The following is a 54992-nucleotide window of genomic DNA, read 5'->3' as shown; positions in this document are numbered from 1 at the left end:
CGGACACGATCGCCGCCAGCACCACCGCCCAGATCAGGAAATACAGGCTGCGGCCGCTGTCGAGCGCGATGCCGAACAGGCTCAGCGCCGGAATGCCGCTGATCCCGTCGTACTTGCCGAGCAGCTCGAGGTTGCCGAACAGGTAAAACAGCGCGAGGCCCCACGCGATCGTGCCGAGCGGCAGGAAGTGGCCCGACAGCCGCATCGTCACCACGCCGAGGACGAGCGCGACGAGCGCCGTCAGCACGACGCCGACGATCAGCGCGAGCCACGGCGACACGCCGTAGCGCGTCGTCAGGTAGGCCGTCGCATACGCGCCCACGCCGACGAATGCCGCCTGCCCGAAGCTCGTCATCCCGCCGACGCCCGTCAGCAGCACGAGCCCGATCGCGACGATCGCGTACAGGCCGATGTAGTTCAGCAGCGTGATCCAGTATTCGGGCACCTGCAGCACGCCGGGCAACACCGGCAGCGCAAACAGCACCACGAGAAACAGCCAGAACGCCTTGTTGCGCACCATCGTCTTCATCGCGTCACTCCTCGTCCTCTTCCGCATGCGGCGTCGCGAAGCTGCGCCACAGCAGCACCGGAATGATCATCGTGAATACGATCACCTCCTTGTATGCACTCGCCCAGAACGACGAATACGATTCGAGCACGCCGACCAGCAGCGACCCGGCCGCCGCGAGCGGATAGCTGACGAGCCCGCCGATGATCGCGCCGACGAAGCCCTTCAGGCCGATCAGGAAGCCCGAGTCGTAGTAGATCGTGGTCAGCGGGCCGACCAGGATGCCCGACAGCACGCCGAGCCCCGCCGCGAGCGTGAACGCGAGACGCCCCGCTTCCGTCGTGCCGATGCCGACGAGCCGCGCGCCGAGCCGGTTCACCGACGTCGCGCGCAGCGCCTTGCCCGCGATCGTGCGGCCGAAGTACACGTAGAGCGCGGCGATCAGCACGAGCGCGGTGACGACCACCAGCACGCTCTGCAGCGAGACCGTCAGGCTGCCGAGCGCCAGCGACGCATCCGAGAACGCATTGGTGCGCGAGCCTTCCGCGCCGAACATCACGAGCCCGAGGCCCACCATCGCGAAATGGACGGCCACCGACACGATCAGCAGCAGCAGCGTGGTCGCCTCGGCGATCGGCTGGTACGCGAGCCGGTATACGAACGGCCCCATCGGCACGACGATCGCGAGCGTCAGCGCAATCTGCGCGAGCATCGGCAGCGGCTGCGCGGCGAAGCTGCGCGTCACCGCGAACACCGCGAGCGGCAGCAGCACGTAGCGGCTGCCGAGCGTCGTCAGCGTGCGGCCGAGCGCGTGGCGCCGCTCGCGGTGCCGGATCAGATCGCCGACTTCGAGCAGGAAGCACGCGATGCCCATCACGAACAGCAGCCAGCAGGTGGCGGGGAATTTCTGCGCCTGCAACGCGGCAAGCGTCAGCGCACCGTAGGCGACGAACTCGCCCTGGGGAATGAAGATCACGCGCGTGACGGAAAACACCAGCACGAGCGCCAGCGACAGCAACGCATAGATGGCGCCGGTCGTGATGCCGTCTTGCGCGAGGATCGCCGCAATAGAGAGATCCATACGATTCGTGTGTCGAGAATGCTGCGGGGAAACGGCGAGCGCCGGCCGTCGCGCGGCGCGCGCAGGATCAATGACTCGCCGTCCGGGAAAAGCGCGACGACGGCACGCGCGGCACCCTTCCCCGCGCGCACCGCCGCCCTTCACGTGGAACTCACTCGGCCTGCAGCTTCCACTTGCCGTCGACGATCTGCACCATCACGCGCGCGCGCGCATCGAAGCCGTTGTGATCGGCCGCCGTCATGTTGATCACGCCGTGCGACACCGGCAGGTCCTTCACGTTCTCGAGCGCCGTGCGCAGCGCATCGCGGAATGCCTCGGTGCCCGGCTGGCCCTTCTTCAACGCGTCGGGAATCGCACGCTGCAGCAGTTGCCCGGCGTCCCACGCATGGCCGCCGAACGTCGACACCGAACCGGCGCCGTACGCCTTCTCGTAGGCCGTCCGGTACGCCTGCGACGGCTTCTTCACGGGGTTCGAATCGGGCAGCTGGTCGGTCACGAGCACGGGGCCCGCCGGCAGGATCTCGCCTTCGCAATCCTTGCCGCACACGCGCAGGAAGTCGTTGTTCGCGACGCCGTGCGTCTGGTACACCTTGCCCTTGTAGCCGCGCTCCTTCAGCGTCTTCGCGGGCAGCGCCGCCGGCGTGCCCGAGCCGCCGATCAGCACCGCGTCCGGGTTCGCGCTCGCGAGCTTCAGCACCTGCCCCATCACCGACGCGTCGGTGCGGTTGAAGCGCTCGTTCGACACCACCTTGATGCCGTTCGCGGCGGCCGCCGCACTGAACGTGTTGTACCAGCTGTCGCCGTACGCATCGGCGAAGCCGATGAAGCCGACCGTCTTCACGCCGTGCTTCGCCATGTAGCCGGCGATCGCGTCGGCCATCAGGCGATCGTTCTGCGGCACCTTGAACATCCACGCGCGCTTCGCGTCCATCGGCGCGATGATCTGCGCGCTCGCGGCGAGCGAGATCGTCGGCGTCTTGCCCTGCGATACCGGGTCGAGCATCGCGAGCGAATTCGGCGTGACCGACGAACCGATGATCGCGTCGACGTGATCCTCGTCGATCAGCTTGCGCACGTTCTGCACCGCGCGGCTCGTGTCCGACGCGTCGTCGAGCACGATGTACTGCACGCTCTTGCCCGCGATTTCCTTCGGCAGCAGCGCGATCGTGTTCTTTTCCGGAATGCCGAGCGACGCGGCCGGCCCGGTGGCCGACAGCGTCACGCCGATCTTCACCTGCGCCGACGCCGTCGCCGCCGCGCACACCAGGCCCGCGGCGAGCGCGGCTTCCATCCATCGATTCTTTTTCATGCGTGTCTCCAAACGCTGCTCGAAAAATCCGCGGGCCGCTCGGGCGGCGCCCGTCCTCAACAAACAAGTTAATAATTTAACTATCTCGCATGGCCGCGCCAACGCTCGTTTTCCCGCGACGTACACGGCATGCGCGCTGCGGCGGCCATGTCGCCGGGATGAAGGGATTGAAATCGATGCCGGAATGCATGCCGGCGCACGGTGCGGAGCGCGCCCGATCGGAAAGGCGTTCCACGGGGCACGGAGCGCTCATGCGCGCGGCGCATCCGCCGGTTCGGCAGCAGTGGCGGCACGCGCCTTCGGCGGCCGCCCAGGAACGCGCCGGCGGGCCGCGCAGGCCCGCGCGCAAGGCAACGACCCGGCGGCCCCTGCCGCCCTCTCCACGCCGATCCTTCGCGCTGCGCTTCTCATCAAACCGCACTCCGTCTTCTGCATTCTGCTTGTAGGAGGACTGCCGACCGAATTCCCGACCGATCGGTCGGTGAAAGGCGAGTGTAACGGACGCCTATTGCGCGCGCTAACCGGGTAAGCCCGAAGAACGCAGGCGCGCGGTTCGCGCCGTGACGCGATCGTATTGCGGGAGAGATGGAGACGGGTGCGAGTGCGGCTGGCCGATGCACCATCGGCGTGAAACCGGCACAAAAACGCTGAACGAAGGCGCGGCACAAAAAACGCGCGCACAAATGAAAAAGCGCTGTTGGATTCCGTCCAACAGCGCTTTGGGTCCGGGCACTTTGTGCCTCGATTGTCTCCTCGTTCTCCACCTGCAAAATTCGTTTCGCGGTGCATCAGAACTGAGACGAAGATTAAAGGAGCTTTCATACTGCGGCAACTTAGCATTTACCCCTATGGTGCATCGCCGCACGAAAATGGGGCACCAATTTGCCGTGCGGCGCGGGCCCGAGGCGGTGCGCACGCGGGCCGGAACCGGTGCCCGATGGTGCTTCGCATCAACGTGTCACGACGCCTTCAGCGGCTTGTATCGCGCGATCATTTCGCCGACGATCCCCCGCCGGAACGCGAGCACGCATGCGATGAAGATCAGCCCGGTCACGATCGTCGCGGACTCGCCGAGCGAGCGGAACCAGCCGACGCCGGTCAGCGACGCGAGCCATTCGCCGATGTCGCCGAGCCTGTCCTCCAGCGCGACGATCAGCGCCGCGCCCAGCAGCGGGCCGAACAGCGTGCCCATCCCGCCGACCAGCGTCATCAGCACGACGAGGCCCGACATCGTCCAGTAGGCATCGCTGAGCGTCTCGAAGCCGAGCACGAGCACCTTCAGCGAGCCGGCCAGGCCCGCGAGCCCGGCCGACAGCACGAACGCGAGCAGCTTGAAGCGATCGGTGTCGTAGCCGAGCGAAATCGCGCGCGCTTCGTTCTCCTTGATCGCGACCAGCACCTGGCCGAACGGCGAATGGACGATCCGCACGATGAACGCGCAGGCGGCGACGATCACCGCGAGCACGACGTAGTAGAGCGTCAGGTCCGACGACAGGTCGAGCACGCCGAACAGCCGGCCGCGCGGCACGCCCTGCAGGCCGTCCTCGCCGTGCGTGAACGGCGCCTGCAGGTAGATGAAGTAGACCATCTGCGCGAACGCGAGCGTGATCATCGCGAAGTAGATGCCCTGCCGGCGGATCGCGAACAGGCCGACGACGAGCCCGAGCAGCGTCGCCACGGCGGTGCCCAGCAGCACGCCGAGCTCGGGCGTCGCGCCGAGCGTCTGCAGCGCGTAGCCGGTCAGGTAGCCGGCGGTCGCGAGGAACATCGCATGGCCGAACGACAGCAGCCCCGTGTAGCCGATCAGCAGGTTGAACGCGGCGGCGAACAGCGCGAACGCCAGCACCTTCATCACGAACACCGGATACGCGCCGATGAACGGTGCGACGAGCAGTGCGGCGAGCAGCACGCCATAAAGCACTTTTCTCTGCATCATTTTTCCTTGCCGAAGAGGCCCGCCGGGCGGATCAGCAGCACGATCGCCATGATCACGAACACGACCGTCGCCGACGCCTCCGGATAGAACACCCGCGTGAAGCCCTCGATCACGCCGAGCATCAGGCCGGTGAGGATCGAGCCGAGGATCGAGCCCATCCCGCCGATCACGACCACCGCGAACACGGTGATGATCATCGGCTGGCCCATCAGCGGCGACACCTGGATCACCGGCGCCGCCAGCACGCCCGCGAACGCGGCGAGCGCCACGCCGAAGCCGTAGGTGAGCGTGATCATCATCGGCACGTTCACGCCGAACGCCTCGACGAGCTTCGGGTTCTCGGTGCCCGCGCGCAGGTACGCGCCCAGGCGCGTCTTCTCGATCACGAACCAGGTCGCGAGGCACACCGCGAGCGATGCGACCACGACCCACGCACGGTAGTTCGGCAGGAACATGAAGCCGAGATTGGTCGCGCCCGCGAGCTGCGACGGCACGTCGTACGGCTGGCCGGACGCGCCGTAGATCGAGCGGAACACGCCCTCGACGACGAGCGTCAGGCCGAACGTCAGCAGCAGCCCGTACAGGTGGTCGAGCTTGTACAGCCAGCGCAGCATCGAGCGCTCGATCGCGATGCCGAACGCGCCGACGAGCACCGGCGCGAGCACGAGCATCGCCCAGTAAGGCAGCCCGAAATACGACAGCCCCATCCATGCGAGCATCGCGCCCAGCATGAACAGCGCGCCGTGCGCGAAGTTGATCACGTTGAGCAGCCCGAATATCACCGCGAGCCCGAGGCTCAGGATCGCGTAGAACGAGCCGTTGACGAGGCCGAGCAACAGCTGGCTCAGCATCGCCGGCAACGGAATGCCGAATATTTCCATCGCATCTGCCGTCAGAGTGAGGTTCGTTGCGTGCACAACCACCATGCGATGCGCACGCATGCGGCGCAGCGCCGGGCGCGCTGCCGCCGCCCTGCCCCATCCGCCGCTGCGGCGCGCATCCGCGCGCGCCGCCGCATCGCGCTTACTTCCACATCGCGCAGCGCGTTTCCTGCTTGGTCGTGAACGCCTGTTCGCCCGGAATCGTCGCGAGCACCTTGTAGTAGTCCCACGGCTCCTTCGATTCGGCCGGCTTCTTCACCTCCATCAGATACATGTCGTGGATCATGCTGCCGTCCGCGCGGATGTAGCCCTTCGCGTAGAAGTCGTTGATCTTCGCCTTCTTCAGCTCGGCCATCACCTTGTCGGAATCGGTGGTGCCGGCCGCCTGCACCGCCTTCAGGTAGGTCGTCACCGACGAATAGTCGGCCGCCTGCAGGCTCGACGGCATCTTCTTCATCTTGCCGAAGTAGCGCTGCGCCCACTGGCGCGACACCGGATCGCGGTTCCAGTACCAGCTGTCGGTCAGCACGAGGCCCTGCGTCGTCTCGAGGCCGAGGCTGTGCACGTCGTTGATGAACATCAGCAGCGCGGCGAGCTTCATCGTCTTCGTGATGCCGAATTCCTTCGACGCCTTGATCGCGTTGATCGTGTCGCCGCCCGCGTTCGCGAGGCCGAGGATCTGCGCCTTCGACGCCTGCGCCTGCAGCAGGAACGACGAGAAATCCGACGCGGACAGCGGATGCCGCACGTAGCCGAGCACCTGCCCGCCGTGCGCCTTCACGACGTCCGACGTGTTCTTCTCGAGCGCCTTGCCGAACGCGTAGTCGGCGGTCAGGAAGAACCACGACTTGCCGCCCTGCTTCACCACCGCCGAGCCGGTGCCCTTCGCGAGCGCCATCGTGTCGTACGCGTAGTGCACCGTGTACGGCGTGCACTGCTCGTTGGTGAGCGTGTCGGCGCCCGCCCCGATGTTGATGTAGACCTTCTTCTTCTCCGCCGCGACCTGGTTCATCGCCAGCGCCGTCCCCGAGTTCGTGCCGCCGACGAGCAGGTCGAGCCCGCCGCGATCCATCCACTCGCGCGCCTTCGACGCCGCGATGTCCGCCTTGTTCTGGTGATCCGCGTACACCACCTCGATCGGCTTGCCGAGCACCTTGCCGCCGAAGTCCGCCACCGCCATGCGGATGGCCTCGAGGCCGCCCTGGCCGTCGATGTCCGCGTAAAGCCCCGACATGTCGGTGACGAAACCGATCTTCACGGTATCCGCGGCCTGCGCGGCGCCGGCTGCGAACGCGGCGCCCGCGAGCGCGAGACAGGCGTGTGCGAGGGTCTTCATTTTCATTGACGTCTCCTGCGTTGTGGTTATTCGATGGCCGCCCACGGCTAGCGGCTCGGGAGCGGCGTCACACGCCGAGCAGGTCGTGCAGGACCGGCATCTTGCTTTCCAGTTCGGCCGCGCCGAAGTGCTCGACGATCCGGCCATGCTCCATCACGTAGAAGCGGTCGGCCAGCGGCGCGGCGAAGCGGAAGTTCTGTTCGACCATCACGATCGTGTAGCCGCGCGACTTCAGCGCGACGATCATCTTCGCGAGGGTCTGCACGATCACGGGCGCGAGGCCCTCGGAAATCTCGTCGAGCAGCAGCAGGTTCGCGCCGGTGCGCAGGATCCGCGCGACCGCGAGCATCTGCTGCTCGCCGCCCGACAGCCGCGTGCCCTGGCTCTGCCGGCGCGATGCGAGGTTCGGGAACATCGCGTAGATGTCGTCGAGCGACATCGCGTGATCGCGCGGCCCGATCATCGGCGGCAGCATCAGGTTCTCCTCGCACGACAGGCTCGAGAAGATGCCGCGCTCCTCCGGGCAATAGCCGACGCCGAAATGCGCGATGCGGTGCGTCGCGAGGCCGATCGTCTCGTTGCCCGCGACCTTGATCGAGCCGCTGCGGCGGCCGGTCATGCCCATGATCGCGCGCAGCGTCGTCGTGCGGCCGGCGCCGTTGCGGCCGAGCAGCGTCACGACCTCGCCGCGCTGCACGGTCAGGTCGACGCCGTGCAGGATGTGCGATTCCCCGTACCAGGCCTCGAGGCCCGAGATGTCCAGCGCAGGCGTACCGTTTTCGACGCCGCTCAATTCGCGTTCCTCCCGTTCGCTGCGCTTCATGCGTGCGCCCCCGCGAGCGCCGCGTCCGCACTGCCCATGTACGCCTCGACGACGAGCGGGTTCTTCGATACCTCCGCATACGAGCCTTCGGCGAGCACCTCGCCGCGCTGCAGGACGGTGATCGTGTCGGAGATGCCGGCGATCACGTTCATGTTGTGCTCGACCATCAGGATCGTGCGGCCGGCCGCGACCTTCTTGATCAGCGCGGTCACGCGATCGACGTCCTCGTGGCCCATCCCCTGCGTGGGCTCGTCGAGCAGCATCAGCTCGGGCTCCATCGCGAGCGTCGTCGCGATCTCGAGCGCGCGCTTGCGGCCATACGCGAGCTCGACGGTCGGCACGTGCGCGAAGTCGGTCAGGCCGACCTGCGTGAGCAGGTCCATCGCGCGATCGTCGAGCGTCTTCAGCGTGCGCTCGCTGCGCCAGAAATGGAATTCGGTGCCGAGCGCGCGCTGCAGGCCGATGCGCACGTTCTGCAACGCGCTCAGGTGCGGGAACACCGCGGAGATCTGGAACGAACGGATGATGCCGCGCCGCGCCACCTGCGCGGGCCGCTCGTCGGTGATGTCGATGCCGTTGAAGACGATCTGGCCGGCCGTCGGCGTCAGGAACTTCGTCAGGAGGTTGAAGCAAGTCGTCTTGCCCGCGCCGTTCGGTCCGATCAATGCGTGGATCGAGCCGCGGCGCACGCGCAGGTTCACGCCGTTCACGGCGGTGAAGCCCTTGAATTCCTTCGTCAGCCCGCGTGTTTCGAGAATCGTGTCGCCGAGAATCATGTTCCCTTCCGTACGAAATCGGCCGAAGCACCGGGAAGCGTCGCGCATGCGGCCGCGAACATGTCAGCGGATGAGTGGCTGCCCCCGAGCTCGGTGTCGCGCCTCGAGGGTGGTCTCCCGCGCCGACGCGTCTTCACACTGCGGGACATTGTCGCCCCGTTGGTGCAGTGCAATCATCGGGATTTGCACTTATAGGGCTGGCCGCCATATCGAACGGATCGAAACCGCGTTTTACGCATGTTTTTTTCGGCAGGCATGCCGATTGCGTCATGCATGCGTACGCGGCCGCATGCCAACGTGCGCCGCGTATCCGGCCATATTCGCATTCGATTTGCGCACGATTACGCAACAAGAATCCGGCGCGCCATTACACCCTGCACGGCGCCGAATATTTTTTAAACCGGAATAATCGGCGGGCGCGGACTTGATATGCATCGCGAATGAGCTGGCGCCCGCCTGTCGCCACGCTGACGCGGCCGTCATGCGGCAGGCACCACCGCATCGGTGCGCACCTGCGCGGCGTCGCGCGCCGCACGCCGGTCCGCGCGGATCATGTCGCTCGCGCGCTCCGCGATCATCAGCGTCGGCGAATTGGTGTTGCCGGACGTGATGGTCGGCATCACCGACGCGTCGACCACCCGCAGCCCCGCGATGCCGCGCACCCGCAGCCGGCTGTCGACCACCGCGCCGTCGTCGTCCGCGCGGCCCATCCGGCAGGTGCCGACCGGATGGAAGATCGTCGTGCCGACCGCGCCGGCCGCCTCGATCAGTTCCGCTTCGGTCTGGTAACGCGCGCCCGGCAGGATTTCCTCGGGGCGGTATCGCGCGAGCGCCTGCGCGGACGCGATCCGGCGCGTGAGCCGCAGCGCACGCGCGGCGACCCGGCGGTCGTAGTCGGTCGACAGGTAGTTCGGCGCGATCGCCGGCGCCGCGCCCGGATCGGCGCTCGCGACGTGGACGCTGCCGCGCGAGGTCGGCCGCAGATGGCAGACCGATGCGGTAAACGCATTGAAGCCGTGCAGCGGCTCGCCGAAGCGTTCGAGCGACAGCGGCTGCACGTGGTATTCGAGATCGGGGCGCGTGAGCGCCGGGTCGCCCGGATCGGATTTCGCGAACGCGCCGAGCTGCGACGGCGCCATCGACATCGGCCCGCGCTGCAGCAGCGCATATTCGGCGCCGATCATCAGCTTGCCCCACCAGTGCGCGGCGAGCGTGTTGAGCGTGCGCACGCCTTCGACGCGGAACGCCATCCGCAGCTGCAGGTGATCCTGCAGGTTTTCGCCGACGCCGCGCAGATCCTGCACGACGTCGATGCCGAGCGCCTGCAGCCGCCGGCCGTCGCCGATGCCGGACAGCTCCAGCAGTTGCGGCGAATTGACGGCGCCCGAGGTCAGCAGCACCTCGGCACGCGCGCGCGCGACGAATTCCGCGCCGCCGCCGCGATATTCGACGCCGGTCGCGCGCCGCCCGTCGAAAGTCACGCGCTGCGCCTGCGCGCCGGTGATCACGGTCAGGTTCGGCCGCGACATCGCGGGGCGCAGGAACGCCTTCGACGCGTTCCAGCGCACGCCGCGCTTCTGGTTCACCTCGAAATAGCCGACGCCGGTGTTGTCGCCGCGGTTGAAATCGTCGGTCGCCGGGATGCCCGTCTGCTGCGCGGCCTGCGCGAACGATTCGAGAATCTCCCAGCGCAGCCGCTGCTTCTCGACGCGCCAGCCGCCGCCCGCGCCGTGCGCGTCGCTCGCGCCCGCATGGTGATCCTCGCTGCGCTTGAAGATCGGCAGCACGCTGTCCCACGACCAGCCGGCGTCGCCCGTCTCGCGCGCCCAGCCGTCGTAATCCTCGCGCTGGCCGCGCATGTAGATCATCCCGTTGATCGACGAGCAGCCGCCGAGCACGCGGCCGCGCGGATACGCGAGCGCGCGCCCGTTCAGGCCCGCTTCCGGCTGCGTCTTGTAGAGCCAGTCGGTGCGCGGGTTGCCGATGCAGTACAGATAACCGACCGGGATATGGATCCAGTGATAGTCGTCCTTGCCGCCCGCCTCGAGCAGCAGCACGCTGATTTCCGGGTCTTCGGTCAGGCGGTTCGCGAGCACGCAGCCCGCGGTGCCCGCGCCGACGATCACGTAATCGAATTCGCCCTCGAGCGTCCGTTCAGTCGTCACGGCGTGTCCCCTCGTATGTCTTGCGCCGCGTGGCGCAATGCGCCGCGGCCTTGTTCCAGCATAGTGCGCCGGGCCGCGCCTGCATCGCCGCGCGCCCTGGTGCGCGTCGCCCATGCCGCCTGCCCGGCCCCGGCGGGATCCGTCGGACGAAGCGGCCGGACAAGCGTACTCCCGCCGCCGGCCGCCGATCCAATGAGTTATGCTCAATTGCGTCATAAGCCGCGCTTATATCAGGACCGAACACGACGATGGACCTCACCCTGCTCCGCGCCTTCGCGACCGTCGCCCGCGAAGGCAACCTGACGCGCGCCGCCGAGCAGCTGCACCTGACGCAGCCGGCCGTCAGCCTGCAGATCAAGCACCTGCAGGCGGCGCTCGGCGTCGTGCTGTTCACGCGCACGTCGCGCGGGCTCGCGCTCACGCGCGACGGCCAGGCGCTGCTGCCGCACGCGGAGCGCGCGCTCGCGGCGGCCGCCGACGTGCAGCGCGCGGCCGCCGCGCTGCGCCACGAAGTGCGCGGCCGGCTTCGGATCGGCACGATCCTCGACCCGCAATTCCTGCGCCTGGGCGGCTTCCTGCGCACGCTGGTCGAAACCCATCCTCAGATCGAGACCGCGCTGCGGCACGGCATGTCGGGCTGGGTGCTCGACCAGGTGCGCGCGCAGGCGCTCGATGTCGGCTACTACATCGGCCGGCCCGACGACGACGATCCGCGCGACGGTGCGCTGTTCCACACCGTCACGCTCACGCATTTCCAGTACCGCGTGCTCGCGCCGGCCGGCTGGAAGGAGCGCGTGCAGCGCGCGCAGGACTGGCGCGCGCTCGCCGCGCTGCCGTGGATCTGGACGCCGCCGCAGTCCGCGCATCACCGGCTGCTGTCGCGCCGCTTCGGCGAAGCCGGCGCGCAGCCGGCGAAGGTCGCCGAGGTCGACCAGGAGCAGTCGATGCTGGACCTGGTCAAATCGGGCATCGGGTTGACGCTCGCACGCGACGCGACGGCGCTGGCCGAAGCGCACGCGCATGCGCTGACGATCGTCGAGCGCGTGACGGTGCCGACCGCGCTGACCTTCGTCACGCTTGCCGCGCGGCGCGACGAGCCGGCGATCGCGGCGGCGCTGCGGCTGATCGATGCGCAGTGGGCGGAATGAGCGCGGGCCTCGGCCATGCCGCGCGCGTTATCCACCGCTGCCCGCGCGCGGATGCGGTGAGATGCCGAACCTGCGGCAGCTCACCTTACCGGCCATGAGCGCCGCCAATGATCCCGCGACGATCCGCGTCACGCCGCCGTCGCGCGCTTTTTGCTAGATTGTGCGTTTGCGCTTCCCAGACCCTCACCGATCGAAGGAGATCCGCATGGCCCGCAATATCGAGATCAAAGCCCGCGCCCGCGATTTCGACCAGCTGCGCGAACGCGCGGCATCGCTCGCGGCCGAAGCGCCGCTGTTCTATCGCCAGCAGGATTTCTTCTACGACGTGCCGCGCGGCCGGCTGAAGCTGCGCCGCTTCGAGGACGGCACGCCGGCCGAACTGATCTTCTACCAGCGTGACGACCGCGACGGCCCGAAGGCGTCGTACTACACGCGCAGCCCGGTGACGAACCCCGATGCGATGCACGCGCTGCTCGCAACCGCGCTGACGACGCGCGGCATCGTCACGAAGGAGCGGCACGTGTACCTGGCGGGCCGCACGCGCATTCACCTGGACCGCGTCGACGGCCTCGGCGATTTCATCGAGCTCGAAGTCGTGCTCGCGCCGGACGACGACGAAGCGGGCGGCGAAGCCGAGGCGCACGACGTGTTCGCGAAGCTCGGCGTATCGCACGACGACCTCGTCGCGGTTGCCTACGTCGACCTGCTGAACGCCGACGCGCCGGAAACGGCCGCCTGAGCCCGCCGGCGCGAGCCGGCGCTGATGTTCACGCCGTGCCCGGCTCCAGGTGCGCGAGCGGCAGCGGCCCGTTGCGCTTGAAGGTCGTCAGCACGATGTTCGAGCGCACGCTGTCGACGCCCGGCACCCGCATCAGCTTCTTCATCACGAACTGCGACAGCGCGTTCAGGTCGGGCGCGACGATCCGCAGCAGGTAGTCCGCATCGCCGACCACCGCATGGCATTCGAGCACCTCCGGCAGCACGTCGATCTGCTGCTGGAACTGCTCGATGATCGAATCGCCGTGGTGCTTGAGCTTCAGGCTCGTGAACGCGGTCACGCCGAGCCCGAGCTTCTCGGGCCGCAGCATCACCCGGTAGCCTTCAATCACGCCCGCGGCCTCGAGCCGCTGCAGGCGCCGGCCGATCTGCGACGGCGACAGCGGCACCTCCTCGCCGAGCTGCTGATGCGTCGCCCGCCCGAAGCGCTGCAGCACGTCCAGCAGCGCCAGATCGAAGTGATCGAGTTCCAACATGGGGATTCTCCGCGTGATTTCGTGATTTGATGCGCGATTATCGCATCAACACCGAAATCAGCGCCAACTTTGCGCCCATCCCGCGCGTATGCCGCTCTACACTTGCATGCATTCCAACCGCAACGTGCAGAGCTGAACATGTCCACCGTCGCCACCGCGAAACTGCAGGAGCAGTTCGATGCGGGCCTCGAAACCCGCGCCGATTTCACCATCGACCAGCCGCTCGAACGCTACGGCCGGGTCGACCACGCGGTGTGGAAGCAGCTCTATGCGCGCCAGTGCGCGCTGTTGCAGGGGCGCGCATGCGACGCGTTCGTCGCCGGCCTCGCGAAGATCGACCTGCCCGCCGACCGCGTGCCGTCGTTCGCCGACGTCAACCGCCAGCTGAAGCCGGCCACCGGCTGGGAGATCGTCGCGGTGCCGGGGCTCGTGCCCGACCGCGTGTTCTTCGAGCACCTGGCGAACCGGCGCTTTCCGGTCACCTGGTGGATGCGCCGCCCCGACCAGCTCGACTACCTGCAGGAACCGGACTGTTTCCACGACCTGTTCGGCCACGTGCCGCTGTTGATCGACCCGGTGTTCGCCGACTACATGCAGGCGTACGGCCGCGTCGCGCTCGCGGTGGCGGACGACGCGGACGCGCTCGCGCGGCTCGCCCGCCTCTACTGGTACACGGTCGAGTTCGGGCTGATCCGCGACCCGCGCGCCGCCGGCGGCCTGTCGATCTACGGCGCGGGGATCGTGTCGAGCAAGGGCGAGAGCCTGTACAGCCTCGAGAGCGCGGTGCCGAACCGGCTCGGCTTCGATCTCGAGCGCGTGATGCGCACGCAATACCGGATCGACACGTTCCAGCAGACCTACTTCGTGATCGACGATTTCGCGCAACTGTTCGCGCTCGCGCACGTCGACGCGCGTGCGCTCGCCGACCGGCTCGCCGGGCTGCCCGAGCATCCGGCCGACGCCGTGCTCGACACCGATCGCGTGCTGCATCGCGGCGCCGGTGAGGGCCGGCCCGATCGCGCGCGCACCTGACACACAACTATGGAAGAATGATCGGTGCCGGCGGCGCTGCCGGGCGACGCAGGTCGCGCGCGGCCCGCCGTTTCCGAACGAGGTGCACGATGATCCACAAACTCACATCAGAAGAACGCAAGACCCAACTCGAGCGCCTGCCGCACTGGACGGCCGTGCCGGGCCGCGACGCGATCCAGCGCAGCCTGCGCTTCGCCGATTTCAACGAGGCGTTCGGCTTCATGACGCGCGTCGCGATCAAGGCGCAGGAAATGGACCACCATCCCGAATGGTTCAACGTGTACAACCGCGTCGACGTCACGCTGTCGACCCATGACGCGAACGGCCTGACCGAACGCGACATCGCGCTGGCCCACTTCATCGACCAGGCCGGCGCGCACGCGAAACCCGCTGCCTGACGATTCCCCCGCCGCGCGCATTTCGGCGCGCGGCGCGTCAACTTTTCATTTCGCTGAACGTTTTCTACGATGGAATCTGCGAAAGCCTTCAGCTTTCCAAGCCTTCCTTAAGGCGCACGTAAGTGTCGTACGCTTTCCGTGCCTTGGGGTCCAAACCTTCCAGTTGCACGGTGCTTTGCCGCTGTACAATCAGCAGCGCATACGGCTTGGAGAGCGCGCTAGCCTCTTCGCAGAGTTTGAGTTCGTCGCCGCTCGACGGCGAGCGGGCGCGCCAGAAATTGATCGCGGCTTCAAGGTCGTGGATCGAAATATCGGACATGGTTGTTGGATTGATTCGTTCGCTGGCCGCCTGCTCGATGTCTGGCTCGCGGCGCCCCTGTGGAAACGGCGTCGTGCTGTCCGCGTGCCTGAACCGCCAACCCATTGTACTTGAGCGAATTTCATGCGACTCCTTCTGATCGAAGACGACCGCCCCATCGCACGCGGTATCCAGAGCAGCCTCGAACAGGCTGGCTTCACCGTCGACATGGTGCACGACGGCATCTTTGCCGAGCAGGCGCTCGCGCAGAACCGCCACGAGCTCGTGATCCTCGACCTCGGCCTGCCCGGCATCGACGGCATGACGCTCCTGACCCGCTTTCGCCAGACCAACCGGCATACGCCCGTGATCGTGCTGACCGCGCGCGACGAGCTGAACGACCGGATCCAGGGCCTGAATTCCGGCGCCGACGACTACATGCTGAAGCCGTTCGAGCCGGCCGAGCTCGAAGCGCGGATCCGCGCGGTGATGCGCCGCAGCGGCCCGCACAGCGACATGCCGCGTCCGGAAGTGTCGCTCGGCGGCGTCCGCCTGTCGGGCGTCGACCGCCGCATCTTCAACGACGACAAGCCGCTCGAGCTGTCGCCGCGCGAATTCGCGGTGCTCGAAATGCTGCTGCTGCGCCACGGCCGCGTGGTCAGCAAGGCGCAACTGCAGGATCACCTGACGCACTTCGGCGGCGACCTCGGCGACACCGCGATCGAAGTCTACGTGCACCGCGTGCGCAAGAAACTCGAGCAGTGCCGTGTCGAGATCGTCACGGTGCGCGGCTTCGGCTACCTGCTGCAGGAAATCCGCCAGACGGCCAGCGTCTGAGCGAAGCCAGGCGGCCGGCGCAGCCTCGCGCCCGGGGCCTCGCCCGCCCGCCGCTGCCCGACCGCGCCGCTCCCCGTGAGCGGCGCTCATCCATTTCCTTCTCGCAATGTCTCCTGATCCGGCTGTGACCAGCCTGCGCCGCTCGCTGCTTCGGCGCCTCGCCGCGCCGCTGTCGATGCTCGCGCTGATGAGCGGCCTGATCGCGTACTGGCTTGCGTGGCAATACACGCAGCACGTGATCGACCGCTCGCTCGCGGATCTCGCGACCGCGATCTCGAAACAGATCCAGATCGCCGGCCCCGACGCGCCGTTCACGGTGCCGCCGCTCGCGCAGGCGATGTTCTCCGATCCGGCCGAGGCGCTGATCTACCGGATCAGCGACGGCGAGCAGGAACTCGCCGGCGATCCGAAGCTGCCGCTACAGGGCACCAACGTGCGGCGCATGCATCACGCATACGTGTTCGAGGCCGAATACGACAACCGCGCGGTGCGGGTCGCGCAGGTGCGCGTGGAGGAAGTGGACGGCGGCAAGCCGATGGTCGTCGAGGTCGCGCAGCCGGTGCGGCACCGCTACCGGATCGCGGCCGAATTCCTGGTCGCGATCATGATGCCGCTGCTGCTGCTGCTGCTCGCCGGCTGGGGCATCGTATGGCGGGTCGTCAACCAGCAGCTCGACCCGCTCACGCATCTCGCCGATTCGCTCAACCGGCAGACCCACACGTCGCTGGAACCGGTCGACGAAACCGACGTGCCGCTCGAGATCCGGCCGCTGACGAGCGCGATGAACGCGCTGCTCGGGCGCCTGAAGACCGCGCTCGATGCGCAGCGCAAGTTCATCGCCGACGCCGCGCACCAGCTGCGCACGCCGCTCACGGCGGTGAAGCTGCACGCGGAACAGGCCGCGGTCGCGCGCGACCCGCACCAAACCCTCGCCGCGGTGCGCGAACTGCGCGCGGCCGCCGACCGCGCGGTGCGGCTGTCGAACCAGTTGCTGTCGCTCGCGCGCGCGGAGCCGGGCGAACAGGCCGCGCGCTTCGTCGACGTCGACCTGGCCGCGATGGCGTTCGAAACCGGCGCCGAATGGGTGCCGCGCGCGCTCGCCGCGCACGTCGATCTCGGCTTCCAGCGCAGCGACGATTCCGACGGCCAGTTGAACGACCAGCCGGACGACGCCGCGCCGCTGCTGGTGCGCGGCAATCCGGTGCTGTTGCGCGAGGTGATCGCGAACCTGCTCGACAATGCGCTGAAATACGTGCCGCTCGCGCGGCCGCACGGCGCGCGGATCACGGTGAACGTCGCGCGCTCGGTGCTCGCGTCGGGCGCGCCGGCCGCCGAGATCGTCGTCGAGGACAACGGCCCGGGCGTGCCCGCGAGCCAGCAGGCCGACCTGTTCAAACGGTTCTTCCGCGGCGATGCGCAAAGCGGCAATGGCGTCGAGACGGGCGCGGGCCTCGGTCTCGCGATCGTGCACGACATCATCGCGATGCACGGCGGCACGGTGTCGTATGCGGATGCGCCGGAAGGCGGCTCGCGGTTCGTGGTGAAGGTGCCGCTCGCCGCGAGTGCGGCGTCGCCGGCGAGCGACGCGCCGGCCGCGGCCGCGCAGACGCACTGAAGACGGGTGGCGCACGGCGTGCGCCGCCGCTCACTTCTTCTTTTTCTTGTCTTTCGACTTGTCCTTCGGCTTCGCGTCGGCCTTCTTCTTTTTCTTCTTCGCGTCCGCGTCGGCCGTCGCGAGCAGCGTGCCGCGACACGCCTGCGCGCCGCAGTGGCACGCGTATTCGCGCTTGAGCTTCTTGGTCAGCTTCGCATCGATCACGAGGCCGTAGTCGTAGAACAGTTCCTCTTCCGGCTCGATGTCGCGCAGCGCGTGGATGTACACGCGGCCTTCGAGCTCCTCCGCCTCGCAGTTCGGCGCGCACGAATGGTTGATCCAGCGCGCACTGTTGCCGTCGACCTTGCCGTCGATCACGCCGCCTTCCTCGAGCGCGAAGTAGAACGTATGGTTCGGCTCGTTCGGATCGTGCGGATGGCGGCGCAGCGCTTCCTTCCACGAAATTCGTTCGCCCTTGTATTCCACAACGCGCTCGCCGGCCTTGAGCGGCGCCACGGCGAACACGCCCCTGCCGTGTACTCCCGAGCGGCGCACCGCGATCCTGCGTGAACTCATCGAACGAATCCTTGTGAAGACGACTTGAAAGGGAACCGGCCGCCGCGGCGGCCATGCTTCGCGCACGCACCGCACGCCGGAAATGAAAACGCGGCGCCGATCGGCGCCGCGTCAGGGCATGCGGCGAATCACCCGCATCCTACACGGTCGTGCTTGCTTCGTTCAACATCGCGCACGCATTCAGCGCTGACCGAACGCGATATCGCCGAACAGCACCTTGTGCTCGCGCGGCTGCGAGCGCCAGTACTGCGGCGGCGCCGTCACCTGCGCGCCGAGTTGGGCCGCCGCGTGCCACGGCCAGCGCGGGTCGTACAGCATCGCGCGCGCCATCGCGACGAAGTCGGCGTCGCCCGCCTCGACCAGCCGGTTCGCGTGCTCGGGCTCGTTGATCAGGCCGACCGCGATCGTCGGCATGTCGACCGCGTGCTTCACCGCCTGCGCGAACGGCACCTGGTAACCCGGCGACAGCGGGATCTTCTGCAGCGGCGACACGCCGCCCGACGACACGTCGATCCAGTCGCAGCCGCGCTGCTTCAGTTCATGCGCGAACGCGATCGTATCGTCGAGCTCCCAGCCGCCCTCGACCCAGTCGGTGGCCGACACGCGCACGCCTACCGGCCGGTCCTCCGGAAACGCCGCGCGCACGATCTCGAAGATCTCGAGCGGAAAGCGCATCCGGTTCTCGCGCGAGCCGCCGTACGCGTCGGTGCGCCGGTTCGCGAGCGGCGACAGGAACTGGTGCAGCAGGTAGCCGTGCGCCGCGTGCACTTCGATCGCGTCGATGCCGAGCCGCGCCGCGCGCTTCGCGGCGGCCGCGAACGCGTCGCGGATCCGGTTCAGGCCCGCGGTGTCGAGCGCGAGCGGCGGCGTCTCGCCGTCCTTGTGCGGCACGTCGGACGGCGCATGCGGCAGCCACCCGCCGTCGGCGACCGGAACCAGCTGGCCCCCGTTCCACGGCACCTGGCTCGACGCCTTGCGCCCTGCGTGCGACAGCTGCATCGCGACGCGGATCGGCGCATGCTTGCGGATCGCCGCCAGCACCGGTTTCAGCGCGGCTTCGGTGACGTCGTCCCACAGGCCGAGGTCGGCATGCGTGATGCGCCCGTCCGGCTCGACCGCGGTCGCCTCGATGCAGAGCAGGCCTGCGCCCGACAGCGCGAGATGGCCGAGGTGGATCATGTGCCAGTCGGTCGCCTCGCCGCGCTCGGCGGAATACTGGCACATCGGCGATACGACGATACGGTTCGGAACAGTCACGCCGCGCAGCGTGAACGGAGAAAACAGCGCAGTCATGGATGCCGCTCGCTGGGAAAGGAAAGGAGCGGCTGAGCGTAGCACGCGGGTGCGAAGCGTGCAGGACGCGGGGTCGGCCGTAAACGGATGGTCAGGTGCGGTCGGCGAGGTGCGGTCGGCGAGGTACGGTCGGCGAGGTACGACCGGCGAGGTACGACCGGCGAGGTATGGCCAGCCAGGTGCAGCCGGCGAAGTGCGGCCAGCGAGGTGCGACCGGCGAAGTGCGACCAGCGACCGGAATCGCCGCCGGCGTCACGCCCGCGGCGTGCGCGTCAAACGCCGACGCCGTCGAGCCATTCCGCGAACATGCGGCGTGCTGCGGCTTCCAGCACCGGGCCGTGCTGCACGGTGTCGCAGCGCAATTGGTGCGCGTCGATGCCCGGCGTCGCGGCGATTTCGCCGGCATTGCCGATCAACCAGGGTTCGAAGCGATCGGCGCGGATCTCGGGATGACATTGCAGCGCCAGCACGTGCTGCCCCCAGGCGAACGCCTGGTGACGGCACGCGGGCGTCGACGCGAGGTGGATCGCGCCGCCCGGCAGGTCGAAGGTGTCGCCGTGCCAGTGCAGCATCGACGTCGACGCGCCGTCGAGATGCCGCAGCGCGGACGCGCGGCCCGCGTCGGTCAGCGCGAGCGGCGCCCAGCCGAGCTCTTTCTGCGCGGCCGGATAGACGCGCGCGCCGAGCGCATGAGCGATGAACTGCGCACCGAGACAGATGCCGAGGATCGGCAGCCCCGCGTCGATGCGCTGCCTGACGAGCGCCGCAAGCGGCGCGATAGTCGGATACTGCGCGTCGTCGTACACGCTGAGCGGCCCGCCGAGCACGACCAGCAGCGATGGCTGCAGGACGTCGAGCACCTCGAACCGTGACGCGCCGACGTCGACGTAACGCACCCGCCGGCCCCGCTCGCCGAGCACTTGCTCGAAACTGCCGAGATCCTCGAAATGCACATGGCGAATCGCCACGACTTCAGCGCTCATCATCGGCCTCCCGGTCGATCGACGGACGTCAGGCCGCGAAGATCTTCCAGATCTTCTTCTGCGTCGCGGCGTCGGCTTCTTCGTGTACGGAACAATCGAGGCGCAGGTCGCTGTCGGCGAGCGTCAGGTCGAGCGCCGCGCAATAGTGCGCGGCGGCGCCCTTCTTCGGCGCCTTCGACGGCTGGAAGTGCGCGCACGTCACGCACATCCGGTGCGGCGGCGTCGCGCCGGCCACCTGCAGCTCGCGCAGCGTCTTCAGCAGCGCGCGGTACAGCGCGCCCTGCTCGTCCGTGCCGAGCGTGCCGACGGCCTTGGTCAGGAATTCCGGCCACTGCAGCGCCTTCTTCGCCGCGGTGCGGCCGCGGGCGGAGAGCCGCACCGCCAGCGCGCGGCCGTCGTCCAGCGCACGGCGCTTCTCGACGAGGCCCTTGGTCTCGAGCGTGCTGACCGCATCGCTCGTGGTCGCCGCGGTGAGCTGCGTCTCGCGTGCGATCTCGCCGAGCCGCATCGGGCCCTTGCGCTGCAGGAGCAGCACGAGGATCTCGCCCTGCGTCGGCGTGAGGCCCGCGCCTTCCGCCCAATCCCATGCCTGGCTCCGCATGGCCGTACTCAATCGCAGCAAACTGTGGGTCACGCGCCCCGCAGCCTGATTCCCGTAAACGCCTTCGCTCATAGTCTTTTCGCTTTGACGCCGCCCGTCATCCCGGGCAGCCGTAGTGTGGAGATCGAGTTTCTATCTCAAAAGGAACGCGCTCCATCGAACGCATCCAACACGGCCGTCGCGAGGCACACACGGCGGCCGCCAGCGCGGCACCGGTGAAACACGCGTCGTTCCGGCGTCCGCAAAGCCGACATTCTAAGCGAGAGCGGAAAATCGCACAGCTAAGTTATCCCCTCCAATCTGTGGATAACGGCTGAATAAGACCGGAAATCGATTGTGCGAGGATTAACTCCAACCGGCGAGGCAGCATCGGCACGCATTTTCGCGCCTCGGCCGGGCGGGCGCCGCGGATTGGCGATCCACCGGGTTATCCGTTCGGCATGCCATTGACTTTGCTGAAGAATCCCGGGTTATCCACAGACCGGCGCGCGCCCGGCAAACGATTTCGCGATTGACCTGCGTCAACCTTCGTTCAGCGAATCGCCGGCCGGTCGAGCCTGTAATTGGCAAAACATATTTTCATTCACGCCAACGTAAGCACTGCTGCCGGACAGTCTCGTTCAGCGATTTTTCCTGCTTGTAGACCGTGCGCAGCCACGACGCGTCGTTTACGCGCGCCTTCGCGAGCGCACCGATCTCGTCGAGCGCCGCGCGCGAGCCGAGTGCCGCGGCGTGCGGCGCAATCCGGTCGAGCGTGTCGAGGATGTCCTCGGCGATCGTGCGCCGCTCGCCAGTCTGAGGATTCACGCAGGTGCCTTCGAGGCCGAAGCGGCACGCCTCGAAGCGGTTGAACGTGTAGACGAGGTAGTCGTCCTCGGACAGCGTGAGCGGCCGGTCGGTCAGCAGGTAGCGGGCGAGCGTCTGGATGTAGCACGCGATTGCCGCCGCGCGGTCGACGGACAGCGGCGTGTCCATCACGCGCACTTCGATCGTGCCGAAGCCCGGTTTCGGCCGGATGTCCCAGTAAAAGTCCTTCATCGAATTGACGACGCCGGTGTTCACCATCTTCGTGAAGTATTCCTCGAAGCCGTTCCAGGTCAGCACGAACGGCGCGCGGCCCGACAGCGGAAACGCGAACACCGAGTTCAGCCGCGCTGAATGAAAGCCCGTGTCGACGTTCTGCACGAACGGCGACGACGCGGACAGCGCGATGAAATGCGGAATGAAGCGCGACATCGAGTGCAGCAGGAACAGCGCGCTGTCCGGATCCGGGCAGCCGATATGCACGTGCTGGCCGAACACGGTGAACTGTTTGGCGAGATAGCCGTACAGCTCGGAGATGTACTGGAAGCGCGGCGCGTCGTAGATCTGCCGCTCGCTCCACTGCTGGAACGCGTGCGTGCCGCCGCCGCACAGGCCGACGTTGAGCTGGTCGGCCGCCTTGACGAGCACGTCGCGAATCGCGCGCAGTTCGCCGACCGCCTGCTCGTGCGTATGACAGATGCCGGTCGACAGCTCGATCATGCTTTCGGTGATTTCCGGCGTGATGTTGCCCGGAAATGTTTCGCCCTGGATCAGCCGCATCAGGTCGGACGCCGCTTTCGTCAGATCGTAGTTGTGCGTGTTGACGACCTGGATTTCCAGTTCGACGCCGAACGTGAACGGTTCGGAATTGACGAAGGTTTCGAGTGCCATGGCAGTTTCCGTAAATCAGTTGCTGTCGCTGCGTTCGCCGACCGCCGACAGGCAGCGGTAGACGAGGAACGGGCCGACGAGCTGCAGGACCACGATCGCGCACATCACGATCGCGCGCAGGTGCGGATCGAAATTCGGGTAGAGCTGGTAGGTGTCGTCGACGAGCAGGTACGCGAGCGCGGACATCGGCGACAGCGCGAGGCCGAGCGCGACGCCCTGCTTCATCCCGATGCCGCTCGGCTTCGCGAACGCGACCACGCCGGCGAGTTTCGCGACGAGCCGCGTGACGATCAGCGCGATCGCGAGCAGCCCGCCGAGCGCGATGTCGCCCCACGTGAACGAGGTCAGCGTGAGCACGAACAGCACCACCGTCAGCAGCCAGCCGGCCGTGCCGAAATGCTCGGGCCACAGTTGCGGGCGCGCCTCGAGGTTCTTCACGATGATGCCGGCGAGCAGCAGCGTGAGCAGCGTCGACAGCTTCAGCGCCTGTGCGACCGCGATCGCGATCATCACGAGGCCGAACAGCGCAACGAACGAATGCTCGTCGCGCATCGTCGCGGTCATGTGGCGGAACAGGTAATTGCACGCGCGCGCGACGATGTACGCAACGATGAACGAACCCGCCAACAGGTAAACCGGCTGCAGGATCGTCGCGAACACGTTGCCGTACGCCTCCTGGTGCAGCCAGCTCGTCACGAGCTTGGTGAGCACGACCGCATAGACGCTGTTCAGTGCGGTCAGCGTGATCAGGCGCTGCGACACCTGCCCTTCCGCGCGCAGTTCGGTCTTCAGCTGGATCACCATCGACGGCGACGTGGCGATCGAAATCGCCGCCAGCACGAGCGCGACCATGCCCGACACGCCGAGCCCGAGCAGCACGAACAACACGAACAGGAAGGTGAGCGTGGCTTCGGCGAGGCTCGACGCGATCAGCCACGGATTGCGGCGGATCCAGCGCAGGTCGAGCCGGCTGCCGAGCTCGAACAGCAGCAGGCCGAGCGCGACGTCGATCAGCAGGCGGGAGGTTTCGTCGGTGCTGGCGTCGATCACGCCGAACCCGAACGACCCTGCGATGAGGCCGATCACCGCATACCCGGTGATGCGCGGCAGCCGCCATGCGCGATAGCACAGCTCGCCGCACAGGCCGGCGGCGAACAGCGCGAGCCCGGCCCAGAACACAGCATCCGGTGCGAGCGGCCAATTGGGCAGGAATGAGAACGCCGACTTCATCGTGGTGACTTCTCCTTGGTTGGAAGCAACCGCCAGCGACGCGGGGTCAAGCGTCAACGCTGAGATGCACGCCGGCTGGGTGTCGCCCCGAAGATGATTGTTGTGTACGACGGCAGGACATGGGAACTGCCTGCTCCGCCGCCTGGCGGGGATGTCGTTCAGATTCGCCGATCTGGATTGTCGGCCTGGTGTGTGAATGGACAGCGCGATCTCGAAGACTCAGATTCGAAATCCTGCCGACCGTTCCATTGAAGCATGTCCGGCGCCTGGCCGGACGAACGCGAAGGAAACCGATTGTGCCACAGGTTTTCGGGTCGGCTATCCAATGATCGGCAGATTGGCCGGCCGGCAGGACGGCTTGCCTTTCGATTCAAAGGTTTACCTGTATATATACGTAGTAGAAGTTAACAAGGCACGCGGAATTCTGTGGATAACTTCGGTTTACGCTGGCAGATCAACGCGTTGGCGAAACCATAACCCGCTGCACAGGCTGTGCGCGCACAGCAGGTTGAGTTGAGTAACTTTCGGCCCGCTTCACAGCTGTGCCGAGTTGCCCAGTTTACGTCCACTGTGATTGCACACGGAATGCGCGCGGATTCCGCGCGGTTATCCACAGACTTGCGTGGATAACCTGGCGAGAGGGAATCGGGGCACTGTGACGCGGCTGCGCGTCGCGTCAGCTCACCCGGCGGGCGCGCAGCGCGCGGATCAGGAACCGCGCGGGATCGATCGCTTCCGCGAGCTCGCGTTCGAGCGGCCACGGTTCGCCTTCGAGCTGCGACGCGATCAGCTCGGCGCCGAGCGCCGCCCACACGAGGCCGCGCGAGCCGTAGCCGAACGCGCCGTACAGGCCTTCGGTGCGCGGCAGGTCGCGTGCTTTCGCGCCGCTCAGCGCGCGGGCGTTCGCGAGCGCGTGCGTTTCGTCCGCGAGCGGGCCGATCAGCGGCAGCCGGTCGCCGGCCACCCAGCGGAACGCGACGCGGCCGTGCAGCGCGCCCACGTCGGGCACGTCGCCGATCAGGCCCGGCAGCAGGTGCCGCACCCGCTCGAGGTTTTCCGCGTGGCCGGCCGGGCGCAGCGCGGGGTCGACATCGTCCGGTTCGAACGTCGCGCCGATCAGCAGCGTGCCGTCTTCGAGCGGCACCGCGTAGCCGTCGCCGATCACCGGGCAGTCGAGCGGCGCGGTGCTGCCCGGCGGCAGCAGCGTGAGCTGCCCGCGCACCGGCTGCAGCGCGACGTGCTGCAGGCCCGCGAGCCGCACCGCGTCGCCGGCGTTCGTGAGCACGACGGCCGGCGCCTCGGCAAGCGTCCGGCCGGCATCGTCGAGTGCGCGCCAGCCCGAGTCGTGACGTTCGAGGCGCGCGACTTCGGTGCGCGTGAGGATTCGCACGCGCTCACCGGCCGCCGCGCACTGCGCGGTGGATAATTCGGCCGGCCGCACCGCACCGCCGTGCGGAAACAGCAGGCCGCCGTGCGCGACCGGCAGGTTCAGGCGCGCGCGCACGTCGTCGGCGCTCAGCAACTGCGCATAGTCGGGCGGGACGCCGAGCGCGTCGTATGCGGCGCGCATCCGCTCGAAGTCGTCGCCCGATTCCGCGAGATGGATCATGCCGCGCGTGCTGCGCCCGAACCGGTGGCCCGCGCGTTCGAGCGCACGCCAGCGCGCGAGCGCGTGGACGAAGCCGCTGCGCGTGAGCCGGCTCGCGACGTTGTCGTCGCGCGTCATCAGCGGATGGAACACGCCGGCCGGGTTGCCGGACGCTTCGGCTGCGATCCGCTCGCGCCGCTCGATCAGCGTGACGTCCCAGCCGCGCGCGGCGAGCCGTTCGACCACCGCGCAGCCCGCGAGGCCCGCGCCGATCACGATCGCGCGACGCGCCGCGACCGGCAGCGCGCGCGGCGGCTCATGCCGGCGCATCTGCCAGCGCGGCGCGAATTCGCCGACGAGCATCGCGCGCTTGCCCCCGAAGCCGTCGACCTTGCGATAGGCGAAGCTGGCTTCCAGGAGCGCATGCTTCACGTCGCCCGAACTCGTATACGTCGCGAACGTCGCGCCTTCGCCTGCGAGGCGCGCGAGCGCGCGAAACACGTCGACCGACCACAAGTCGGGGTTTTTCGCCGGCGAGAAACCGTCGAGATAGAACGCATCGGCGCGCACCGCGAGCTTCGGCAGCATCGCGAGCGCATCGCCGAACACGAGCGTGAGCACGACGCGCCCTTCGTCGAATTCGAGCCGGTGCAGGCCCGGCACGAGCATCGGCCATGCATCGACGAGCGCATCGAGGTCCGCCGAAATGGTTGTGTGCGCAACCACATGCGATGCGGCGCGGCGCAGGTCCTCGCGCGTGAACGGATGCTTCTCCACCGATACGAAATGCAGCCGCTCGCAGCGCGCGGCGTCGTCGCGCCACGCGGCCCAGGTCGCGAGGAAATTGCAGCCGGCGCCGAACCCGGTCTCGACGATGGTGAACGTGCGCCGGCCCTGCCAGCGCGCGGGCAGGCCGTTGCCCGCGACGAACACATGGCTCGCCTGCGCGATTCCGCCGGCGGCGCTGTGATAGATGTCGCCGTATGCGGGCGAGACGAGCGTGCCGTCGTCGCGGAACGCGAGCGTGGCGGGTACGAGTCGGTCGGGCATGCGAAACAAAAATCGTGGCAGCCAAGCCTGGCAAGGGATTGCGCGGCCCCGTCCGGTCGGCCGTTGGCAAAAACCAACGGCCGTGCGCATGGGTCGAGCGGGCTGCGTATCCTGTCCGGTTGGCGTGGGTCAAAAAACAGGCGACCAGTGATTCATTCGGCGAAATACCGATGAAAATCTTTGAAACCCTTGTCGTTATTGGGTTTGCGCTGCGCTATCATAGCAAGCGCCGTAACGCGGGGCGGCTTTCGGGTTGCCGGAAGCCACCCCGTGCGGGCCAGGATTCGGCGCTGTGCCGTCGGAGTCCGACTCTCGACGGCACGGTTCGCGCACGTATAATCGGCGCGTTCGCGCTGTTCGTGTCAACCTAACCTGAAAAAGGAACCTTAATGAACAAACAGGAACTGATCGACGCCGTCGCCGCTCAAACGGGCGCCAGCAAGGCTCAAACCGGCGAAACGCTGGACACGCTGCTCGAAGTCATCAAGAAAGCCGTGTCGAAGGGCGACGCGGTTCAGCTGATCGGCTTCGGCAGCTTCGGTTCGGGCAAGCGCGCAGCACGTACGGGCCGTAACCCGAAGACCGGCGAAACCATCAAGATCCCGGCAGCCAAGACGGTCAAGTTCACGGCTGGCAAGGCGTTCAAGGACGCCGTCAACAAGCGTTAAACCCAGCGCCTGTTAAAGAAAAACCCGCCACTCGGCGGGTTTTTTTTGTGAGCGCGCGCGGCTTTTTTGCCACAGTCCGCGCCGCTCTTGCAAGATTTAACGGTTGTTACGAGCGATGCACGATCTGTGCGTCGCCGTGGTCATCGTCGTCGTGATCATGATCATGGTCATGGTCGTCGATGTCCCATGCCGGGAACGGGTCGTCGAATGCCGCCCACCCCGCTGCGCCGCGCGCGAATTCCGCATCGCTCAGCAGGCATGCGTCGAGCTTCGCGCGCCATGCGTCCGTATCGAGGCCGATGCCGATCAGCACGAGTTCCTGGCGGCGGTCGCCGATCGAGCGATCGTCGAGGTCGCCCTGCCATTCCGCGCGAATCTCGGCGAGCAGTTCGTCGTCGTCCGGCCATTCCGCGCGATCCTGCGCGGCCCACCACGAGCCTGCCGGCCCATGCCGGCAGACGCCGCCCGCCTGCGACAGCGAGCCGGCGATGTCGTTGCGCGTCGCGAGCCAGAAGAAGCCCTTGCTGCGCAGCACGCCCGGCCATTCCTGGTGCAGCAGTTCCCAGAGGCGCGCCGGATGGAACGGCCGGCGCGCGCGGTAGACGAAGTTGCCGATGCCGAACTCGTCGGCTTCGCCATGCACGTGCGGATGCGCGTGGTCATGGCCATGGTCGTGGTCGTGCGCATGCTCGAGCGACGCGAGCCAGCCCGGCGCATTCGCCGCTTCGTCGAAATCGAAGCGGCCGGTGTTCAGCACGTCGCGCAGCGGCACGTTGCCGAACGTCGAGACGACCTGGTGCGCGCGCGGGTTCAGCCGCGCGAGGATGTGCTGCAGGCGCGTCAGTTCGTTCGCGTCGACGAGGTCGGCCTTGTTGATCACGAGCACGTCGCAGAACTCGATCTGCTCGATCAGCAGTTCGACGAGCGTGCGATCGTCGTCCTCGGTGGCCGCGATGCCGCGCGCGGCGAGCGCGTCGTCGCAGCCGTAGTCGCGCAGGAAATTGAAAGCGTCGACCACGGTGACGAGCGTATCGAGCCGCGCGAGCTCGCCGAGCGACGTGCCTTCTTCGTCGACGAACGTGAAGGTCTCGGCGATCGGCATCGGCTCGGCGATGCCGGTCGACTCGATCAGGATCGCATCGAAGCGGCCGTCCGCGGCGAGCTTGCGGATCTCGACGAGCAGGTCGTCGCGCAGCGTGCAGCAGATGCAGCCGTTCGTCATCTCGACGAGGCGTTCCTCGACGTGCGACAGCGCCTGCGCATCGCGCACGAGCGACGCGTCGATGTTCACCGCCGCGAGATCGTTGACGATCACGGCGACCTTCAGGCCCGCGCGGTTCGCGAGGATATGGTTGAGCAGCGTGGTCTTGCCGGCGCCGAGGAAGCCGGACAGCACGGTGACGGGCAACGGCTGGTTCATTGCGGTACGCACCAACGGAAAAATGGAAAAAGCGGCCGCGGCGGCCCGGTCGGGCGCCAGCGGCTCGGGCCGGGCGCCGGGGAAAACTGCGGCATGAGCCCGCATTGTGCATCAAACGCGCGCCGGCCTGCCGGCGCGGCGTCTTACGCGGCCGCGCGCCCGGTCATTGCGCGGGCAGCAGCTTCCACTGGGTGAGGATGCCGGCGATCTGCTTCGCGTACTTGTCGCGCAGCGCGGGCGTTTCCGAGTGATAGGCGCCGATCGCCTGCCAGGTGTTGCCGTACCGGTTCATCTTCTGGCGCAGGTGCCAGGCGGCGATGTAGACGTTCTTGCACGGCTCCATCAGCGTGTCGCGGCCGATGCCGTAGCGCGACAGCACGGGCAGATGGATCGAGTTGATCTGCATCAGGCCGTAATCGGTCGAGCCGTTCGCATTCTTGTTCTTCGCATCCGGCCGGTTATGCGATTCCTGCCATGCGATCGCGCGCAGGATCAGCGGATTGACCTGCTGATATTTAGCGGCTTCGTCGAAACAATCGGCGCGTGCGTTTCCGCTGGCGAGGCAGGCGCCGATCAACCACGCAATCGAAACGAACCGTCTGTTCATTGTTCAGTAAACGGAAAAATAACCGGGGGCGGGAAAACCCGTGTCCGGAAATCGCGCGACGCGCATCGCGACGCTCGTATCATACCGAGAGCCTGCCGTATTGCGACAGGACAGGCATCGAATGCCGGGTTATACCGCATTTTCGTTTCAGTTCATCCTGAAATGATGACGAGAGCCGAACGGACGGCGCAGAGACCGAAGCTTACATTTTTCATACGGGTGTCGTGAATACTGTCGTATATGAGACATTCCTCGGATCGATGTGATATTTCGGACATGAAAAACTGCTAATGTCGCTTTTTTCGGAATTGGATCCAGTTCTACCGCCGGATGGTGACCTGAACCGGCATCGACCCATTCATCCATGACAAGAAATCGCTTCGTTATGCGGCGCATTGCCACGACGTTGATCGTCGCCGGCATCATCGTTTCGCAGGCCGCCCACGCCCAGGTCACGCTCAATTTCGTCAACGCCGACATCGATCAGGTCGCCAAGGCGATCGGCGCGGCGACCGGCAAGACCATCATCGTCGATCCGCGCGTGAAGGGTCAGCTCAACCTCGTCGCCGAGCGCGCGGTGCCGGAAGACCAGGCGCTGAAGACGCTGCAATCCGCGCTGCGCATGCAGGGCTTCGCGCTGGTGCAGGATCACGGGGTGCTGAAGGTCGTGCCGGAGGCCGACGCGAAGCTGCAGGGGGTGCCGACCTACGTCGGCAACACGCCGCAGGCGCGCGGCGACCAGATCGTCACGCAGGTGTTCGTGCTGAAGAACGAATCGGCCAACAACCTGCTGCCGGTGCTGCGGCCGCTGATCTCGCCGAACAACACCGTCACCGCCTACCCGGCCAACAACACGATCGTCGTCACCGACTACGCGGACAACGTGCGCCGGATCGCGCAGATCATCTCCGGCGTCGACAGCGCGGCGGGCGCGCAGGTGCAGGTCGTGCCGCTCAGGAACGCGAACGCGATCGATGCCGCGACGCAGCTGCAGAAGCTGCTCGATCCGGGCGCGATCGGCAACAGCGACGCGACGCTCAAGGTGCTGGTGCAGGCCGACCCGCGCACCAACTCGCTGATGCTGCGCGCGTCGAACCCGTCGCGTCTCGCGGCCGCGAAGCGCCTCGCGCAGCAGCTCGATGCGCCGAGCGCGGTGCCCGGCAACATGCACGTGGTGCCGCTGAGGAACGCCGAGGCGACGAAGCTCGCGAAGACGCTGCGCGGGATGCTCGGCAAGGGCGGCGGCGAAACCGGCGCGTCGGCGACGTCGAACGACGCGAACGCGTTCAACCAGGGCGGCTCGTCGTCGAGCGGCAACTTCTCGACCGGCACCGCGGGCACCCCGCCGCTGCCGTCGGGCGGCCTCGGCGGCTCGTCGTCTTCGTCGTACGGTGGCACCGGTTCGTCGCAAGGCGGCGGCCTCGGCACCGGCGGCCTGCTCGGCGGCGACAAGGACAAGGGCGACGACAACCAGCCGGGCGGCATGATCCAGGCCGACGCGGCGACGAACTCGCTGATCATCACCGCATCGGACCCGGTGTACCGGAACCTGCGCGCGGTGATCGACCAGCTCGACGCGCGGCGCGCGCAGGTGTATATCGAGGCGCTGATCGTCGAGCTGAACTCGAACACGTCCGGCAACCTCGGCATCCAGTGGCAGATCGCGAACGGCCAGTTTCTCGGCGGCACGAACTTCAGCTCCCCCGGTACGCCCACCGGCAACATCCTCGGGGTGTCGGGCGCGGTTGCGGCCGGTGGTACGACGGGTCTCGCCGCGTTGGGGCAGACGCTCATGCCGGGCCTCAACGTCGGCTGGCTGCACAACATGTTCGGCGTGCAGGGCCTCGGTGCGCTGCTGAATTATTTCGCGGGCGTGAGCGACGCGAACGTGCTGTCGACGCCGAACCTCATCACGCTCGACAATGAAGAAGCGAAGATCGTCGTCGGCCAGAACGTGCCGATCCCGACCGGTTCGTATTCGAACCTGACGAGCGGCAACACGAACAACGCATTCAATACCTACGATCGCCGCGACGTCGGCCTCACGCTGCACGTGAAGCCGCAGATCACCGACGGTGGCATTCTGAAGCTGCAGCTCTACACCGAGGATTCGGCGGTCGTGACTTCCACGGCGACCGCGGTCAACGGCCCGACCTTCACCAAGCGCTCGATCCAGTCGACGATTCTCGCGGACAACGGTGAAATCATCGTGCTCGGCGGCTTGATGCAGGACAACTACAACGTGACCAACAGCAAGGTGCCGCTGCTGGGCGACATCCCGTGGATCGGCCAGTTGTTCCGCTCGGAATCGAAGAACCGCCAGAAGACCAACCTGATGGTGTTCCTGCGCCCCGTGATCATCAACGACCGGCAGACCGCGCAGGCGATCTCGTCGAACCGCTACGACTATATCCAGGGCGTGACGGGCTCGTACAAGTCGGACAACAACGTCATGCGCGACAAGGACGATCCGATCGTTCCGACGATGCCGCTCGGCCCGGCCGAAGGCGGCTCGGCGCTGAACCTGTTCGACCTGACGAAGATGCGCCGTCAGCAGGGCCAGCCGAGCGCGCCGCAACAGCCGGCGCAGCAAGCGCAACCGGCCGTGCAGCAACAGGCCGTGCCGCAGCCGCAGATGCAGCAACAGCCGCTGACGGCCCCGTCGGGAGTCTCGCAGTGAGCGACGTGCTCGCGTCCCCCCACGACGGCGCGCCGGGCGAACGCCAGCCGCCGTCGCCGCTCGCCGCGCGGCTGCTGCCCTACGGCTTCGCGAAGAGCGGCCAGGTGCTGATCGCGCATCAGCACGACGACACGCTCGAAGTGTGGATCAGCGAACGCACGAACGACGCGGCGCTCGCGGAGATCGCGCGCAATTTCGGCTCGATCTCGGTGCACCGGCTGCCGGCCGACGAACTCGCGCTCGCGATCAACCAGGCATACGCGCGCCAGGACGGCAGCGCCGCGCAGGTGGTCGGCGAGGTCGAAGGAGAAGTCGACCTGTCGCGGCTGATGCAGGACATCCCCGAAGTCGAGGATCTGCTCGAATCGGAAGACGACGCGCCGATCATCCGGATGATCAACGCGCTGCTCACGCAGGCCGCGCGCGAACACGCATCGGACATTCACATCGAGCCGTTCGAGAACGCGTCGGTCGTGCGTTTCCGCGTGGACGGCACGCTGCGCGACGTCGTGCGGCCGAAGAAGGCGCTGCACGGCGCGCTGATCTCGCGGATCAAGATCATGGCGCAGCTCGACATCGCCGAGAAGCGCCTGCCGCAGGACGGCCGCATCACGCTGCGGGTGGGCGGGCGGCCGGTCGACGTGCGGGTGTCGACGCTGCCGACGGGCCACGGTGAGCGGGCGGTGCTGCGTCTCTTGGAAAAGGACGCGCAGCGGCTGAACCTCGAAGCGCTCGGCATGGGCCGCGACACGCTCATGGAGTTCGACAAGCTGATCGCGCGCCCGCACGGCATCGTGCTGGTGACGGGCCCGACCGGCTCGGGCAAGACGACGACGCTGTACGCGTCGATGTCGCGGCTCGAAACCGCGACGACCAACATCATGACCGTCGAGGACCCGATCGAATACGACCTCGGCGGCATCGGCCAGACGCAGGTGAACGAGCGGATCGGGATGACCTTCGCACGTGCGCTGCGCTCGATCCTGCGCCAGGATCCGGACGTGATCATGATCGGCGAAATCCGCGACCTGGAAACCGCGCAGATCGCGGTGCAGGCGTCGCTGACGGGCCACCTCGTGCTCGCGACGCTGCACACGAACGATGCGGCATCGGCGGTCACGCGCCTGACCGACATGGGCGTGGAGCCGTACCTGCTCGCGTCGTCGCTGCTGGGCGTGCTCGCGCAGCGGCTCGTGCGGCAACTGTGCCCGGTGTGCAAGGAAGAACGGCATGAGGAGGGCCGCTCGGTCTGGCATCCGGTGGGCTGCGACAAGTGCGGGCACTCGGGCTATGCGGGCCGGCGCGGCGTGTACGAACTGCTGATCGTCGACGAGTCGATCCGCACGCTGATCCACCGCAACGCGGCCGACGCGGAGATTCTCGCGGCAGGCCGCGCGCAAGGGATGCGCACGCTGCGCGACGACGCCGAGCGCTGGCTCGCGGCGGGCGCGACGTCGCTCGAGGAAGTGTTGCGCGTGACGGGAGGCGCATAGCGCGATGCCGGCATTCCGTTTCGAAGCGATCGATGCGGCGGGACATGCGCAAAAGGGCGTCGTCGAAGCCGACAGCGCGCGCGCCGCGCGCGGCCAGCTGCGCACGCAGGGGCTGACGCCGCTCGTCGTCGAGCCGGCGGCCAGCGCGACCCGCGGCGCGCGTTCGCAGCGCCTCGCGCTCGGCCGCAAGCTGTCGCAGCGCGAACAGGCGATCCTCACGCGCCAGCTCGCGAGCCTGCTGATCGCCGGGCTGCCGCTCGACGAGGCGCTCGGCGTGCTGACCGAGCAGGCCGAGCGCGACTACATCCGCGAGCTGATGGCGGCGATCCGCGCCGAGGTGCTGGGCGGCCATTCGCTCGCGAATGCGCTCGGGCAGCATCCGCGCGACTTCCCTGAGATCTATCGCGCGCTCGTCGCGGCCGGCGAGCACACGGGCAAGCTCGGCCTCGTGCTGTCGCGTCTTGCCGACTACATCGAGCAGAGCAACGCGCTGAAGCAGAAGATCCTGCTCGCGTTCACGTATCCGGGCATCGTCACGCTGATCGCGTTCGGCATCGTCACGTTCCTGCTGAGCTACGTGGTGCCGCAGGTCGTCAACGTGTTCGCCAGCACCAAGCAGCAGTTGCCGATCCTGACGGTCGTGATGATGGCGCTGTCGGATTTCGTGCGGCACTGGTGGTGGGCGATCCTGATCGCGGTCGCGCTCGTCGTCTGGCTGGTGCGGGCGACGCTGTCGCGCGACGGGCCGCGGCTCGCGTTCGACCGCTGGCTGCTCACCGCGCCGCTCGCCGGCAAGCTCGTGCGCGGCTACAACACGGTGCGCTTCGCGAGCACGCTGGGGATTCTCACCGCGGCCGGCGTGCCGATCCTGCGCGCGCTGCAGGCGGCCGGCGAGACGCTTTCCAACCGCGCGATGCGCGCGAACATCGACGATGCGATCGTGCGGGTGCGTGAGGGCTCGGCGCTGTCGCGCGCGCTGAACAACGTGAAGACGTTTCCGCCGGTGCTCGTGCACCTGATCCGCTCGGGCGAGGCGACCGGCGACGTGACGACGATGCTCGACCGCGCGGCCGAAGGCGAGGCGCGCGAGCTCGAGCGCCGCACGATGTTCCTGACGAGCCTGCTCGAGCCGCTCCTGATTCTCGCGATGGGGGGCATCGTGCTCGTGATCGTGCTGGCGGTGATGCTGCCGATCATCGAGCTGAACAACATGGTGCAGTGACGGCGAGTGCCGCCGTCACCGTGCCGCGCTCAGCGTACGTAGATCGCCGGGGACGGCGTGTTGGCGGGCAGTGCGATTTCGGCGCGGGCGCCGTTGCGCTCGACGACGATCGAGCGTTCGCGGACTTCGGCGAGCTTCGCGCCGGGCGCGAGCTCGGTGCCGAGCGACACCGCGCGGGGCGGCTCGCCGCCGATGCCGACGATCGCGGCGGCGCCGCGCTGCAGCGCGAGAATGCCGAACAGATGGATGTCCTGTACGGGATTCTTGTCGAGCTGGCCGCCGAACAACGCCGCGGCGTCCTCGGTGCGGATCGGGGGCCGCGCGGCGGCGGCGGGAAGCGGCGCTTCGCGAGCCGACAGCGTGACGACCCAATAGGTGGCCGTCGCGCACAGCGCTGCGAAGAGGGCGAGGGAGAGGATCCGGATCGAGAGCGCGTTCATGCGCGCTATTGTACGGATGTATGTGAAATTTGCGTTGAGTGAAAGCCCTCGACGGGGCGCACCTTACAATGCGTGCTCCGCGCCCCGGGGAAACCGGGGCGAGATGGCCCGGTTGTATCGGAACCGTCACCCAATCGACGATATTTTTTAGAAAGAGGTAGTCAGTCATGCAAACGTGGATCACTCGCCGCAACGGGGCCGTGCGTCGTCAGCGCGGTTTCACGCTGATCGAGATCATGGTGGTGGTCGCGATCCTCGGGATCCTGGCGGCGCTGATCGTGCCGAAGATCATGAGCCGCCCGGACGAGGCGCGCCGCATCGCCGCGAAGCAGGACATCGGCACGATCATGCAGGCACTCAAGCTGTACCGTCTCGACAACGGCCGCTATCCGTCGCAGGACCAGGGCCTGAACGCGCTGATCCAGAAGCCGACCACCGATCCGATCCCGAACAACTGGAAGGACGGCGGCTACCTCGAGCGCCTGCCGAACGATCCGTGGGGCAACGGGTACAAGTACCTGAACCCGGGCGTGCACGGCGAGATCGACGTGTTCAGCTACGGCGCCGACGGCAAGGAAGGCGGCGAAAGCAACGACTCCGACATCGGTTCGTGGCAGTAACCGGCCGCTGACACTCCCCACGCGCGACGCCTGTCCATGCAAGCCAGCCGCACGACCTCCCGCTTCGGGCGCCGCGCCGGTGCGTTCCACGGGAACGCGGCGCGGGCACGCGGCTTCACGCTGCTCGAAATGCTCGTCGTGCTGGTGATCGCGGGCCTGCTCGTATCGCTCGCGTCGCTGTCGCTCACGCGCAACCCGCGCACCGACCTGCGCGAGGAGGCGCAGCGGCTCGCGCTGCTGTTCGAGACCGCGGGCGACGAGGCGCAGGTGCGCGCGCGCCCGATCGCATGGCTGCCGACCGCGCGCGGCTTCCGCTTCGACATGAATACCGCCGACGGCTGGCGCACGCTGCGCGACGACCTGCTGCGCCCGCGCGACTGGGACGGCGGCGTGACGGGCGCCGACATCGACTACCCGGGTTCCGATACGCACGTGAACCGCGTCGTGTTCGGCACCGAGAGCATCGACACGCCGGTGCGCGTGACGCTGCACTCGGCCGCCGGCAGCGTGACGATCGTCGGCACCGGCAACGGCCGCTACGAGGTGCAGTGACGATGCGTCGACGGCTCCCCTTCCCTTCTCTCTCCGCGCGGGCGTCCGGCTCCCGTCGCGCACGCGGCTTCACGATGATCGAGGTGCTGGTCGCGCTCGCGATCATCGCGGTCGCGCTCGCCGCGTCGATCCGCGCGGTCGGCACGATGGCGACCAACTCGTCGGACCTGCACCGCCGGCTGCTGGCCGGCTGGAGCGCCGACAACGCGCTGGCGCAGCTGCGGCTCGCGCATGCGTGGCCGTCGATCGGCGAACAGAGCTTCGATTGCTCGCAGGGCAACGTGCAGCTGGTCTGCACGCAGCGCGTGAGCGCGACGCCGAACCCGGTGTTCCGGCGCGTCGAAGTGTCGGTGAGCGCGCCGGGGCTGTCCGGCAAGCTCGCGCAGATGGTCACGGTGGTGGCGAATGAAACCAGCCGCTCGCTCTGACGCACCGATGCGGCGCCCGGCGACGCGGGCCCGGCCCACGGCGGGCGGCTTGCGCGCGCGCGGCTTCACGCTGATCGAGCTGATGATCGCGATCGCGATTCTCGCGGTCGTCGCCGTGCTCGCGTGGCGCGGGCTCGATCAGATCATGCGCGGCCGCGACAAGGTGGCGTCCGCGATGGAAGACGAGCGCATCTTCGCGCAGATGTTCGACCAGATGCGCATCGACGTGCGGCGCGCCGCGACCGACGACGAGGCCGGCCAGCCGGCGCTCGGCGTGGCGGGCAATACGCTGCAGATCGTGCGCGAATTCGACGCGCCGGGCGCGGCGCCGCGGCTGCAGGTGATCCGCTACCGGATCGCGGGCGGCCGCGTCGTGCGCTATGCGTCGCCGCCGATCGACGACGCGAACCGGCTGCGCAACACATTGAAGGAATCGGACGTCGACGGCTGGAGCTCGGTCGCGCTGATGGGCGGCGTCGGCGCGATCGACGCGAAGCTCTACGTGCCGCGCGTCGGCTGGACCACCAATCTGCAGACGGCGGACGACGCGCTCGCGCAGAACAACGACGCGCTCAAGGTGCCGCAGCTCGGCAATGCGCCGCCGCCGCGCGCGGTGACGGGCCTGCAGGTCAGCATCGGCGCGACGTCGCTGCGCGTGCCGGTGACGCGCATCTTCCTCGTCGGGGAATGACGATGCGCGCACCCGCCCCCCGCTCCCGTCGCGCCCGTTTCACACGCCGGCAACGCGGCGCCGCGATCATCACCGCGCTGCTGGTGGTCGCGCTGTCGGCGATCCTCGTGTCGGGGATGCTGTGGCGCCAGCAGGTGCAGATCCGCCGCATCGAGAACCAGCGCACGATCGCGCAGGCGCAGTGGGTCGCGCGCGGCGCGCTCGACTGGACGCGGATGATCCTGCGCTCCGAAGGCGACACCGCGCCGGGCATCACCTATCTCGGCGGCATCTGGGGCGTGCCGATCGCGAAGACGAAGCTGTCCGACTTCATGGGCCGGATCGGCATGAACGACGACAGCGGCAGCCAGGACACCAACCTGTCCGGCTCGATCGAGGACGCGCAGGCGAAGTTCAACCTGCGCAACCTCGTGTCGACGCCCGCGCCCGGCGTGCTGCAGCTCAACGGCGCGCAGCTGCAGGTGTTCCAGCGGCTGCTGACGACGCTCGGCTACGACGCCGCGTTCGCGAAGCGGATCGCGCTGCAGGTGCGCGCGGGCCTGCTGCACTCGGCGCAGCGCTTCCAGATGGCGGCGCTGCCGGGCACCGCGAGCGTGCCGGTGGTGCCGGAAGCGGGCACCGGCCCGCAGTCGACCTTCACCGACGAGCCGGGCCTCGCCGGCGGCGACCGCGGGCCGGCGCCGCTGATGATGACGAGCGTCGACAGCCTGCTCGACGTCGACGGCGTCACGCCGGAAATGGTCGAGCGGCTGCGCCCGTTCGTCACGGTGCTGCCGACCACGACGCCCGTGAACATGAACACCGCGCCCGCCGAGGTGATCGCGGCGCTGGTGCCGGGGATGAGCGTCGCGTCCGCGCAGGCGCTCGTGTCGCGCCGCGAGACCGTGTTCTTCCGCAACACCGGCGACGTGACGCTCGCGCTGCGCGGCGCCGGCGCGCCGCCGAACATCCAGCTCGATTCGACGCTGATCGACGTCAATTCGAACTATTTCGTCGTACACGGCCGGATCCAGCACGAGCGCGCCGAGGTCGACCGCATCTCGCTCGTGTATCGTGATCCGACCACGCACTCCACGCGGGTCGTGCGCATCCGCGATCAGCTATAACAACGCCATCCGGGAGAGGAGCTCTTGAGCACGTTGATTGTTTTACTGCCGCCGCGCGAGCCCGCCGTGCCGTTGCAGGAATGGCAATGGCCCGAGCTGCCGTTCATGCTCGTCGACAAGGGCGGCCACACCCAGCGCGCCGGCCGCGCCGCGCTCACGCTGCTGCCGCGCGCGGCAGCGACGGTGCTGGTGGTCGCCGCGCGCGACGTGCTGCTGCTGGCCGCGACGATGCCGCCCCTCAAGGGGCCGAAGCTGCGCCAGGCGCTGCCGAACATCGTCGAGGATCAGCTGATCCAGGATCCGCAAGGCTGCCACATCGCGGTCGACCCGGCCCCGCTGCCCGACGGGCGCCGCGTGCTGGCGGTCGTCGATCGCGCGTGGTTCCGCACGATCTGCGACGCGTTCACCGCGGCCGGCCACCGCCACCTGAGCGCGGTGCCCGCGACGCGCTGCCTGCCGTCGCCGCTGGTCGCCACCACGGTGGCGGCCGATCCGGCGCCCGGGGCCGAAGCGGACGCCATCGCGGCCGACGGCGACGCCGCCCCGCCGGCGCGCCCGGCCGCGGTGGCCGCGGTGCTGGGCGTCGCGGCGTCGGTCGAGCCGATCCTCGTCGAAGCCGGCGCGCAGCCGGGCCCGTCCGGCGCGCCGCGTCTCGAGCTGGCGATCGCGCGCGGTGCGCTGGGCGAAGGCTTCGCGGCGCCCGCGCAGCGCGCGGCCGGCACGCTCGCCGCGCTCGCGGGCGGTGCGCCGGTCGAGCTGTACGAGCTCGGCGAGCCGGGCGCGGAGCCGCGTCTCGCGTCGGTCAAAGGGGCCGACGCCGAAGCGCTGCTGCCGGGCGCGGCGCCGCTGCCGTTCGAGACGTTCGCGCGCCGCGCGACGGCCGAGCGTTTCGATCTGTGTCAGTTCGAATTCGAGTCGCAGCCGTGGCGCTTCGACCGCGCGACGCTCAAGCGCCTGCGCGTGCCGATCGCGATCGCGGCGGCGACGCTCGGCGTCGCAGTGATCGGGATGAACCTGCACTGGTGGAAGCTGTCGCGGGAGCGCGACGCGCTGTCCGCGCAGATCACCGAGACGCTGCTGTCCGCGTTCCCGAAAACCACGACGGTGCTCGATCCGCCCGCGCAGATGCAGCGCCAGCTCGACCAGCTGCGCCTCGCGGCGGGCGAGCTGTCGCCGAACGATTTCCTCGCGCTCGCGAGCGGGCTGTCGCGTTCGATGGGCACGCTGCCGCTGAACGGCATCGCGTCGCTCGACTATCACGACCGGCGGCTCGACGTCGGCTTCAAGCCCACCGTGAAGGTCGATCCCGACTTCACGCAGCGCCTCGCGCGCAACGGGCTCGCCGGCGAAGTCGACAGCAGCACGGGTAAATGGACCATCCGGAGCCGCTCTTGACTACTCTCCTCCCTAAAGGAAGAAGATTCCCACTTCACCGAATGCAACCCGACATCGCCTCAAAGAGACATGGGCATTACGCTTTCTCCATGGGCTGACACCGCCAGTCCGGCGGCCAAAACGTTGCGTGCGGCGTTGACGTCGCGATCGTGGTTCTTTCCGCATCCCGGACAATTCCACGATCGCACCTTCAACGGCAGGCTGGCGACGGTATGCCCGCAATCGGCGCAGCGTTTGCTGGAGGGGTGCCAGCGATCGATCCCAATTAACGTGCGGCCGTACCATTGGGCCTTGTACGTCAGCTGCCGCACGAATTCCGACCAGCCGGCATCGCTGATCGATTTCGCAAGTCGTCGATTCTTCAGCATGTGGCGGACAGCAAGGCTTTCGATCGCGATCACTTGGTTTTCGTTGATCAATCGGGTCGATAGCCTGTGCAGGAAATCCCTGCGGGAATCTGCTATCCGGGCGTGCATGCGTGCGACTTTGAGTCTCGCCTTCCTGCGATTGGCGGAGCCTGCTTGCTTCGTTGCCAGCCTTCGTTGCAGCTTGGCGAGCCTGGCTTCGTTCTTGCGAAATGCATTCGGCGCAGCGATCTTCTCGCCGGTCGAAAGAACGACAAAATCTGTCAACCCGAGGTCGATACCGACCGTGCCGGTTGAGGCGGATTTTGCGCAAACCACGTCGTCGCAAAGCAGGGATACGTGGTATCGGCCTGCGGCGTCCTTCGACACCGTGACGGTGGTCACCTTCGCTCCCGCCGGAATCCTGCGCGACCAGCGGATCGCGAGCGGCGCCTCCATCTTCGCCAGCTTCAGCGACGTGCCATCCCATCTGAACGCGCTCGTCGTGTACTCGGCCGATTGCGCACCGTCCTTGCGCCGGAAGTTTGGATACCTTGCGCGCTTGGCAAAGAAGTTCGCGAACGCCGTCTGCAAATGGCGCAACGCCTGCTGGAGCGGTACTGAGCTGACTTCGTTCAGCCAGCCATGTTCTGGCGTTTTCTTCAGCGCGGTGAGCGCGGCGGAGGTTGCGTGATAACCGATACGTTCCTGGCGCAGCTGCCACGCATCGTTTCGCATCCGCAGCATGTGGTTGTACACAAAGCGCGCGCATCCGAATGTCCGGGCAAGCATCGCTGCTTGCTCGGGCGTCGGGTAGAACCGGAATCGGTAGGCACGCTTGATATCCATGCGCTACACCATGTCATAGGCTCGTATGAGCCGCAAGCCTTGGAGAAGCGGCCACTTGGCCGCACCCCTTTCACTCCCCGCCCTGAAAGACGGGGTTTCTCGGAGCAGACCTCATGAAGGCCGAACTGAACCAGACCCTCGCGCAATTCTGGGGCGAGCGCACCCCGCGGGAAAAGAACCTGCTCGGCTGGGGCGGCGCCGTGCTGGCCGTCGCGATCGCGTATTCGGTGCTGTGGTCGCCCGCGCAGGAAGGCCGCGCGCGCATCACCCGCGAACTGCCGACGATGCGCAACGAACTCGCGAAGATGACCGCGCAGGCGAACGAGGCGCGCTCGCTCGCGGCCGCCGCGCAGGGCGTCGCGCCCACCGGCGTCGCGCTGAAGGATGCGCTGACGGCGTCGCTGTCCGACCACGGGATGCCCGGCGCGCAGACCCAGGTGATCGGCACCGGCGTGCAGATCCAGATGAAGAACGTGTCGTTCCCGGCGTGGACCCAATGGCTCGACGACGCGCGCAAGCAGTTCAAGGTGCAGGTCGGCGAGGCGCACGTGAGTGCGCTGAAGGACGACGGCCAGGTCGACCTGACGGCCGTGATGCAGCCGTCCACGCAGAAATGACGCGGCCGGTGGCGCCAGCGGCGGAGCGCCGATGAGGCCCGGGTTGAAGCGGCTCGTGGCCGCGTTGCCGTGGATCGTGGCGGGCGGCGCCGCGAGCGTCGTCACGCTCGTCGCGCTCGCGCCCGCCGCGTGGATCGCGCCGCAGTTCGCGCGCGCGACGGGCGGGCACGTGAACCTCGTCGAGCCGGAAGGCTCGGTGTGGCGCGGCTCGGGCGCGCTGATGCTCGCGCCGGGCGCCGATCAAAGCACGGCGACGCTGCTGCCGGGGCGGGTCGAATGGACGACGGGCTTCTGGCCGCTGCTGACCGGGCGCGTGCAGATGAAGATGCGGCAGACCGAAGCGATGCCCGAGCCGGTCACGCTCGACGCGACGTGGCGCGGCGCGGTGCTGTCCGCGGGCGCGATGGCGGTGCCCGCGTCGCTGCTCGCCGGGCTCGGCACGCCGTTCAACACGCTCGACCTGCAAGGCGACGTGCGGCTCGGCTGGAGCGACTGGCGGCTGATCGGCAGCAACGCGTTCGGCCAGTTGACGGTGACGATCGACGAGATGAGCTCGCGCGTGTCGCGCGTGAAGCCGCTCGGCTCGTACCGCGCGGTGCTGCAGGCGAAGGGCGCGGGCGCCGATCTCGACCTGACGACGGCCAAGGGCCCGCTGTTTCTCGACGGGCACGGCACGTTCGGCGCGGGCGGCGGATCGTTTCGCGGCACCGCGCATGCGGCGCCCGAGCAGCTCGCGAACCTCGCGGGCCTGCTGAACCTGCTCGGCCACCCGATCGGCGACGGGTCGGTGTCGCTGATCTACGGTGACGCGGCGCGCTGACGCCGCGTCACCCACCCTGCCTACTTCTGCGCGGCCGGTGCGGCCGACGAGGCCGACGCCACGGGCATCGCGCCGCTTGCCGGCGCGGGCGCGGCCACGCTGCCCGTCTCGCGCGCCATCTGCGACACGTCCCAGCCGCCGCCGAGCGCCTTCACGAGCCCGACCGACGACACCATCCGCTGCCCGGAGATCGTCGCGAGCTTCTGGTGCGCGGTGAACGCGGTGGTCTGCGCGGTCAGCACGTTCAGGTAGCCGACCGTGCCCGCCTTGTACTGGTTCGTGACGATCGCGAGCGCATGCTCGGCGCTGTCCACGGCCTGCCGCTGCACGTCGATTTCCTGCGCGAGGATGCGTTGCGACGCGAGGTTGTCCTCGACGTCCTGGAACGCGGTCAGCACCGCGAGCCGGTAGGCGGCGACATCCTGGTCGTAGGTCGCGCGCGCGGCGTCCGTCTGCGCGGCGCGCAGGCCCGCGTCGAACAGCGTCGCCGCGAGCTGCGGGCCGACCGTCCAGAAGCGCGCCGGCAGCGTGAACAGGTTCGACCACACCGAGCTCTGCACGCCGCCCTGCGCGGACAGCGTGAGCGTCGGGAAGAACGCCGAGATCGCGACGCCGATCTGTTCGTTGGCCGCGGCCGCGCGGCGTTCGGCCGCCGCGATGTCGGGCCGGCGCTCGAGCAGCGCCGACGGCACGTCGACCGGCGTGACGGGCGGCTCGGCGGTGAGCGGAAGCGGCGCCAGCGAGAACGTCGACGCCGGCTCGCCGATCAGCGTCGCGATCGCATGCTCGTACTGCGCGCGCGCGACGCCGTTGTCGATCGCCGCCGCCTGCGCGCTCTGCAGCTGCGTCTGCGCCTGGATCACGTCCGCGCGCGCGGCGACGCCCTGCGCATACTGGTTTTGCGTGAGCTGCAGCGAGCGCTGGTACGACGCGACGGTATCGTCGAGCAGCTTCTGCAGCGCATCGGCGGTGCGCAGCTGGAAGTAGGTTTGCGCGAGCGTCGCCTGCTGCGACAGCCGCGCGTTCGCGAGGTCGGCCGCGGCCGCCGCTTCGCCCGCGCGCTGCGCGCCGACCGTGCGGCTCACCTTGCCCCACAGGTCGGGCTCCCACGACGCGTCGAGGCCGACGCTGTAGCTGTTGCTGATCGACCCGGAGCTGCCGCCGCCGCTCGACGACGAGCCGGACGACAGCGACGAGCGCGGCGTGCGGGCGCGCGAGCCCGACGCGGTGAGCCCGACGGTCGGGAAATACGCGGCGCGCGCCTGGTCGACGAGCGCGCGCGCCTGCCGGTACGCGGCCGCCGATTGCGCGATGGTCTGGTTCGACGCGTTGAGCCGGTCGACCAGCGTGTTCAGCTCGGCATCGCCGTAGACGGTCCACCACGCGCCGCGATCGGCGCGGTCGGCCGGCTGCGCGACCTTCCAGCCCGCGGGTGCTTCCTTGAACGCGGCCGGCATCGGCGTGTCGGGACGGTGATAGTCGGGCCCGACGGCGCAGCCGGCCAGCAGCACGGCGGCCGCGAAGGCGACGGCGGCGGCAAGCGGGCGGCGCTCGCGTGGGGAGGGGGCGTACGGCATGGTGGTTTCCTGTCTGGACGCGAGGCCGGCTGGCGAACCTGCGTGGGGCGGCCGGCAGGCCGCAGGCGGACAAATGGTAACTGACGGCGGGAAAGCCGCGCAGCCGTTAGGGTAAGGCGCGCGGCGGCAGGAATGTGTTACCGGCGCGGCGGGCCGGTTTACCGGGCATTACGCATCGCTTGCGCCGGCCGCGGCGCGCGCTCGCGGCCCGGCGTCAGCGGGCGGGCTCGATGGCGGCCGCGCGCCATGACGACGGCTCCGTGGCGGCGGCCTTGCGTTCGCCCTGGCGCGCGCCCTTCGCGCCCCGCTGCCGGCGATGATCGAACCAGGCGAACCCGAGCGCCGCGAGCGATCCGCCCGGCAACACCAGCATCGCGACGTACAGCGCGATCTTCCAGCCGCGGTGCGGCCCGGAGAATACATGGTGAGCGGTATCGGTCAGGTTGCGGCGCAGTGCGCCGGCGGCATTTTTCAGGAACAGCATCGCGAACATCCTCGGGGGCCCGGCAACGCGGGCAAGGCAGGTCAGAACATCGTCTCCGGCAGTGCAGGCGCACGTCGTAACTGGTTGCCTGAAATAATATTGACTAAGCAATCAATTTTCAAGATACTGGGCGCGTTTTTCCGTCAAGACACTGTTGCAGCACGCGCAATCGAATGAACGACGGCCTTTACGATCCCGCCAGCATCGAGCTGGAAACGAGCCTCGGCTACTACCTGACGAAGGCGCGCCAGGCGCTCGTCGAGCGGATGGACCGCGCGCTCGAGCCGCTCGACCTGACCGCGCAGCAGATCGGCGTGATCCTGCTGCTGTCGCGCGGTTACGCGCGCACGCCGTTCGAGCTGTCGCGCAAGATGTCGTACGACAGCGGCTCGATGACGCGGCTGCTCGACCGCCTCGAGCGCAAGGGCTTCATCACCCGGGCGCGCAGCGAGCGGGACCGCCGCGTGATCGAGCTGTCGCTGACGGCGCACGGCGCCGAGGCGGCCCGCGCGCTGCCGTCGGTGATCGCGACCGCGCTCAACGCGCAGCTCGCCGGCTTCTCGGCCGACGAGCTCGCGCTGCTCACGGGCCTGCTGCAGCGCTTCATCGCGAACGGCCCCGGCACGCTCGCGTGCGACGCGCCCGGCGCACCGGGCTGCTGACATACAGGAGGGGCCGATGTCTGAGTTAAACGTTCGTTTATATGTCTGTCTGGGCAGATGATGACAAGTCACACTTCACCGTTCGCCCGTCGTCCGGTCGATTCCGCCGGCCCGCGCCCGGGCGCGATCTGACCTAGGAGATTCCGATGTCCGCCACCACGGCTTCCGCCGCTCCCGCCTCCCGTCCCGCCGAACCCGCGCCGCTATCCGGCGGGACGCTCGCGCTGCTCACCATCGGGCTCGCGCTCGGCACCTTCATGGAAGTGCTCGACACGTCGATCGCGAACGTCGCGGTGCCGACCATCTCGGGCAGCCTCGGCGTCGCGACGAGCGAGGGCACCTGGGTGATCTCGTCGTACTCGGTCGCGTCCGCGATCGCAGTGCCGCTCACCGGCTGGCTCGCGCGGCGGGTCGGCGAGGTGCGCCTCTTCACGTTGTCGGTGCTCGCGTTCACGATCGCGTCGGCGCTGTGCGGCTTCGCGACCAACTTCGAGACGCTGATCGCGTTCCGGCTCCTGCAGGGGCTCGTGTCGGGGCCGATGGTGCCGCTGTCGCAGACGATCCTGATGCGCAGCTACCCGCCCGCGAAGCGCGGGCTCGCGCTCGGGCTGTGGGCGATGACGGTGATCGTCGCGCCGATCTTCGGCCCGTTATTGGGCGGCTGGATCAGCGACAACTACACGTGGCCGTGGATCTTCTACATCAACCTGCCGATCGGCATCTTTTCGGCGGCCTGCGCGTACTTCCTGCTGCGCGGCCGCGAGACGAAGACGACCAAGCAGCGGATCGACGCGGTCGGCCTCGCGCTGCTCGTGATCGGCGTGTCGTGCCTGCAGATGATGCTCGACCTCGGCAAGGACCGCGACTGGTTCAGCTCGTCGTTCATCGTCGCGCTCGCGCTGATCGCGGTGGTGTCGCTCGCGTTCATGCTGGTGTGGGAGGCGACCGAGAAGGAGCCCGTCGTCGACCTCACGCTCTTCAAGGACCGCAACTTCGCGCTCGGCGCGCTGATCATCTCGTTCGGCTTCATGGCGTTCTTCGGCTCGGTGGTGATCTTCCCGCTGTGGCTGCAGACGGTGATGGGCTACACGGCCGGCAAGGCCGGCCTCGCGACCGCGCCGGTCGGGCTGCTCGCGCTGGTGCTGTCGCCGCTGATCGGCCGCAACATGCACCGGCTCGACCTGCGGATGGTCGCGAGCTTCGCGTTCATCGTGTTCGCCGGCGTGTCGATCTGGAACTCGACGTTCACGCTCGACGTGCCGTTCAACCACGTGATCCTGCCGCGCCTCGTGCAGGGGATCGGCGTGGCGTGCTTCTTCGTGCCGATGACGACGATCACGCTGTCGAGCATCTCCGACGACCGGCTCGCGAGCGCGTCGGGGCTGTCGAACTTCCTGCGCACGCTGTCCGGCGCGATCGGCACCGCGGCCAGCTCGACGTTCTGGGAGAACGACGCGATCTACCACCACGCGCGGCTGTCGGAATCGGTGAGCGTCTATGCGCAGAACACGACCGACTACCAGGGCGCGCTGTCGCAGCTCGGCATCGTCGGGCAGACGGCCAACGCGCAGCTCAACCAGATCGTCACGCAGCAGGGCTTCATGATGGCCACCAACGACTTCTTCCATCTGTCGGCGATCATGTTCATCGCGCTCGCGGCGCTCGTGTGGATCACGAAGCCGAGAAAGGGCGCGGGGCCGGCGATGGGGCATTGATGGGTGGGGCGGCGTCGCGGGGCGTGTCCTATATCTTCCGGACGATTGCGCGGCTCGCATTGCTCAAATAAACTAAGTCTCAGATTTAACTGGACTTAGTTCATTTGGAGGGTGCAATGCAGACCTACAACATGCATGAAGCGAAAACGAACCTGTCGCGTCTGATCGACGAGGCCGTGCATGCCGGCGAGCCGTTCGTCATCGCAAAAGCCGGCAAGCCGCTTGTCAAAGTCGTGCCGATCGATACGCGGGAACCGGCTCCGCCGAGTCGGATTGGCTTCATGAAGGGACAGATCAGCGTTCCGAACGATTTCGACTCGATGGGCGGGGACGACATCCGGAAGCTGTTCGAGGGCGACGCGTGAAACTGCTGCTCGACACCCATTTGATCCTCTGGGCCGCCGCTGATGCGGCGGAGCTGCCGAGCCGCGCCCGTGCGCTCATCGAGAATTCCGCCCATACCCTGCTCTTCAGCGTGGTGAGTCTCTGGGAGATCGTCATCAAGCGCGGGCTGGATCGAGACGATTTTCAGGTCGAGCCACATGTCCTTCGCCGCAATCTGCTCGACGCCGGCTATGTGGAGCTGCCGATCACCAGCACACACGTCCTCGCGGTCGAGCAGTTGCCGCCGGTTCATCGCGACCCGTTCGATCGCCTGCTGATCGCGCAGGCGATTTCGGAGGGCGTCACCCTGCTCACGCACGACCACACCGTTGCCCGGTATCCAGGCCCCGTCCAGCACGTCTGATCGCGCGCCGCGCCCGCCCCTCACTCCCGCGCCCGCAACCCGCCGAACGCGAGATCGTCGACCGGCGCGACCGGCAGCGTCGCCCGCGCGACGTCGAGCCACGCACGCGCCGCGTGCGACAGATAACCCTTCTTCAGCCAGCCGAGCGCGATCGCCCACGTGATCTCCGGCTCGACGATCGGCCGGCACGTGAACTGCCCCACGTCGAGGCGCCGGCAATACGGCTCGGGCAGCAGCGCGATGCCGACGCCCGCGTGCACGAGCGCGGCCATGAAATCCCAGTGGCCGCTGCGGCTCACGATCGACGGCGTGAAGCCGACCTGCCGGCACGCGTCGAGCACCGCGTCGTGCAGCGCAAGGCTTTCCGCGTAGAACACGAACGACTCGCGCGCGAGATCCGCGAGCGGCACCGCCGCGTGATCCTCCCAGCGCGACTCGCGCGGCGCGACCAGCCACAGCGGCGCGCGCACCATCGGCAGCCGGTCGAACACGGCGGGATCGACCGGCTCCAGCAGCCCGCCCAGCTCCAGCTCGCCCGACATCAGCGCCGCCTCGATCATGCGCGCCCCCTGCTCGAACAGCTTCAGCTCGATGTTCGGGTAGCGCTGCTTGTACGCGGCGATGATCGGCGTGAACAGCGACCCGCCGAGCGGCGGGATGCCGATCGTCAGCTCGCCGCGGCCGAGCGTGCCGAGGTCGTTCAGCTCCGACTGCAGCTGCGCCTGCGCGGCCAGCACGTCCTGGCCGCGCTGGAACACGATCCGCCCGGCATCGGTCAGCACCATCTGCCGGCCGTCGCGCAGCAGCAGCGGCGAGCCGATCTCGTCCTCGAGCGCCTTCACCATCTTGCTGATGGTCGGCTGCGTGACGAACAGGCGGTCGGCGGCCGCCGTGAAGCTCTGCTGACGGACCACCTCGACGAAGTACCGCAGCGCGCGCAATTCCATCGATCACTCCCCAGGTTGGTGCGGCGAACACAAAGCGAATTCCGAATTGGAATGACAAGGATAGAGACAAGTCATTTTATTTATGGTTAGGGGAAACCCTATACTCCCATCATCAATGAAACATGCAGGGAGCCCGCCATGACCACACCGACCGCCACCGCCGCCCACCTCGCCGCTTCGGGCAACGTTGCGCGCACGGGCCGGATCGTGCTGCAGGCCGCCGCACTCGGCGTGCTGTGGATGGCGGTCGACTGGGCCGTGCGTGCGGTCGGGCTGCCGGTGCCGTCCGGCGTGATCGGCCTCGCGGTGCTGCTCGTGCTGCTGTTCTCGGGCCGCGTCGCGCCGGCGTGGGTCAAGGACGGCGCGAACTGGCTGCTGTCCGACATGCTGCTGTTCTTCGTGCCGGCCGCGGTGGCCGCCGTGCAGTATGGCGGGCTGTTCCGCGAGGACGGCTGGCGGCTCGCGCTGGTGGTGGTCGCCGGCACCGCGTTCGTGATGGTCGCGGTGGCCGTCGCGGTCGATCTCGCCGCGAAGCTCGAGCGCCGGCTCGTCGTGCAGCGCGTGGTGGCCGAGCGCCGCCGCGTGCGCGCCTGATCCCCGCCCGCCCCTCCCCACTCCCGGAATCCGCCTCATGTTTGCCGCGCTGCCGACCCTGTCCGCCGACCAGACGAATGCCGCGATCTCCGTCGGCTGCTTCGTGCTGACGGTCGCGCTGTACTTCGCGTCGAAGCGGCTCTACGCGTACAAGAAGACGCTGCTGTTCTCGCCGCTCGTGTTCGTGCCCGGCGTGCTGGTCGCGCTCGTCGCGCTGACGGGCATCCCGTATTCGGTCTACTTCCGCGACACGCGCTGGCTGATGTGGCTGCTCGGCCCGGCGACGATCGCGTTCGCGGTGCCGATCTACGACTATCGCGACCTGATCCGCCGCCACTGGCTGTCGCTGTCGGTCGGCGTCGCGGTGGGCATCGCCGCCGGCGTGTGCGGGTCGCTGCTGCTCGCGAAGCTGCTGCACCTGTCGCCGGAGCTGCAGCGCTCGCTGATGACCCGCTCGGTGTCGACGCCGTTCGCGCTGGCCGTCTCCGACAAGATCCATGCGCCGAAGGATCTCACCGCGCTGTTCGTGATCGCGACCGGCATCTGCGGGATGCTGCTCGGCGAAATCGTGCTCGCGCTCGTGCCGATGCGCACGCGGCTCGCGCGCGGCGCGCTGTTCGGCGCGGCCGCGCACGGGGTCGGCACCGCGAAGGCGCGCGAGATCGGCAGCGAGGAAGGCGTCGTGTCGAGCCTGACGATGATGATCGCGGGTGTCGCGATGGTGCTGCTCGCGCCGCTGCTGTCGCTGCTGCCGATCTGATCAGGCGCCGCCGCCGCGCACCGCGCGGTGTGCGGCCACCCTGCCCCGGGCGTCGGCCCGCCCGCGGCGATCATGCCCCGTTTCCCCGCCGCCGGCCGGGCCCCCCGCCCGACAATCGCCTGAGATAGCCGCAATTCCCCCCTCTTTTCCGCCCATCGGCTTCGGGCCGGATGCCGAACAATGCATGCTACGAGTCACCACGCACGCATTCACATGGCCTCCACGACCGCAAATCCGCCCGCCGACAAGCCCGCTTCGTCCGGCAAGCTCAAGCGCATCGCGCTTCTCGCCGTCATCACGCTCGGCGCGGCGGCTGCCGCCGCGGGCGGCATGTACGTGTTCCTGAGCAAGCAGGGCGTCGGCCATGCGAGCGGGCCCGTCGAGCCGCCGCCGCTGGCCGCGCCGGTGTTCTTCCCGCTCGACCCGCTCACCGTGAACCTGCAGTCCGACGACGGCATCCAGCACTACCTGCGCGTCGGCCTGTCGCTGAAGCTCACCGACCCGAAGGCGCAGGAGCAGTTGACCGCGCGGATGCCGGAAACCCGCAGCCGCATCCTGCTCGCGCTGAGCAACAAGCGTCCCGAGGAACTCGCGACGCCCGACGGCAAGCGCGCGCTCGCCGGCGAGCTGAAGGGCCTGATCGAGCAGCCGACGCAGCCGGGCAACCAGCATGCGAAGGTCGACGACGTGCTGTTCACCGAGTTCGTCGTTCAGTAACTCGCCGACAAAGGAACGCAGATGGGCCACTCGGAGTTCATGTCCCAGGAGGAGGTCGATGCACTCCTCAAGGGCGTCACGGGCGAAGCCGACGCGGATGACGACAAGCGCGAGTCGGCCGGCGTTCGCCCGTACAACATCGCGACGCAGGAGCGGATCGTCCGCGGCCGGATGCCCGGCCTCGAGATCATCAACGACCGCTTCGCGCGGCTGTTGCGCATCGGCATCTTCAACTTCATGCGGCGCACGGCGGAGATTTCCGTCAGCCAGGTGAAGGTGCAGAAGTACAGCGAATTCACCCGCAACCTGCCGATCCCGACGAACCTGAACCTGGTGCACGTGAAGCCGCTGCGCGGCACGTCGCTGTTCGTGTTCGACCCGAACCTCGTGTTCTTCGTCGTCGACAACCTGTTCGGCGGCGACGGGCGCTTCCACACGCGCGTCGAGGGCCGGGATTTCACGGCGACCGAGCAGCGCATCATCGGCAAGCTGCTGAACCTCGTGTTCGAGCATTACACGACCGCATGGAAGAGCGTGCGGCCGCTGCAGTTCGAGTTCGTGCGCTCGGAAATGCACACGCAGTTCGCGAACGTCGCGACGCCGAACGAAATCGTCATCGTCACCCAGTTCTCGATCGAGTTCGGGCCGACGGGCGGCACGCTGCACATCTGCATGCCGTACTCGATGGTCGAGCCGATCCGCGACGTGCTCGCGTCGCCGATCCAGGGCGAGGCGCTCGAAGTCGACCGCCGCTGGGTGCGCGTGCTGTCGCAGCAGGTGCAGTCGGCCGAGGTCGAGCTGAGCGCGAATCTCGCCGAGATTCCGGTGACCTTCGAGCAGATCCTCAACCTGCGCGCAGGCGACGTGCTGCCGCTCGCGATCGAGGACACGATCACCGCGAAGGTCGACGGCGTGCCGGTGATGGAATGCGGTTACGGGATTTTCAATGGTCAATATGCGTTGCGCGTGCAGAAGATGATCAGCGCGGCCGACGCACTGAAGGAAGGTGGATATGAGTGAGCTGAATCCGACACCCGAGCTCGACCCGCAAGCGCTCGCCGACGCCGCGCTGGTGGAGACGGCCCCCGCGGCGGCTGCCGTGGCCGTGGCCGACGCCGACGGCGAACAGGGCCTGGACGACTGGGCCGCCGCGCTCGCCGAGCAGAACGAGCAGCCGGCGCCGGCCAGCGCGACGGGCGCCGGCGTGTTCCAGCCGCTGTCGAAGGCCGCGTCGAACGCGACGCACAACGACATCGACATGATCCTCGACATCCCGGTCAAGATGACCGTGGAGCTCGGCCGCACGAAGATCGCGATCCGCAACCTGCTGCAGCTCGCGCAGGGCTCGGTCGTCGAGCTGGACGGCATGGCCGGCGAGCCGATGGACGTGCTCGTGAACGGCTGCCTGATCGCACAGGGCGAGGTGGTGGTCGTCAACGACAAGTTCGGCATCCGCCTGACGGACATCATCACGCCGTCCGAGCGCATCCGGAAGCTGAATCGATGACCTGCGCGCCGTCCGGCCGCCGCGCGATCGCGTTCGCGGCCTGCGCCGCCGCCGTCGCGCTGCACGCCGGCACGGCCGCCGCCGCGGACATGAACGCGGTGAACCACGCGGGCCAGATCGCGTCGAGCGTGGTGGTCGGCTCGGCCGCGCCGTCGCTCGGCGTCGGCGCGGTGCTGCAGACGCTCGTCGGGCTCGCGCTCGTGATCGGCCTCGTGTTCGGCTGCGCGTGGCTCGCGCGCCGCTTCGGCTTCCAGCCGGCGGGGCGCGGCGGCCCGCTGAAGGTCGTGTCGAGCGTCGCGGTCGGCACGAAGGAGCGCGCGACGATCGTCGAGATCGGCGACACCTGGCTCGTGCTCGGCGTCGCGCCCGGCAACGTGCGGCTGCTGCACACGCTGCCGGCCGGCTCGGCCGCGGCCATGGCGGCGGACGCCCCGGCGGGCGCCGCGCCCTCCGCCGGCGGCGGCGGCCCGCACGGCACGTTCGGCCAGCGCTTTCGCAGCGCGCTCGCGGGCGAAGCCGCGAAACGCCTCGGGCGCGACAAGGATCGCTGACATGCCGCCGCGCCGCGACGCCGCCCGCCCGGCGCCCAGCGCCGCCACGGCCCGCGCGCCCTCTTCCCTACACCGCACTTCGATGAAACACGTCTTCCTGCGCCGCGCGGCGCAACTCGCGCCCGTGCTGATCCTCGGCCTCGCCCCCGCGCTCGCGTGCGCGCAGGCGGGCCTGCCGGCCTTCAACGCGGCCCCGGGCCCGAACGGCGGCACGACCTACTCGCTGAGCGTGCAGACGATGCTGCTGCTCACGATGCTGTCGTTCCTGCCGGCGATGCTGCTGATGATGACGAGCTTCACGCGCATCATCATCGTGCTGTCGCTGCTGCGCCAGGCGATCGGCACCGCGTCGACGCCGCCGAACCAGGTGCTGGTCGGCCTCGCGATGTTCCTCACCTTCTTCGTGATGTCGCCGGTGCTCGACCGCGCGTACAACGACGGCTACAAGCCGTTCTCCGACGGCAGCGTGCCGATGGAGCAGGCGGTGCAGCGCGGCGTCGCGCCGTTCAAGACCTTCATGCTGAAGCAGACCCGCGAGACCGATCTCGCGCTGTTCGCGAAGATCTCGAAGGCCGGGCCGATGCAGGGCCCGGAGGACGTGCCGCTGTCGCTGCTGGTGCCCGCGTTCGTCACGAGCGAGCTGAAGACGGGCTTCCAGATCGGCTTCACGATCTTCATCCCGTTCCTGATCATCGACATGGTGGTCGCGAGCGTGCTGATGTCGATGGGGATGATGATGGTGTCGCCGTCCACCGTGTCGCTGCCGTTCAAGCTGATGCTGTTCGTGCTCGTCGACGGCTGGCAGCTGCTGCTCGGCTCGCTCGCGCAGAGCTTCGCCTGACCCCGGGGAGCGTGCGATGACGCCCGAACAAGTGATGACGCTCGCGCACCAGGCGATGATGATCGGCCTGCTGATTTCCGCGCCGCTGCTGCTCGTCGCGCTGGCGGTCGGCCTCGTCGTGAGCCTGTTCCAGGCGGCGACGCAGATCAACGAATCGACGCTGTCGTTCATCCCGAAGCTGCTCGCGGTCGCGGCGACGCTCGTGATCGCCGGCCCGTGGATGATGACGACGCTGCTCGACTACCTGCGCCAGACGCTGCTGCACGTCGCGACGCTCGGCGTGGGCTGAGCGGCGCGCCCGCTTCTCGACTCCGGCGATGTTCTCGGTCACCTACGCGCAGCTCAACGTCTGGCTCACGGCCTTCCTGTGGCCGTTCGTGCGGATGCTCGCGCTGGTCGCGACCGCGCCGGTGACGGGCCACCCGTCGGTGCCCGCGCGCGCGAAGGTCGGCCTCGCCGCGTTCATGGCGCTGGTCGTCGCGCCGACGCTCGGGCCGCTGCCGGCCGCCACGGTGTTTTCCGCGCAGGGCATCTGGATCATCGTCACGCAGTTCCTGATCGGCGTCGCGATGGGCTTCACGATGCAGGTCGTGTTCGCCGCCGCGCAGGCCGCGGGCGATGCGATCGGCCTGTCGATGGGCCTCGGCTTCGCGACCTTCTTCGATCCGCATTCGAACGGCGCGACGCCGGTGATGGGCCGCTTCCTGAACGCGGTCGCGCTGCTCGCCTTCCTCGCGTTCGACGGCCACCTGCAGGTGTTCGCCGCGCTCACCGCGTCGTTCCAGACGCTGCCGATCTCGGCCGACCTGCTGCACGCGCCCGGCTGGCGCACGCTCGCCGCGTCCGGCGCGGCGGTGTTCCAGATGGGGCTGCTGCTCGCGCTGCCGGTGGTCGTGGCGCTGCTGATCGCGAACCTCGCGCTCGGCATCCTGAACCGCGCGGCGCCGCAAATCGGCATCTTCCAGGTCGGCTTCCCGGTCACGATGCTGGTCGGCCTGCTGCTCGTGCAGCTGATGGTGCCGAACATGGTGCCGTTCTTCGGCCGGCTGTTCGACATGGGGCTCGATACGATGGGCCGGGTCGTCGCGGGCCTGCGCTGACGCGCATGCGCCGCAACGCGCGCGGCGCAATCAGATCAGGCCGTTTTCGTACGCATAGCGAATCAGGTGGATGTTCGTATCGGCCTGCAGCTTGCGCATCGCCGTGTGCTTCTGCGTCGACACGGTGCTGACCGAGCGGCCGAGCTGGTTCGCGATGTCCTGCAGCGTATGCCCGGACGCGAACAGCCGCACGACATCGAGTTCCCGGGCCGTGAGCGCCGATTCCTGCCCGGGCGGGCCCGCGTCGCCGCGCTCGAACGTGGCGCGGACCGTCGGCGACAGGTAGCAGGCGCCGGACGCGTCGAGCCGCCGGCACGCGCGGACGATCTCGTCGATCGGGTCTTCCTTGCTGACGATCGCGGCCACCCCGAGCCTGAGCGCCGCCGCGAGCACGCTGGGGTTCGACTGCGCGGTAAACATCACGCACCGCGTGCGCGGCGCGACGC

At 68.1% G+C, this 54992-nt stretch carries 57 protein-coding genes (2 of these 57 cut by a window edge); 31 read left to right on the top strand and 26 right to left on the bottom strand.

Annotation, left to right across the window (positions count from 1 at the left end; all coding sequences use genetic code 11):
* From HWY45_RS14825 to HWY45_RS14785, 9 genes are all read right to left on the bottom strand, one after another.
* Window positions 1–529: the 5' portion of a branched-chain amino acid ABC transporter ATP-binding protein/permease gene (locus HWY45_RS14825; RefSeq protein WP_059882320.1), read on the bottom strand. It extends 1256 nt beyond the left edge of the window; the window shows 529 of its 1785 coding nt (coding positions 1–529); it begins with the start codon at window positions 527–529; the stop codon falls past the left edge of the window.
* A 4-nt stretch (window positions 530–533) separates the two neighbouring features.
* Window positions 534–1589, bottom strand: coding sequence for a branched-chain amino acid ABC transporter permease (locus HWY45_RS14820; RefSeq protein WP_059882322.1), 1056 nt, complete (start codon window positions 1587–1589; stop codon window positions 534–536).
* Window positions 1590–1740: 151 nt separating this feature from the next.
* On the bottom strand, window positions 1741–2898 hold the full coding sequence (locus HWY45_RS14815; protein WP_059563839.1) for an ABC transporter substrate-binding protein: 1158 nt from the start codon (window positions 2896–2898) through the stop codon (window positions 1741–1743).
* Between the two features lie 958 nt (window positions 2899–3856).
* Window positions 3857–4831, bottom strand: coding sequence for a branched-chain amino acid ABC transporter permease (locus HWY45_RS14810; RefSeq protein WP_059564010.1), 975 nt, complete (start codon window positions 4829–4831; stop codon window positions 3857–3859).
* Window positions 4831–5715 (bottom strand): branched-chain amino acid ABC transporter permease, encoded by an 885-nt coding sequence (locus tag HWY45_RS14805; protein ID WP_059563838.1) that lies wholly within the window; start codon window positions 5713–5715, stop codon window positions 4831–4833. The genes HWY45_RS14810 and HWY45_RS14805 overlap by 1 nt, the downstream gene beginning before the upstream one ends.
* Before the next feature lie 142 nt (window positions 5716–5857).
* Window positions 5858–7057 carry an ABC transporter substrate-binding protein gene (locus HWY45_RS14800; RefSeq protein ID WP_059882327.1) on the bottom strand — a complete coding sequence of 400 codons (1200 nt, stop codon included), beginning with the start codon at window positions 7055–7057 and terminating at the stop codon, window positions 5858–5860.
* A 61-nt stretch (window positions 7058–7118) separates the two neighbouring features.
* Window positions 7119–7874, bottom strand: a complete 756-nt coding sequence (locus HWY45_RS14795; RefSeq protein ID WP_059563836.1) for an ABC transporter ATP-binding protein — start codon at window positions 7872–7874, stop codon at window positions 7119–7121.
* A complete protein-coding gene (locus HWY45_RS14790) occupies window positions 7871–8650 on the bottom strand; it encodes an ABC transporter ATP-binding protein (RefSeq protein ID WP_017334771.1) in 780 nt (259 codons plus the stop codon). The genes HWY45_RS14795 and HWY45_RS14790 overlap by 4 nt, the downstream gene beginning before the upstream one ends.
* A gap of 479 nt (window positions 8651–9129) precedes the next feature.
* Window positions 9130–10815: a GMC family oxidoreductase gene (locus tag HWY45_RS14785; RefSeq protein WP_059882329.1), complete on the bottom strand. Its 1686-nt coding sequence runs from the start codon at window positions 10813–10815 to the stop codon at window positions 9130–9132.
* 248 nt (window positions 10816–11063) lie between these two features.
* On the opposite strand from HWY45_RS14785, the gene HWY45_RS14780 reads away from it, so the two are divergent.
* Both HWY45_RS14780 and HWY45_RS14775 read left to right on the top strand, forming a co-directional pair.
* Window positions 11064–11963 (top strand): LysR family transcriptional regulator, encoded by a 900-nt coding sequence (locus HWY45_RS14780; RefSeq protein WP_059882331.1) that lies wholly within the window; start codon window positions 11064–11066, stop codon window positions 11961–11963.
* A 205-nt stretch (window positions 11964–12168) separates the two neighbouring features.
* A complete protein-coding gene (locus HWY45_RS14775) occupies window positions 12169–12702 on the top strand; it encodes a class IV adenylate cyclase (protein WP_059563832.1) in 534 nt (177 codons plus the stop codon).
* A gap of 28 nt (window positions 12703–12730) precedes the next feature.
* Here the strand turns inward: HWY45_RS14775 and HWY45_RS14770 are convergent, their stop codons facing one another.
* A complete protein-coding gene (locus HWY45_RS14770) occupies window positions 12731–13216 on the bottom strand; it encodes an Lrp/AsnC family transcriptional regulator (protein ID WP_017334767.1) in 486 nt (161 codons plus the stop codon).
* Between the two features lie 138 nt (window positions 13217–13354).
* Between HWY45_RS14770 and phhA the strand changes: the two genes are divergently transcribed.
* Window positions 13355–14248 (top strand): phenylalanine 4-monooxygenase, encoded by an 894-nt coding sequence (gene phhA, locus HWY45_RS14765; RefSeq protein WP_059882333.1) that lies wholly within the window; start codon window positions 13355–13357, stop codon window positions 14246–14248.
* 20 nt (window positions 14249–14268) lie between these two features.
* Window positions 14269–14646, top strand: coding sequence for a 4a-hydroxytetrahydrobiopterin dehydratase (locus HWY45_RS14760; RefSeq protein ID WP_376697923.1), 378 nt, complete (start codon window positions 14269–14271; stop codon window positions 14644–14646).
* Between the two features lie 88 nt (window positions 14647–14734).
* Here the strand turns inward: HWY45_RS14760 and HWY45_RS14755 are convergent, their stop codons facing one another.
* A complete protein-coding gene (locus tag HWY45_RS14755) occupies window positions 14735–14965 on the bottom strand; it encodes a DUF3717 domain-containing protein (protein ID WP_026045314.1) in 231 nt (76 codons plus the stop codon).
* Between the two features lie 123 nt (window positions 14966–15088).
* On the opposite strand from HWY45_RS14755, the gene HWY45_RS14750 reads away from it, so the two are divergent.
* Together HWY45_RS14750 and HWY45_RS14745 are read left to right on the top strand one after the other, a co-directional pair.
* Window positions 15089–15781 carry a response regulator gene (locus HWY45_RS14750; protein WP_006401494.1) on the top strand — a complete coding sequence of 231 codons (693 nt, stop codon included), beginning with the start codon at window positions 15089–15091 and terminating at the stop codon, window positions 15779–15781.
* Between the two features lie 106 nt (window positions 15782–15887).
* Complete coding sequence (locus HWY45_RS14745; protein WP_059810926.1) at window positions 15888–17396, top strand: sensor histidine kinase; 1509 nt, start codon at window positions 15888–15890, stop codon at window positions 17394–17396.
* A 30-nt stretch (window positions 17397–17426) separates the two neighbouring features.
* On the opposite strand, the gene HWY45_RS14740 is transcribed toward HWY45_RS14745, so the two are convergent.
* From HWY45_RS14740 to mnmC, 7 genes are all read right to left on the bottom strand, one after another.
* Window positions 17427–17951 (bottom strand): SET domain-containing protein, encoded by a 525-nt coding sequence (locus HWY45_RS14740; RefSeq protein ID WP_059563828.1) that lies wholly within the window; start codon window positions 17949–17951, stop codon window positions 17427–17429.
* Between the two features lie 180 nt (window positions 17952–18131).
* Window positions 18132–19244 (bottom strand): NADH:flavin oxidoreductase/NADH oxidase, encoded by a 1113-nt coding sequence (locus HWY45_RS14735; RefSeq protein WP_059882336.1) that lies wholly within the window; start codon window positions 19242–19244, stop codon window positions 18132–18134.
* 272 nt (window positions 19245–19516) lie between these two features.
* The gene (locus tag HWY45_RS14730; protein ID WP_059882410.1) at window positions 19517–20227 is read right to left on the bottom strand and encodes a glutamine amidotransferase; all 711 of its coding nucleotides are present in this window, start codon (window positions 20225–20227) and stop codon (window positions 19517–19519) included.
* A 28-nt stretch (window positions 20228–20255) separates the two neighbouring features.
* Entirely contained in the window at window positions 20256–20900 is a 645-nt protein-coding gene (locus tag HWY45_RS14725; RefSeq protein ID WP_059563826.1) for a MarR family winged helix-turn-helix transcriptional regulator, read from the bottom strand.
* 507 nt (window positions 20901–21407) lie between these two features.
* A complete protein-coding gene (locus HWY45_RS14720; protein WP_059563825.1) occupies window positions 21408–22523 on the bottom strand; it encodes a YbdK family carboxylate-amine ligase in 1116 nt (371 codons plus the stop codon).
* A 15-nt stretch (window positions 22524–22538) separates the two neighbouring features.
* Window positions 22539–23753, bottom strand: a complete 1215-nt coding sequence (locus HWY45_RS14715; protein ID WP_059882337.1) for a cation:proton antiporter — start codon at window positions 23751–23753, stop codon at window positions 22539–22541.
* 676 nt (window positions 23754–24429) lie between these two features.
* Window positions 24430–26391, bottom strand: coding sequence for a bifunctional tRNA (5-methylaminomethyl-2-thiouridine)(34)-methyltransferase MnmC2/FAD-dependent 5-carboxymethylaminomethyl-2-thiouridine(34) oxidoreductase MnmC1 (mnmC, locus tag HWY45_RS14710; RefSeq protein WP_059882339.1), 1962 nt, complete (start codon window positions 26389–26391; stop codon window positions 24430–24432).
* A gap of 389 nt (window positions 26392–26780) precedes the next feature.
* On the opposite strand from mnmC, the gene HWY45_RS14705 reads away from it, so the two are divergent.
* On the top strand, window positions 26781–27059 hold the full coding sequence (locus tag HWY45_RS14705) for an HU family DNA-binding protein (protein ID WP_006401505.1): 279 nt from the start codon (window positions 26781–26783) through the stop codon (window positions 27057–27059).
* 106 nt (window positions 27060–27165) lie between these two features.
* On the opposite strand, the gene HWY45_RS14700 is transcribed toward HWY45_RS14705, so the two are convergent.
* Together HWY45_RS14700 and HWY45_RS14695 are read right to left on the bottom strand one after the other, a co-directional pair.
* Complete coding sequence (locus HWY45_RS14700; protein WP_059882341.1) at window positions 27166–28479, bottom strand: GTP-binding protein; 1314 nt, start codon at window positions 28477–28479, stop codon at window positions 27166–27168.
* 163 nt (window positions 28480–28642) lie between these two features.
* Entirely contained in the window at window positions 28643–29086 is a 444-nt protein-coding gene (locus HWY45_RS14695; RefSeq protein ID WP_059882343.1) for a lytic transglycosylase domain-containing protein, read from the bottom strand.
* A 364-nt stretch (window positions 29087–29450) separates the two neighbouring features.
* On the opposite strand from HWY45_RS14695, the gene gspD reads away from it, so the two are divergent.
* Genes gspD through gspF form a run of 3 tightly spaced genes read left to right on the top strand, consistent with a single transcriptional unit; the run spans window position 29451 to window position 34481 of the window.
* Entirely contained in the window at window positions 29451–31766 is a 2316-nt protein-coding gene (gspD, locus tag HWY45_RS14690; RefSeq protein ID WP_059882345.1) for a type II secretion system secretin GspD, read from the top strand.
* Entirely contained in the window at window positions 31763–33259 is a 1497-nt protein-coding gene (gene gspE / locus HWY45_RS14685; protein WP_059810920.1) for a type II secretion system ATPase GspE, read from the top strand. Before gspD ends, gspE begins: the two co-directional genes overlap by 4 nt.
* Before the next feature lie 4 nt (window positions 33260–33263).
* Entirely contained in the window at window positions 33264–34481 is a 1218-nt protein-coding gene (gspF, locus tag HWY45_RS14680) for a type II secretion system inner membrane protein GspF (RefSeq protein ID WP_059563818.1), read from the top strand.
* 29 nt (window positions 34482–34510) lie between these two features.
* Here gspF and HWY45_RS14675 read toward each other — a convergent pair whose 3' ends face one another.
* The gene (locus HWY45_RS14675) at window positions 34511–34921 is read right to left on the bottom strand and encodes a hypothetical protein (protein WP_059882347.1); all 411 of its coding nucleotides are present in this window, start codon (window positions 34919–34921) and stop codon (window positions 34511–34513) included.
* Between the two features lie 167 nt (window positions 34922–35088).
* Between HWY45_RS14675 and gspG the strand changes: the two genes are divergently transcribed.
* The 6 genes from gspG to gspL are packed head-to-tail and all read left to right on the top strand — an operon-like array spanning window position 35089 to window position 39713.
* Window positions 35089–35541, top strand: coding sequence for a type II secretion system major pseudopilin GspG (gene gspG, locus HWY45_RS14670; protein WP_059563816.1), 453 nt, complete (start codon window positions 35089–35091; stop codon window positions 35539–35541).
* 36 nt (window positions 35542–35577) lie between these two features.
* Entirely contained in the window at window positions 35578–36093 is a 516-nt protein-coding gene (locus HWY45_RS14665) for a GspH/FimT family pseudopilin (protein ID WP_059563815.1), read from the top strand.
* Between the two features lie 2 nt (window positions 36094–36095).
* Entirely contained in the window at window positions 36096–36521 is a 426-nt protein-coding gene (gene gspI, locus HWY45_RS14660; protein WP_059564007.1) for a type II secretion system minor pseudopilin GspI, read from the top strand.
* Window positions 36499–37212: a PulJ/GspJ family protein gene (locus HWY45_RS14655; protein ID WP_059563814.1), complete on the top strand. Its 714-nt coding sequence runs from the start codon at window positions 36499–36501 to the stop codon at window positions 37210–37212. Before gspI ends, HWY45_RS14655 begins: the two co-directional genes overlap by 23 nt.
* A 2-nt stretch (window positions 37213–37214) precedes the next feature.
* Entirely contained in the window at window positions 37215–38318 is a 1104-nt protein-coding gene (gene gspK / locus HWY45_RS14650; RefSeq protein WP_059882412.1) for a type II secretion system minor pseudopilin GspK, read from the top strand.
* Window positions 38319–38342: 24 nt separating this feature from the next.
* The gene (gene gspL, locus HWY45_RS14645) at window positions 38343–39713 is read left to right on the top strand and encodes a type II secretion system protein GspL (RefSeq protein ID WP_059882349.1); all 1371 of its coding nucleotides are present in this window, start codon (window positions 38343–38345) and stop codon (window positions 39711–39713) included.
* A gap of 59 nt (window positions 39714–39772) precedes the next feature.
* Here the strand turns inward: gspL and HWY45_RS14640 are convergent, their stop codons facing one another.
* A complete protein-coding gene (locus tag HWY45_RS14640) occupies window positions 39773–40906 on the bottom strand; it encodes an RNA-guided endonuclease InsQ/TnpB family protein (RefSeq protein ID WP_059882351.1) in 1134 nt (377 codons plus the stop codon).
* A gap of 113 nt (window positions 40907–41019) precedes the next feature.
* Here HWY45_RS14640 and gspM point away from each other — a divergent pair, with 113 nt between their 5' ends.
* Both gspM and gspN read left to right on the top strand, forming a co-directional pair.
* Entirely contained in the window at window positions 41020–41523 is a 504-nt protein-coding gene (gspM, locus tag HWY45_RS14635) for a type II secretion system protein GspM (RefSeq protein ID WP_059564671.1), read from the top strand.
* 31 nt (window positions 41524–41554) lie between these two features.
* The gene (gene gspN, locus HWY45_RS14630; RefSeq protein ID WP_059564670.1) at window positions 41555–42343 is read left to right on the top strand and encodes a type II secretion system protein N; all 789 of its coding nucleotides are present in this window, start codon (window positions 41555–41557) and stop codon (window positions 42341–42343) included.
* 20 nt (window positions 42344–42363) lie between these two features.
* Here gspN and HWY45_RS14625 read toward each other — a convergent pair whose 3' ends face one another.
* Window positions 42364–43920, bottom strand: coding sequence for an efflux transporter outer membrane subunit (locus tag HWY45_RS14625; protein ID WP_059882353.1), 1557 nt, complete (start codon window positions 43918–43920; stop codon window positions 42364–42366).
* A gap of 214 nt (window positions 43921–44134) precedes the next feature.
* A complete protein-coding gene (locus tag HWY45_RS14620; protein ID WP_059564668.1) occupies window positions 44135–44413 on the bottom strand; it encodes a hypothetical protein in 279 nt (92 codons plus the stop codon).
* Between the two features lie 164 nt (window positions 44414–44577).
* Between HWY45_RS14620 and HWY45_RS14615 the strand changes: the two genes are divergently transcribed.
* The 4 genes from HWY45_RS14615 (at window position 44578) to HWY45_RS14600 (ending at window position 47529) form a co-directional block, all read left to right on the top strand.
* Window positions 44578–45066, top strand: a complete 489-nt coding sequence (locus HWY45_RS14615; protein ID WP_059564667.1) for a MarR family winged helix-turn-helix transcriptional regulator — start codon at window positions 44578–44580, stop codon at window positions 45064–45066.
* A gap of 146 nt (window positions 45067–45212) precedes the next feature.
* Window positions 45213–46781: a DHA2 family efflux MFS transporter permease subunit gene (locus HWY45_RS14610; protein ID WP_059564666.1), complete on the top strand. Its 1569-nt coding sequence runs from the start codon at window positions 45213–45215 to the stop codon at window positions 46779–46781.
* A 116-nt stretch (window positions 46782–46897) separates the two neighbouring features.
* Complete coding sequence (locus HWY45_RS14605; protein WP_059882355.1) at window positions 46898–47146, top strand: type II toxin-antitoxin system Phd/YefM family antitoxin; 249 nt, start codon at window positions 46898–46900, stop codon at window positions 47144–47146.
* On the top strand, window positions 47143–47529 hold the full coding sequence (locus HWY45_RS14600; RefSeq protein ID WP_059564664.1) for a type II toxin-antitoxin system VapC family toxin: 387 nt from the start codon (window positions 47143–47145) through the stop codon (window positions 47527–47529). The genes HWY45_RS14605 and HWY45_RS14600 overlap by 4 nt, the downstream gene beginning before the upstream one ends.
* A 20-nt stretch (window positions 47530–47549) precedes the next feature.
* Here HWY45_RS14600 and HWY45_RS14595 read toward each other — a convergent pair whose 3' ends face one another.
* Window positions 47550–48476, bottom strand: a complete 927-nt coding sequence (locus HWY45_RS14595; RefSeq protein WP_059810913.1) for a LysR family transcriptional regulator — start codon at window positions 48474–48476, stop codon at window positions 47550–47552.
* 138 nt (window positions 48477–48614) lie between these two features.
* Here HWY45_RS14595 and HWY45_RS14590 point away from each other — a divergent pair, with 138 nt between their 5' ends.
* The 9 genes from HWY45_RS14590 (at window position 48615) to fliR (ending at window position 54546) form a co-directional block, all read left to right on the top strand.
* Entirely contained in the window at window positions 48615–49070 is a 456-nt protein-coding gene (locus HWY45_RS14590) for a CidA/LrgA family protein (protein ID WP_059810912.1), read from the top strand.
* 37 nt (window positions 49071–49107) lie between these two features.
* Window positions 49108–49830: an LrgB family protein gene (locus HWY45_RS14585; RefSeq protein ID WP_059564661.1), complete on the top strand. Its 723-nt coding sequence runs from the start codon at window positions 49108–49110 to the stop codon at window positions 49828–49830.
* Window positions 49831–50010: 180 nt separating this feature from the next.
* A complete protein-coding gene (gene fliL / locus HWY45_RS14580; protein ID WP_059564660.1) occupies window positions 50011–50547 on the top strand; it encodes a flagellar basal body-associated protein FliL in 537 nt (178 codons plus the stop codon).
* 21 nt (window positions 50548–50568) lie between these two features.
* Entirely contained in the window at window positions 50569–51567 is a 999-nt protein-coding gene (fliM, locus tag HWY45_RS14575; RefSeq protein WP_059564659.1) for a flagellar motor switch protein FliM, read from the top strand.
* Window positions 51560–52054 (top strand): flagellar motor switch protein FliN, encoded by a 495-nt coding sequence (gene fliN / locus HWY45_RS14570; protein WP_059882356.1) that lies wholly within the window; start codon window positions 51560–51562, stop codon window positions 52052–52054. Before fliM ends, fliN begins: the two co-directional genes overlap by 8 nt.
* The gene (fliO, locus tag HWY45_RS14565) at window positions 52051–52605 is read left to right on the top strand and encodes a flagellar biosynthetic protein FliO (RefSeq protein WP_059882358.1); all 555 of its coding nucleotides are present in this window, start codon (window positions 52051–52053) and stop codon (window positions 52603–52605) included. Before fliN ends, fliO begins: the two co-directional genes overlap by 4 nt.
* An 82-nt stretch (window positions 52606–52687) precedes the next feature.
* Window positions 52688–53446, top strand: a complete 759-nt coding sequence (gene fliP / locus HWY45_RS14560) for a flagellar type III secretion system pore protein FliP (protein ID WP_059564656.1) — start codon at window positions 52688–52690, stop codon at window positions 53444–53446.
* 16 nt (window positions 53447–53462) lie between these two features.
* Entirely contained in the window at window positions 53463–53735 is a 273-nt protein-coding gene (gene fliQ, locus HWY45_RS14555; RefSeq protein ID WP_017334727.1) for a flagellar biosynthesis protein FliQ, read from the top strand.
* A 28-nt stretch (window positions 53736–53763) separates the two neighbouring features.
* Window positions 53764–54546 (top strand): flagellar biosynthetic protein FliR, encoded by a 783-nt coding sequence (gene fliR, locus HWY45_RS14550; protein ID WP_059882359.1) that lies wholly within the window; start codon window positions 53764–53766, stop codon window positions 54544–54546.
* A 30-nt stretch (window positions 54547–54576) separates the two neighbouring features.
* Here the strand turns inward: fliR and HWY45_RS14545 are convergent, their stop codons facing one another.
* Window positions 54577–54992: the 3' portion of a response regulator gene (locus HWY45_RS14545; RefSeq protein ID WP_059882361.1), read on the bottom strand. The gene runs 229 nt beyond the window's last position; the window shows 416 of its 645 coding nt (coding positions 230–645); the start codon falls outside the window, past its right edge; it ends in the stop codon at window positions 54577–54579.

Origin of the sequence: Burkholderia stagnalis (genome assembly GCF_902830275.1) — a bacterium.
Taxonomy (GTDB): domain Bacteria; phylum Pseudomonadota; class Gammaproteobacteria; order Burkholderiales; family Burkholderiaceae; genus Burkholderia; species Burkholderia stagnalis.
This window is presented reverse-complemented; position numbering and strand designations above follow the sequence as displayed.

What these genes read in the sequence shown, in the direction of transcription:
- HWY45_RS14820 (WP_059882322.1), bottom strand. Translation starts at nt 1,589, where the DNA reads ATGGATCTCTCTATTGCGGCGATCCTCGCGCAAGACGGCATCACGACC.
- HWY45_RS14815 (WP_059563839.1), bottom strand. Translation starts at nt 2,898, where the DNA reads ATGAAAAAGAATCGATGGATGGAAGCCGCGCTCGCCGCGGGCCTGGTG.
- HWY45_RS14810 (WP_059564010.1), bottom strand. Translation starts at nt 4,831, where the DNA reads ATGCAGAGAAAAGTGCTTTATGGCGTGCTGCTCGCCGCACTGCTCGTC.
- HWY45_RS14805 (WP_059563838.1), bottom strand. Translation starts at nt 5,715, where the DNA reads ATGGAAATATTCGGCATTCCGTTGCCGGCGATGCTGAGCCAGCTGTTG.
- HWY45_RS14800 (WP_059882327.1), bottom strand. Translation starts at nt 7,057, where the DNA reads ATGAAAATGAAGACCCTCGCACACGCCTGTCTCGCGCTCGCGGGCGCC.
- HWY45_RS14795 (WP_059563836.1), bottom strand. Translation starts at nt 7,874, where the DNA reads ATGAAGCGCAGCGAACGGGAGGAACGCGAATTGAGCGGCGTCGAAAAC.
- HWY45_RS14790 (WP_017334771.1), bottom strand. Translation starts at nt 8,650, where the DNA reads ATGATTCTCGGCGACACGATTCTCGAAACACGCGGGCTGACGAAGGAA.
- HWY45_RS14780 (WP_059882331.1), top strand. Translation starts at nt 11,064, where the DNA reads ATGGACCTCACCCTGCTCCGCGCCTTCGCGACCGTCGCCCGCGAAGGC.
- HWY45_RS14775 (WP_059563832.1), top strand. Translation starts at nt 12,169, where the DNA reads ATGGCCCGCAATATCGAGATCAAAGCCCGCGCCCGCGATTTCGACCAG.
- HWY45_RS14770 (WP_017334767.1), bottom strand. Translation starts at nt 13,216, where the DNA reads ATGTTGGAACTCGATCACTTCGATCTGGCGCTGCTGGACGTGCTGCAG.
- phhA (WP_059882333.1), top strand. Translation starts at nt 13,355, where the DNA reads ATGTCCACCGTCGCCACCGCGAAACTGCAGGAGCAGTTCGATGCGGGC.
- HWY45_RS14755 (WP_026045314.1), bottom strand. Translation starts at nt 14,965, where the DNA reads ATGTCCGATATTTCGATCCACGACCTTGAAGCCGCGATCAATTTCTGG.
- HWY45_RS14750 (WP_006401494.1), top strand. Translation starts at nt 15,089, where the DNA reads ATGCGACTCCTTCTGATCGAAGACGACCGCCCCATCGCACGCGGTATC.
- HWY45_RS14745 (WP_059810926.1), top strand. Translation starts at nt 15,888, where the DNA reads ATGTCTCCTGATCCGGCTGTGACCAGCCTGCGCCGCTCGCTGCTTCGG.
- HWY45_RS14740 (WP_059563828.1), bottom strand. Translation starts at nt 17,951, where the DNA reads ATGAGTTCACGCAGGATCGCGGTGCGCCGCTCGGGAGTACACGGCAGG.
- HWY45_RS14735 (WP_059882336.1), bottom strand. Translation starts at nt 19,244, where the DNA reads ATGACTGCGCTGTTTTCTCCGTTCACGCTGCGCGGCGTGACTGTTCCG.
- HWY45_RS14730 (WP_059882410.1), bottom strand. Translation starts at nt 20,227, where the DNA reads ATGAGCGCTGAAGTCGTGGCGATTCGCCATGTGCATTTCGAGGATCTC.
- HWY45_RS14725 (WP_059563826.1), bottom strand. Translation starts at nt 20,900, where the DNA reads ATGAGCGAAGGCGTTTACGGGAATCAGGCTGCGGGGCGCGTGACCCAC.
- HWY45_RS14720 (WP_059563825.1), bottom strand. Translation starts at nt 22,523, where the DNA reads ATGGCACTCGAAACCTTCGTCAATTCCGAACCGTTCACGTTCGGCGTC.
- HWY45_RS14715 (WP_059882337.1), bottom strand. Translation starts at nt 23,753, where the DNA reads ATGAAGTCGGCGTTCTCATTCCTGCCCAATTGGCCGCTCGCACCGGAT.
- mnmC (WP_059882339.1), bottom strand. Translation starts at nt 26,391, where the DNA reads ATGCCCGACCGACTCGTACCCGCCACGCTCGCGTTCCGCGACGACGGC.
- HWY45_RS14705 (WP_006401505.1), top strand. Translation starts at nt 26,781, where the DNA reads ATGAACAAACAGGAACTGATCGACGCCGTCGCCGCTCAAACGGGCGCC.
- HWY45_RS14700 (WP_059882341.1), bottom strand. Translation starts at nt 28,479, where the DNA reads ATGAACCAGCCGTTGCCCGTCACCGTGCTGTCCGGCTTCCTCGGCGCC.
- HWY45_RS14695 (WP_059882343.1), bottom strand. Translation starts at nt 29,086, where the DNA reads ATGAACAGACGGTTCGTTTCGATTGCGTGGTTGATCGGCGCCTGCCTC.
- gspD (WP_059882345.1), top strand. Translation starts at nt 29,451, where the DNA reads ATGACAAGAAATCGCTTCGTTATGCGGCGCATTGCCACGACGTTGATC.
- gspF (WP_059563818.1), top strand. Translation starts at nt 33,264, where the DNA reads ATGCCGGCATTCCGTTTCGAAGCGATCGATGCGGCGGGACATGCGCAA.
- HWY45_RS14675 (WP_059882347.1), bottom strand. Translation starts at nt 34,921, where the DNA reads ATGAACGCGCTCTCGATCCGGATCCTCTCCCTCGCCCTCTTCGCAGCG.
- gspG (WP_059563816.1), top strand. Translation starts at nt 35,089, where the DNA reads ATGCAAACGTGGATCACTCGCCGCAACGGGGCCGTGCGTCGTCAGCGC.
- HWY45_RS14665 (WP_059563815.1), top strand. Translation starts at nt 35,578, where the DNA reads ATGCAAGCCAGCCGCACGACCTCCCGCTTCGGGCGCCGCGCCGGTGCG.
- gspI (WP_059564007.1), top strand. Translation starts at nt 36,096, where the DNA reads ATGCGTCGACGGCTCCCCTTCCCTTCTCTCTCCGCGCGGGCGTCCGGC.
- HWY45_RS14655 (WP_059563814.1), top strand. Translation starts at nt 36,499, where the DNA reads ATGAAACCAGCCGCTCGCTCTGACGCACCGATGCGGCGCCCGGCGACG.
- gspK (WP_059882412.1), top strand. Translation starts at nt 37,215, where the DNA reads ATGCGCGCACCCGCCCCCCGCTCCCGTCGCGCCCGTTTCACACGCCGG.
- HWY45_RS14640 (WP_059882351.1), bottom strand. Translation starts at nt 40,906, where the DNA reads ATGGATATCAAGCGTGCCTACCGATTCCGGTTCTACCCGACGCCCGAG.
- gspM (WP_059564671.1), top strand. Translation starts at nt 41,020, where the DNA reads ATGAAGGCCGAACTGAACCAGACCCTCGCGCAATTCTGGGGCGAGCGC.
- gspN (WP_059564670.1), top strand. Translation starts at nt 41,555, where the DNA reads ATGAGGCCCGGGTTGAAGCGGCTCGTGGCCGCGTTGCCGTGGATCGTG.
- HWY45_RS14625 (WP_059882353.1), bottom strand. Translation starts at nt 43,920, where the DNA reads ATGCCGTACGCCCCCTCCCCACGCGAGCGCCGCCCGCTTGCCGCCGCC.
- HWY45_RS14620 (WP_059564668.1), bottom strand. Translation starts at nt 44,413, where the DNA reads ATGTTCGCGATGCTGTTCCTGAAAAATGCCGCCGGCGCACTGCGCCGC.
- HWY45_RS14615 (WP_059564667.1), top strand. Translation starts at nt 44,578, where the DNA reads ATGAACGACGGCCTTTACGATCCCGCCAGCATCGAGCTGGAAACGAGC.
- HWY45_RS14610 (WP_059564666.1), top strand. Translation starts at nt 45,213, where the DNA reads ATGTCCGCCACCACGGCTTCCGCCGCTCCCGCCTCCCGTCCCGCCGAA.
- HWY45_RS14605 (WP_059882355.1), top strand. Translation starts at nt 46,898, where the DNA reads ATGCAGACCTACAACATGCATGAAGCGAAAACGAACCTGTCGCGTCTG.
- HWY45_RS14595 (WP_059810913.1), bottom strand. Translation starts at nt 48,476, where the DNA reads ATGGAATTGCGCGCGCTGCGGTACTTCGTCGAGGTGGTCCGTCAGCAG.
- HWY45_RS14590 (WP_059810912.1), top strand. Translation starts at nt 48,615, where the DNA reads ATGACCACACCGACCGCCACCGCCGCCCACCTCGCCGCTTCGGGCAAC.
- HWY45_RS14585 (WP_059564661.1), top strand. Translation starts at nt 49,108, where the DNA reads ATGTTTGCCGCGCTGCCGACCCTGTCCGCCGACCAGACGAATGCCGCG.
- fliL (WP_059564660.1), top strand. Translation starts at nt 50,011, where the DNA reads ATGCATGCTACGAGTCACCACGCACGCATTCACATGGCCTCCACGACC.
- fliM (WP_059564659.1), top strand. Translation starts at nt 50,569, where the DNA reads ATGGGCCACTCGGAGTTCATGTCCCAGGAGGAGGTCGATGCACTCCTC.
- fliN (WP_059882356.1), top strand. Translation starts at nt 51,560, where the DNA reads ATGAGTGAGCTGAATCCGACACCCGAGCTCGACCCGCAAGCGCTCGCC.
- fliO (WP_059882358.1), top strand. Translation starts at nt 52,051, where the DNA reads ATGACCTGCGCGCCGTCCGGCCGCCGCGCGATCGCGTTCGCGGCCTGC.
- fliP (WP_059564656.1), top strand. Translation starts at nt 52,688, where the DNA reads ATGAAACACGTCTTCCTGCGCCGCGCGGCGCAACTCGCGCCCGTGCTG.
- fliQ (WP_017334727.1), top strand. Translation starts at nt 53,463, where the DNA reads ATGACGCCCGAACAAGTGATGACGCTCGCGCACCAGGCGATGATGATC.
- fliR (WP_059882359.1), top strand. Translation starts at nt 53,764, where the DNA reads ATGTTCTCGGTCACCTACGCGCAGCTCAACGTCTGGCTCACGGCCTTC.